Genomic DNA, 57,671 nt, shown 5'->3' on the forward strand with positions numbered 1-57,671 from the left:
TGGCCTCTGTGATACCCTTGCCGAACTTGCGGCGAATGCGCTCGGCCGAAAGCTGGATCGGCGTCAGCGGGTTCTTGATCTCATGCGCGATGCGGCGCGCCACGTCGCCCCAGGCCGAGGTGCGCTGCGCCGAGACCAGCTCGGTGATGTCGTCGAGCGTGATGATGTAGCTGTCGTGCGGCTGGTTCTTCTCGGCGCTGACGCGGACCGAGAGATTGCGCTCGCTGCCGTCGCGGGTGATCGTGATCTGGCCCTGCACCAGACGCTGGCTCCCTTCCCGCGCCGCCTTCATCATCTCGTCGAGCTCGGGCAGCACGTCGGAGAGCGGATGACCGAGCGTCTCCGCCTCGGAATGCCCGATCAGCTTCTCGGCCGAGCGGTTCAAAATGCCGACGCTGCCGGAAGCATCGACGCCGATAATGCCGGCGCTTGCCGAGGACAGCACCGCTTCGATGAAGCGGCGGCGGCTGTCGATCAGGTCGCTGGCGTTGACGAGCTCATCACGCTGGCTGCGCAATTCCTGCGTCATCTTGTTGAAGGTCTCACCTAGCTGGGCGAGATCGCCTTCCGACTGGTGCACGGGTACCTGGACATGGAGGTCGCCGGTCGAGACCGTGTGTGCCGCGTTCATCAGCCGCCGGATCGGCGAGACCAGTGAGTTGGCGAAGTTCAGGCCGATCAGCACCGAAGCCATCAGGATGGTCAGCGCGATCACGGCGAACATCAGCGCAAAGGCCACCTGGATGCCGAGCCGGCGCGACTCGATCTGGGCGTATTCGGCGACGCTGACCTCGGTCTGCTTGAGCTGATTGACGACATTCGGATCAAGCGGACGGGCGACATAGAGGAAGGTGTCGCTGAAGGCGCGCAGCCGGATCACGGCGGCCACGAAGCTCGCATCGGGAAGGACCGCGATCTCGGGCTCGGACTCGTTGACGTTGCTGAGGAAGTCGGACGCGGGCGGCGAATAGGCGAGCCGCATGCCGGTGTCGGCGGATTCCAGGATGTTGGTGTTCTTGTCGATGATCATCGCGCCCGGCAGGTTGCGGGAACTGGCGCTGGCGCTCAGCATCTCCCGGAACGAGCGGCGATCCTGGTCGTAGAGCGGCCGGGCATGCGCGATGTCGTTGGCCATGCCGAGAATGTCGCCGCGGATCAGCTGCGCATGGTCCTGCATATAGGCCCGCGCAATCGTCAGCGAATTCTGGATCACCTCCTTGGTCGGGCCGGAGAACAGCCGGTCGAGGCCGCGTTCGATGGTGACGTTGGCAACGACGGCGACCAGCACCGCCGGCAGCACCGCCACGATCGAGAACAGGCTGACGATCTGGACATGGAGCCGTGCCGCCGCCCTGCCCCGCCGCCGCGCCAGGATCAGCTGCCAGAGCTCGCGGACGATGATCCCGACCAACAACAGGATCGTGGCCGCGTTGATCAGGTAGATCGAGCGGACCACCGCCGGCGTCGGCTCGATCGTGGTCAGGCCGGTCAGAACCAGGAAGGTCAGGAAAGCCGAGAGCAGTGCCAGCGCCACGGCAAAGGGCGCCAGCCAGCGCCGCGCCGACCAACGCCGGGGCTCTTCCGCTGGTGTCGTGTCAAAGTGTGCGGCCGAGGTGTCTGCGCTGGTCATTCCGGCAATGGTGGTGCTGAAAACGGGTCCGCGATGGGCGGATACTGATGTATTCGTACCACATTGTTGCCGAATTGCGACAATTCCGCGGCGCCCTCGCCGCGGCGGACGGGCGCATCCACAGGTGGATCATGGCCGATGTCGTGGACAGACCTCGCCTGCGGGAACGGTTTCCCACCGCTGCGGCTTGACCAGCATGGATAGATTCTTCCTCGCGATAATGGTTTCTGCCGTTCTGCTGCTGATCGTGGCGTCCGATCTGCTGGTCAATGGTCCGGCCCTGCAGGAGCCGACGACAGACGTCGCGCGTCTGGTGCCGTCCACCGAGCGATTGGTCAGGTGATGGATTGCGGTCGCGGGCGGCCGAATGCCTCACCCTTGTGTGACCGCGGAACATGTGTGACCGCGGAACATTTCGGCCCCGCCCCGACTTCTGCTCACCGCGTCAGCCAAAACGGCAGCGCGATCCGGACAGGCTCAGCTCCGCTTTGGTAGGGGGAGCTGAGCCACCGTCCGCGTAAACGCGTTCAGCGTTTGTTGCGAGGGAACTATCCCCCGCTCCGATAGACCTGGATGTCGAGATCCCGGATCTTCTTGCGCAGCGTGTTGCGGTTGAGGCCGAGCAGGTCTGCGGCGCGGATCTGGTTGCCGCGGGTGGCGGCGAGCGCGGCCGTGAGCAGCGGCACCTCGATCTCCTTGAGGATGCGGTGATAGAGGCCGGGCGGCGGCACGCCGTTGGGAAAGCCCTGGAAGTGCGAGGACAGATACGCCTCAACTGCGCCGCCGAGATTGTCGACGCCCTGCTGGACCGCGGCACCCGGGCTGACCGAAGGCGGCGCGAGCTCGCCGTCGATGACGGAAGCCGTGATCACGTCCTGCGGATAGAGCGCGGCGAGGCGCCGGGCGAGGTTTTCCAGCTCGCGCACGTTGCCGGGCCAGCGGTGCTGCTTCAGCCGCTCCAGCGCCAGCACGTCGAGCTTCTTGGGCGGCAGGCCGTCCTTCTCGGCCAGCGCGAAGAAGTGACGGATGAGATCGGGCAAATCCTCGATGCGCTCGCGGAGCGGCGGCAGCCGCAGCGGCACGACGTTGAGGCGGAAGAACAGATCTTCCCGGAACAGCCCCTGCTGGATCAGGACACGCAGATCCTTGTTGGAGGCCGCGACGATGCGCACGTCGGTCTTGATCGGGGTGCGGCCGCCGACGGTGGTGTATTCGCCCTGCTGCAGCACGCGCAGCAGACGGGTCTGCGCCTCCATCGGCATGTCGCCGATTTCGTCGAGAAACAGCGTGCCGCCCTCGGCCTGCTCGAACCGGCCGGAGGCGCGGGTGTTGGCGCCGGTGAAGGCGCCGCGCTCATGGCCGAACAGTTCGGATTCGATGAGGTCGCGCGGGATCGCCGCCATGTTGACCGCGACGAACGGGCCGTTGCGGCGCTTGCCGTAATCGTGCAGCGCGCGCGCCACCAGCTCCTTGCCGGTGCCGGACTCGCCGGTGATCATCACCGTCAGATCGGTCTGCATCAGCCGCGCCAGCACGCGGTAGATTTCCTGCATCGCCGGCGAGCGGCCGACCAGCGGGATCGCCTCCATCTCGGCGTCCTCGTCCGGCGTCGAGACCCGCTCCTTCGGCTCGGCCAGAGCGCGGCCGACGATGGCAATCAGCTCCTTGAGGTCGAACGGCTTCGGCAGATATTCGTACGCCCCGCGCTCGGAGGCGCGGATCGCCGTCATGAAGGTGTTCTGCGCGCTCATGACGATGACGGGCAGATTCGGCCGCATCTTCTTGATCCGCGGCAAGAGGTCGAAGGCGTTTTCGTCCGGCATCACCACGTCGGTGATGACGAGATCGCCCTCCCCCTGGCTGACCCAGCGCCACAGCGTTGCGGCATTGCCGGTCAGCCGCACTTCGTAGCCGGCGCGGGACAGTGCCTGATTGAGAACGGTGCGGATGGCGGTATCGTCATCGGCTACGAGAATGCTACCTGCGGGCATCGTTAATCCTCATTTCGCCCCCTGTGACGCAGGCGACGGCTTCCCGGCAGAGTCGGCGCGACTGCTTTGATCGGCATGTTTCACCGATGTGGAATACATCGGCATCAGCACGCGGAAGGTGGTCTTGCGCGGCTGAGATTCGCATTCGATGATGCCCCCGTGATCGCCGACGATCTTGGCGACCAGCGCCAGGCCGAGCCCTGAGCCGGTCTGCTTGGTGGTCACGAAGGGATCGAACAGGTTGGGCAGAAGATCGTCCGGCACGCCTGGTCCGTTGTCCTTCACGCAGAATTCGAGCGGCAAGGATACCCGGGATTTTTGACCGGGGACTGACAGGCGCACGCCGGGGCGGAACGCGGTGGTGAGCTGGATCTCGGCGTCGGGGACGTCGATCAGGGCTTCTGCGGCGTTCTTCACGAGATTGAGGAACACCTGGATCAGCTGGTCCTGGTTCGCCAGCACCGGCGGCAGCGAGGGATCGTAGTCCTCGATGAAGCGGATATTGCGGGCAAAACCGGACTGCGCCAGCCGTTTGACGTGGTCGAGCACTGAATGGATGTTGACGGGGCCGCGCGATACGGGGCGCTCGTCGCCGAACACCTCCATGCGGTCGACCAGCGTCACGATACGGTCGGCCTCGTCGCAGATCAGGCGCGTCAGCATGCGGTCCTCGGACGAGGCCTGCTGCTCGAGAAGCTGCGCCGCGCCGCGGATGCCCGAGAGCGGATTCTTGATCTCGTGCGCCAGCATCGCGGCCAGCGCGATGACCGAGCGCGCCGCGCTGCGATGGGTGAGCTGACGGTCCATCTTGTCGGCGATGGAACGCTCCTGGAGCATCACCACGATATGGCCGGGCCGCTCGGTCAGCGGCGCAACATGCAGATCGACCTGCCGGTCGCCGCCCATGCGCGGCGTGCCCAGATCGACCTTGTATTCATTCACCGGCGAGTTCGACGAGCGAACCTGGTCGATCAGCGCCAGCAACGGGCTGCCGAACGGCACCAGCTCTTTCAGCGACTGCCGCTTCAGGAACTGGGTCGAGATGTCGAAGAAGGCCTCGGTCGCGATATTGGCGGCGACGATCTTGCCGTCCGGCCCGATCATGAGAACGGGATTGGGCAAGGCATCCAGGATCGCGTCGCTGTCGGCGGGCCGGCGATGTTCAGCGGCTGAGCTCATGCAGCAGCGCTCCATCGGAAATCGTCGAAGGCATCCTGCAGCGACTGGTGGACGAGGCGCGGATCTTCCGAGGTCAGGATCTTCTGGCGCCAGGATTTCAGCTTTTCGGCCGGCGCGCGGCTTACCTCCGCCGCAACATCGAGCGCCCAGCCCAGATGCTTGCGGGCATGTCGCAGGCCGATGCGCAGACCATAGAGCGCGCAGACGCCCTCATAGAGCGTGCGGACATAATGCAGCTGCGTTTCCAGCGAGGGCGCAGCCTCCTCAGCCCCGCCCTGCAGGCGGCGGCCGATCTGACCGGGCAGCCAGGGCTGGCCCTGCGCGCCGCGGCCGATCATCACGGCGTCGGCGCCGGAGGCCTCGAGCGCCGCAAGCGCCTTCTCGTAAGTCGTGATGTCGCCGTTGACGACGAGCGGAAGGCAGGTGGCCTCGCGCACGGCGCGGATCGCATCCCAATCGGCCTCACCCTTGTAGAACTGGCTGCGGGTGCGGCCATGCACCGTAACGAGCTTGACGCCCGCGGCTTCCGCGCGCCGCGCCAGTTCCGGCGCGTTGCGGCTGCGGTCGTCCCAGCCGAGCCGCATCTTCAGCGTCACCGGCACCTTCACCGCCGCGATGGTCGCGTCGATCAGGCTGACGGCATGGTCGAGGTCGCGCATCAAGGCCGAGCCGGACTGGCCGCCGGTGACGTGGCGGGCCGGACAGCCCATGTTGATGTCGATGATATCGGCGCCTTCGGCTTCGGCGATCCGGGCGCCCTCCGCCATCCAATGCGTCTCGCAGCCGGCGAGCTGGACCACGTGCGGACCAATCCCGGTGGCTTCGCAACGCAACCGGGACATTCGGTGGCCGCTCGCAAGCTCATCGCTGGCAGTCATTTCGGACACGACGAGACCCGCGCCAAGCTCGGCGGCCAACCGGCGGACGGGCGAGTCAGTCACCCCCGACATCGGTGCCAGGAAGACCGGGGTGGCGACATCAATATCGCCTATTTTCAACGGCTTAGAGCCGGATACTGCCGAACCGGTCACAGGGGTCTCGTTGACTGGGCAGGGCCTCATCGCGCCTGCCATGACCTATCTTGCGCACAATTCTTGTGCAGTCAAGCGTCATGCCTACAGTTTAGACAATTCTGCAAATCTTTCAAGTGCAGTGCAGCAAATTGCTGTTTCCAACAATCCGGGGAAACCCCCTTTTTTTGCGGGCCTGCCGTGCTAGAGGCATGCGGCAATCACCCCACTCCCCGACTCTCCATCACCAACTGAGTATTCGAGTCCTATGGCGAAATCACAACGCACCGCAGTCGTCCTCGTGGCAGCCGGGCGTGGACTGCGTGCGGGCGCCGGCGGGCCGAAGCAATATCGCGAGATCGGCGGCGTGCCCGTGATCTATCGCGCCATGGAAGCCTTCAGCCGCCACGCCGACGTGTTTGCGGTGCAGCCGGTGGTGAACCCCGATGACAGCGCCATGTTCACGGCCGCGGTCGCGGGGCTCAAGCACGAGCCGCCGACCAATGGCGGTGCGACCCGGCAGGCCTCGGTGCTCGCTGGCCTCGAAGCGCTGGTCAAGCACGAGCCCGACATCGTGCTGATCCACGACGCCGCCCGCCCCTTCGTCTCGGAAGGATTGATCTCGCGCGCGATCGAGGCGGCGAGCCGCGCCGGCGCTGCGATCCCCGCCGTTCCCGTCACCGACACCATCAAGCTCACCGGCGATGGCGGCAATGTCGAGGGGACCCCGGACCGCGCGCGCCTGCGCATCGCGCAGACGCCGCAATCCTTTCGTTTCGATGTCATCCTCGAAGCGCATCGTCGCGCGGCGAACGACGGCCGCAGCGATTTCACCGACGATGCCGCGATTGCCGAATGGGCGGGATTGACGGTTGCAACCTTTGAAGGCGATGTTGCCAACATGAAGCTCACCACTCCCGAGGATTTCGTGCGCGAGGAAGCGCGCCTGGCTGCCCAGCTCGGCGATATCAGGACCGGCACCGGCTATGACGTGCACGCCTTCGGCGAAGGCGACCATCTCATGCTCTGCGGCGTGCGCGTGCCGCACACCAAGGGTTTTCTCGCCCATTCCGACGGCGATGTCGGCCTGCATGCACTGGTCGACGCCATCCTCGGCGCGCTCGCCGACGGCGACATCGGCTCGCACTTTCCGCCGAGCGATGCGAAGTGGAAGGGCGCCTCCTCCGACCAGTTCCTGAAATACGCCATCGAGCGCGTCACGGCGCGCGGCGGCCGCGTTGCCAATCTCGAGGTGACCATGATCTGCGAGCGGCCGAAGATCGGCCCGCTCCGCGACACCATGCGCGCGCGTATCGCCGAGATTTCGGGCGTCGACATCTCGCGCGTCGCGGTGAAGGCGACCACCAGCGAGCGGCTCGGCTTCACCGGCCGTGAGGAAGGCATCGCAGCGACCGCGAGCGCCACCATCCGTCTTCCCTGGAGCGTCTAGGCCATGGGCGGCAGCGACGCACGCGCCCTCTCCCGCTCGCTGCTCGACCTGTGCCGGATGCGCAAGCTGACGATCGCGACGGCTGAATCCTGCACCGGCGGCCTCGTCGCCGCCGCGCTGACCGACATCCCCGGCTCCTCCGACGTGATCGACCGTGGCTTCGTCACCTATTCCAACGACGCCAAGCGCGCGATGCTCGGGGTCGAAGCCGGCACGCTCACGAACTTCGGTGCCGTCAGCAAGGAGACCGCGACTGCGATGGCGGTCGGCGCGCTGGAGCGTGCCGGCGTCGATCTCGCCGTCGCCATCACCGGCATTGCCGGCCCCGGAGGCGCGACGCCCGGCAAGCCGGTCGGTCTCGTGCATTTCGCCGCCGCCGCGCGCGACGGCCGCATCATCCACCGCGAGCACCGTTTTGGCGCGATCGGCCGCAGCGCCGTGCGCGCGCGCTCGGTGGTCGAGGCACTGCGCATGCTGATGGATCTGGCCCGCGGCCCGCAGCCCCAGGCCAAGCCGCGCCGTCCCGCTGCAAGCCGCCTGCGCCCGCGCGTGACACGCTCGCCGCGCCGGCATGTGGCCAAACGACGAACGCCGCGGTCGCCGCGGGGCTGAAGCGCCTCAGGCCGCCGCCAGCAGCGCGCTCGCATGGTCGAGCACCCGCTGCCTGACCGCATCGGCATCTGACGGATTCACCCTTGCGCTGACCGTCAATTCCACGACGGGCACCGCGGGATCGGCGGCGATCACCTTCGACACATTGACCGACGGCGCGCCGCCCTTGGCGATGCGGGGATCGTCGCGCAGATGTTTCAGGATCTGGTCGGCCAGCGCGTTGGCCGATCCAGCCCTGACCGGAAACGCAACCTTGACCTCGCCCGTGCCTGGATAGGCGCTGCGGTTGATGATGGCCGCGCCCCACACCTGGCCGTTGGGCAACAGGATCTGCGTGTTGTCGGGCGCGACCAGCTCGGTCATGAACAGCGACAGCGACTTCACTTTGCCCGCCTTGCCGGCGACCTCGACATCGTTACCGATATGAAAGGGCCGGAACAGCAGCAGCATCACGCCGGCGGCGAGATTGGAGAGCGTGCCCTGAAGTGCCAGACCAATGGCGAGCGAGGTCGCGCCCAGCACGGCAACGAGGCTCGCGGTCTGGATGCCGAAGAGCTGAAGCACGGCGATGCCGACCACGGCCAGCACGCCGTAACGCGCGAGGCTGCCCACGAACAATGTCACGAGCGGGTCGACGCGGTGAGTGACGCTCAACAGGCGCGTGACGAACCGCTGCATGGCGCCCGACAGGTACCAGCCGATCGCGAGCAGAAGGATCGCGTAAATCGCGTTCAAGCCATACAGGACGAGCGAGGCTTTCAACGTGTCGAAATTGATGGTCATGGCGGCTCCAACCCGGACAATCGGTTGCAAACTCACTGCGGCGCGAATTGATCCCGAAGGGAACACGGTCCCGCAGGGCGGATTAGCGAAGCGCAATCCGCCGCGTCTCTCTCCTCGGTGTCTGGCACGGCGGATTACCCCTTCGGCTAATCCGCCCTACGTCCACGATCCCTGGCGTTGCCGACGGGCAAAACACGCTAGCCGTAGGGCAAGGCGCGCAGGCGAAAATATTCGCCTTTACAGAATTTCGGCTTTGTCGCATTGTCCCGCCACCTCACCCCGGTCAGAGGGGCGTATCGCGATCGTCACGAAACGTGGGGTGAGCTGCGGTGGACGCTCGTCACATCGGCGCGAGAGGCATTGCAGGGCGGGCAACCGTGAGCGACGAGCCTTTTGCGCACACGACCGGTGTGACATGCGTACGGCAAAACCGTGTCGTCCTGACGCCCGGGGTCTGTGCGTCAAGTCTTGCGGTGATGCGTGGTGCCCGACCGGGTGCGCGCATCAGCCATCTGCAAGGCGACGGGGGCAATAGTGCATCGCTCCCCGGGGAGAGCTCGGCATAAGCCGTCAAACCACTGCGCAGGGAAGGCCGGGTTGTCCTGGCTACACCTGTATGCCGCTGTGCAGCTTCTTGTCACGCAGGATTCGCGCAGTGGACCGCGGGTGCCAGCCGGCACCCGGTCTTCCCTGCGCCCTCTGACATCTGAGGGCGACATGACCAATGCAGGACTCGGGCAGGAACTGCCGCGAGACCGCAGCGTTATGTTCAGTTTTCGAAAAAAGCACGCAAGTCTGTCCAATTCGATCGGAATCGCGAATGCAGACGGCGCGACCAAACGTCATCACGCGTCTCCGATCTTGCGCGAGAAAATATTGGCGCAATAATGCCGCTCTACGTTGTGATCCGGAATCAACCGGACCAGCACACTGGAGGGCGACGAAATTGTTCGCTCGCGCCGCGGCATCAGTCGCCGTGACTATCACCTTGGCCACCATTGTCTTGGCTACCATTGTCTTGGCCACCATCACCTTGGCCACCATTGATGGTGCGGCCGCACAAACGGCCAACCAGCCGCCGGATACGATGGCGGCGCGGGTCGAGGCTTGCACGCCCTGTCACGGCAACAAGGGCGAAGGCACCAGCGACGTCTATTTCCCGCGGCTTGCCGGCAAGCCCGCCGGCTATCTCTACAATCAGCTGCTCGCCTTCCGCAGCGGCCGCCGCAAATATCCGCCCATGAACTATCTGCTGGAGTTTCTGCCTGATCCGTATCTGGAGGCGATGGCGGAATATTTTGCCGGCGAACATCCGCCGCTGCCGCAGCCGGCGCCGAGCGAGGTCAGCAAGGACGTGCTGGCGCAGGGCGAGCTGCTCGCCACCAGCGGCGATGCCAGCCGCAATATTCCGGCCTGCGTGAGCTGCCATGGCCCGGGACTCGCCGGCATGCAACCCGGCATCCCCGGCCTGCTCGGCCTGCGCGCCAATTACATCAGCGCCCAGCTCGGCGCCTGGCGCTACGGCACCCGCACGGCGAAATCGCCAGACTGCATGCAGCAAGTCGCAGGCCATCTGACCGAGGCGGACGTCACCGCGGTCGCGGCCTGGCTCGCGACACGGCCGGCGCCCACGAACCCGGCCCCCGTGCCGAAAGGCACCTACGCGCTGCCTTTCGGCTGCGGCAGCCAGCCCAATTGACGAGGCGGATGATGGGCTCGAAACTGTCGACCGCACTCATATCGATCAAGCTCCTGGCCCTCGCCGCGCTCACCACGGCCGCGCAGGCGCAGGACAAGAGCAACGACATCATCGCGCGCGGCGAATATCTTGCCCGTGCTGGCGACTGCACGGCGTGCCACACCGCGCCGGAGGGCCGCCTGTTCGCCGGCGGCCGCGCCATGCCGACGCCGTTCGGCACGCTCTACACCTCCAACATCACGCCGGACCTAGATACCGGAATCGGCAAGTGGAGCGCCGACGACTTCTACAAGACCATGCACAGCGGCCGTTTCCCGGACGGCGGGTTGATCTATCCGGCGATGCCGTTCGCGTCCTACACCAAGGTGACGCGCGCCGACAGCGACGCGATCTTCGCCTATCTGCGCTCGATCGCGCCGGTGAGCCAGAAGAACAAGCCGCACGAGTTGCGCTTTCCCTACGACAACCGCCAGCTCATCCTGGGATGGCGCACGCTGTTCTTCAGCGAAGGCGAGTTCAAGCCCGATCCGAAGAAATCCGCGGAATGGAATCGCGGCGCATATCTCGTCGAGGGCCTCGGCCATTGCGGCATGTGCCATTCGCCGATCAACGCGCTCGGCGGCACCTCGCAATCGGACGCCTTCAAAGGCGGCCTGATCCCGATGCAGAACTGGTACGCGCCCTCGCTCACGTCAAACCGCGAGGCCGGCCTCGGCGACTGGAGCATCAAGGACATCACCGACCTGCTGCAGACCGGCGTCTCCATGCGCGGCGTGGTCTACGGCCCGATGGCCGAGGTCGTGCACAACAGCCTGCAGTATCTCAATGACGAGGACACCAAGGCGATGGCGGTGTACCTCAAGGGCATTGCGGAGCCCTCGCCTCCACCGCCGGCAAGCTCGACGCTGCCGACCACCGAGAGCAGCCTGCTGATCAGCCTCGGTAAGACCGTTTATGACAAGCATTGCGCGAGCTGTCATGGCACGCAGGGCGAAGGCAAACCGCCGCACTGGCCGCCGCTCGCCAACAACCAGTCGATCGAGATGCAGTCGGCGGTCAATCCGATCCGCATGGTGCTCAATGGCGGCTATCCGCCGGGCACCAAGGGCAACCCGATGCCCTACGGCATGCCGCCGTTCGCTGGCCTGTTGTCCGACAACGAGATCGCCGCCGTCGTCTCCTACATCCGCACCGCCTGGGGCAATCGCGGCACGCCGGTCTCGGCGCGCGAGGCCAACGAGCTGCGCTCCGCACCGCTGAATTGAGAATCACATGATCAACTCCGATCCGCCGACCAGCCCCGCTAGCGCCGACCAGGCCGTCGAGGAGGTCGTCGCGCAAGGTCCGTCCGGCGCGATCGTGCTCGCCGGCATCGCCACCGCCTGCGTGGTCGCGATGTGGCTCGCCTTCTATCTGTTTGTCTTCCTGCCCCGCGGATCGCTGCAATGAGCGCAGAGGAAACTCATCACGACAGCGCCGAGGTCGCGGCCCGCGTCGAGCGGCGCTGGGCGACCATCGCCGTGATCATCATCGTGATGATGGCGCTGCTGGCGGCTTTCGCCGGCATCCATCGCGCGACCATGCCGCAGCCGCGCGTCGAGATCACCGATCCCTCGCGCCTGCATCTGTCCGGCGAATTCGTCGAGAGCAATCTCGGCAGCGTGCTGGAGGCCAACGGCAATGTCACCGTGCGTGCAATCGGCCAGCAATATTCCTTCACGCCAGCCTGCATCGTGGTGCCCGCGGATACGCCGATCACGCTTCGGGCCACCAGCGCCGACGTCGTCCACGGCATCCTCATTCAGGGTACCAACGTCAACGCCATGCTGGTGCCAGGCTACATCTCCGAGCAGCTGATGCGCTTCGCGAAGACCGGCGACTACCTGATGCCCTGCCAGGAGTTTTGCAGCTTTGGCCACGAGGGCATGTGGGGCAAGGTCAAGGTGATCGACAAGACCGAATTCGCCGATCGCGCGAAGGGTGGCGGGAGGCTGGGCTGTGTTGGTCAATAGGAAGCTCATACTCGCCCATTTCTGGCTGGCCTTTGCCGTGTTCGGCGTCGCGCTCACGCTTGGCGCCTGGCAGATGTTCATCCGCAGCCCGATCGGCACCTGGCTCTCCAACCCCGAGCTCTATTACCGCTCGCTGACCGCCCACGGCACGGTGATGGGCTACGTCTTCCCGACCCTGGTGGCGATGGCATTCGGCTACGCCATCAGCGAGTCCGCGCTGCAGCAGCGCCTGGTCGGCGTGCGCTGGGCCTGGGCAGGATTCTGGTTGATCGTCGCCGGCAGCATCATGGCGGTGATCCCGATCGCGCTCGGCCGTGCCTCGGTGCTCTACACCTTCTATCCGCCGCTGATCGGCAACGTCTTCTATTACCTCGGCGTCGTCCTGGTCGTGGTCGGCTCGTGGATCTGGGTCGCGCTGATGTCGGTCAATCTGCGCGTCTGGCGCAAGGCCAATCCCGGCGCGCCGGTGCCGCTCGCCATGTTCGCCAACGTCGCGGGCTCGTATTTGTGGGCTTGGACCGCGGTCGGCGCCGCGCTCGAGCTGCTGCTCCAGATCATTCCGGTTGCGGCAGGCCTCAAGGCCACCATCGATGCCGGCCTGGCGCGCATCTTCTTCTCATGGACGCTGCACGCCATCGTCTATTTCTGGCTGATGCCGACCTACATCGCCTATTACACCATCGTGCCGCGCGCGATCGGCGGCCGCGTCTATTCCGACTCGATGGCGCGGATCGCCTTCATCCTGTTCCTGGTGGTGTCGATGCCGATCGGCATGCACCACACCTTTGCCGATCCGCAGGTAGGCGCCGGCTTCAAGTTCATCCATTCGGCCTTCACGGCTCTGGTCGCGCTGCCGACGCTGCTGACCGTGTTCACGATCTGCGCTTCAGTCGAGATCGCGGCGCGGCTGCGCGGCGGCCGCGGCATGTTCGGCTGGATCGGGGCCCTGCCCTGGGACAACCCGATGATGCTGGCGCTGGCGTTCTCCTTCGTCATGCTGGGCTTCGGCGGCGCCGGCGGCCTCATCAACATGAGCTATCAGCTCGATGCCTCGATCCACAACACGCAGTGGATCACCGGCCATTTCCACCTGATCTTCGGCGGCGCCATCGTCATCATGTATTTTGCGATCGCCTATGATCTCTGGCCGCATCTGACCGGGCGCGAGCTGATCGATATCCGCCTGATCCGCACCCAGCTCTGGCTGTGGTTCATCGGCATGATCGTGACGACCTTCCCGTGGCACTGGGTCGGCATTTTGGGCATGCCGCGCCGCATGGCCTATTTCGACTTCGGCGATCCCGCGATCGCGCCGCAGGCGCTCTCCGTCACGCTCTCGGCGATCGGCGGCTTCATCCTGCTGGCCTCGGGCATCATGTTCATCGTCATCCTGGCGCGTGGCATGCGCGCGCCTCAAATCGACGCCGGGCCCTATCGCTTCGCGCTTGCCGTGCATCAGCCGACAACCGTCCCGGTCGCGCTCAACACCCACGCGCTGTGGGTGGCACTGATGATCGGCCTCACGCTGACCAATTACGGCTATCCGATCCTGAATCTGGCGCTGAGTTCGGGCACCTCGGTGCCGGCCGTCTATGTGGGAGCGCAGTGATGAGCACGCGCGACCTCTTCACCCTCCGCAACAGCCATTTCAGGACCGGTGTCGGCATCACCGCCGCGATCCTCGTCGTCACCGCGATTGCCGGCTTCATCGTGCTGCCGTTCGCACAGCCCTGGGTTCAGTTCGCCGGCGTCTGGGATGCGATCTGCAGCGCCGCAGGCGTACCGCAGCGTGCGGCCAGCGTCACGGCGCCCGAACAGGCAAAACGCCTGTCCGAGGTCGTGCTGACCTCGAACACGCTGTCACGTCCGAGCCAGGAAGCGATCGGCCGCGGCGCGACGCTGGCGCAGCGCTGCGCGATCTGTCATGGCCCGACCGGCGTCAGCCGCGCGGACTCGCCCAATCTCGCCGGCCAGTACGCGGCCGTGATCTACAAGGAGCTGCACGATTTCCGCTCGGGTGCGCGCACCAATGCCGTGATGTCGCCGTTCGCGGTCAACCTGACCGACCAGGAGATCGCCGATCTCTCCAATTATTACGCCTATCTGCCGCGGCTTCCCGCCTATCATCCGACGCCGCAATTGCCGAAACCCAACATCGTCATCTACGGCGCGCCGATGCGCGGGATCGCGCCCTGCGGCGCCTGCCATGGCAGCCTCGACAACAAGACCGGCAGCCCGTGGCTGGAGGGACAGTCCGAGGCCTACATGAAGGCGCAGCTCCACGCCTTCGCCTCCGGTGAACGGCGCAACGACATCAGTCAGCAGATGCGCAACATCGCCCGCGCAATGACGCCGCAGGAGATCGAGCAGGCCGCGGCGTATTACGCCTCGCAGCCGCCCGATGTGGTGAAGGCGGTGGATTGAAGTTGGAGGCTCGTGCCCCGGACGCGGCGCAGCGCCTCTTTCGGCGGTGCGCTGCAGAGCCGGGGCCCATCTCTCCGCATTTTGCCGTGTTGCCTTCTGGGTCCCGGCTCTGCGCAGCAGCGCCGTAAGCGCGTTTACGCGCGTCTTCGCGCGCTATGGCGTTGCAGCGCGTCCGGGACACGAGAGCCCATGGCAGCTACGACGACGCCAGCTTCCGCCCATAGATCGCGTCGGCCCGTTTCTCGAACGCAGTGGAAAAGCGCGCGAAGGCGGCGTCGAACATCGAGCCCATCAGCAGCGCCAGCATGCGGCTCTTGAATTCGTAGGACAGGAAGAACCCGACGTCGCAGACGCCCTCACCTTTGGGCTCGAACGTCCAGCGATTTTCCAGGTTGCTGAAAGGACCTTGCAGATATTCGACCAGGATCTTCTGATTGGCGCGGTCGAGGCTCACGCGGCTGGTGAAGGATTCCTTGACCAGCTTGAACGACACCGTCATGTCGGCGACCAGCACCTCGGTGCCATCAGGCTTGGCCATGCGCTGGCGCACCTTCAGCGCGCTGCACAGCGGCACGAATTCCGGGTAGCGCTCGACGTCGGCGACCAGATCGAACATCTCGGAGGCGCTGTGATTGACACGGCGCTTGCTCGAAAATTTGGGCATGGCGGTTCAGCGGGCAGTCGCGGCCCGCGCGGCCTTCAGTCTCGCAAAATCCTCGCCGGCATGATGCGACGAGCGGGTGAGCGGGCTCGCCGACACCATCAGGAAGCCCTTGGTGTAGGCGACCTTCTCGTAGGACGAAAACTCGTCCGGTGGCACATAGCGCATCACCGCGTGGTGCTTGCGGGTCGGCTGGAGGTATTGGCCGATGGTCAGGAAATCGACGTCGGCGGAGCGCAGATCGTCCATCACCTGCTGCACCTCGTGGCGCTCCTCGCCGAGGCCGACCATGATGCCGGACTTGGTGAAGATGGTGGGATCGAACTCCTTGACCCGCTGCAACAGCCGGATCGAATGGAAATAGCGCGCGCCCGGCCGCACCGTCAGATAGCGCGACGGCACGGTCTCGAGATTGTGGTTGAAGACGTCGGGCTTGGCGGCAACGACCACCTCGAGCGCCCCCTCCTTGCGAAGGAAGTCGGGCGTCAGGATCTCGATCGTGGTCGTGGGGCACGCGGCGCGGATCGCGCGGATGGTCTGGGCAAAGTGCTCGGCGCCGCCGTCAGTGAGGTCGTCGCGGTCCACGGAGGTGATGACGACGTGGGCAAGACCCAGCTTGGCAGTCGCTTCGGCGACGTTCTCAGGCTCGGCTGCATCCAGTGCATTGGGCAGGCCGGTCTTGACGTTGCAGAACGCGCAGGCACGGGTGCAGGTGTCACCCATGATCATGAAGGTGGCGTGCTTTTTGTCCCAGCACTCGCCGATGTTCGGGCAGCCCGCTTCCTCGCACACCGTGTGCAGGCCGTTGGACCGCACGATGTTGCGGGTGTCGGCGTAGCCACGGGTGTTCGGCGCGCGCACGCGAATCCAGTCCGGCTTCGGCGGCGAAGCGGAGTCAGGGCGTTTCACCTTTTCGGGGTGACGCGGGCGCAGCGGGTTCGTGATGGTATCGACAATAACGACCATGGTCTGTCCGGTCTGTTCAGGTCCTACCTAGTCGGTCTCGCCACGCATCGCAACCCGGCTCGCGCCGCTTCAGGGAACATGGCAGATATGGGCAATATCTTGCTCTGTTCTCAGGCGATTCTCACCTCGAATGGCTCCAAGCTCGAAGTCCTCACCCCCGCGCCTCGGCAAGCTGCTCAAGCGCGGCTTTTTCGACCGCAACGTCCGCGACGTCGCCCGGGACCTGATTGGTGCGACCATGCTGGTCGACGGCGTCGGCGGCCTCATCGTCGAGGTCGAGGCCTATCATCATACCGAGCCGGCGGCGCACTCCTACAACGGTCCGACGCAGCGGAACCAGGTGATGTTCGGCCCACCGGGCTTTGCCTATGTCTATCGCTCCTACGGCATCCACTGGTGCGTGAACTTCGTCTGCGAGGAGGAAGGCTCGGCCAGCGCCGTGCTGATCCGCGCGCTGGAGCCGACGCACGGGATCGCCGCGATGCGCCGCCGCCGTCATCTCCAGGATGTACACGCGCTGTGCTCGGGTCCCGGCAAGCTGACCGAGGCGCTCGGCATCACCATCGTGCACAACACGCTGCCGCTGGACCGACCGCCGATCGCGCTGCATGCGCGGACCGAGGAGTTGGAGGTGGTTGCCGGCATCCGGATCGGCATCACGAAGGCCGTCGAGCTGCCCTGGCGCTATGGCGTCAGGGGCTCGAAGTTTTTGAGCAAGCCGTTTCCGAAGTAGGCCTAAGTGGCCTGCTTCAGCCGCTCCATGGCTTCGAGCAGCTTGGCCTTGCGGGCCAGCGCCGCCTCGCGCTTTTCGCGCTCCTCCTCGACGACCTCCTCGGCCGCGTTGGCGACGAACTTTTCGTTCGCGAGCTTGGACTCGGCACGCTTGATATCGGCGTCGGCCTTGCCGATCTCCTTGTCGAGACGCGTGCGCTCGGCAGCGACGTCGATCACGCCCTTCAGCGGCAGCGCGGCGACTTCGCCGCGCACGAGCAGCTGAACCGCACCGTCGGGCGCGCGGTCGGCGAAGGAGATGTCCGACAGCCGCGCCATGCGCTTGATGACGTCGGTCCAGCGCGGCACGCGGTCCCTGGTTTCGGCGGAGGCGCCGACGAGCACCAGCGCCGTCAGCGTTGCCGGCGGAATGTTCATCTCGGCACGCACCGAACGGATCTGCGTGATCAGGTCGATCACCCAGCCGATCTCGGCTTCCGCCTTGGGATCGGTGAAGTCGGCGTGGTCGAAGATCGGCATGACCAACATCGGCGACATCAGCGGTTCGGTCGGTCCGGCCGCTGCAGCGAGGATTGCGAGCTGCTCCGGCGTCGGCTCGGCCGGCTTCAGCGGCCATTGCGCCAATGCGAGCAGACCGTCGCGCTTGGCCGTCACCTCCCACAGCTCCTCGGTGATGAAGGGCATGAAGGGATGCAGCAGCTTCAGGATCTCATCGCGCGCCCAGGCGACCATGGCACGGGTTTCGTCCTTGGCCGGGCTGTCGGGGCCCAGCAGCAGGGGTTTTGCGAGCTCGACATACCAGTCGCAATAGACGTTCCAGACGAAGCGGTAGATGCTACCCGCCGCATCGTTGAAGCGATAGGCCTCGATCGCCTCGGTCACCTCACGCGTGGTGTGCGCGCTTTCATGCGCGATCCAGCGGTTCAGCGTCTCCTTGGCCTTCGCCGGCTCGAAACCCTCGGGCACGGCGCAGTGGTTCATTTCGGCGAAGCGCGACGCATTCCAGAGCTTGGTCGCGAAATTGCGATAGCCCTCGACGCGGCTGGTGGCGAGCTTGATGTCGCGGCCCTGCGCCGCCATCGCGGCCAGCGTGAAGCGCAGCGCGTCCGCGCCGTATTCGTCGATCAGGTTGAGCGGATCGATGACGTTGCCCTTCGACTTCGACATCTTGGCGCCCTTCTCGTCGCGGACGAGGGCGTGGATGTAGATGGTCGAGAACGGCACCTCCTTCATGAAGTGCAGGCCCATCATCATCATGCGGGCGACCCAGAAGAAGATGATGTCGAAGCCGGTCACCAGCGCATTGGTCGGGTAATAGCGCTGCACCTCGGGCGCGTCCTCGGGCCAGCCGAGCGTCGAGAACGGCCACAGCGCCGAGGAGAACCAGGTGTCGAGCACGTCCTCGTCGCGCGTGATGAAGCCCTCGCGCTTGTTGCGGTCAAGCGCCATCTCGCGGCCCTGCTCGGCCGTGATGACTTCCTGCTCGACGTAGTAGCCGAGCGCGTGGCTGACGGCCTCCTCCTCGGTCTCGGCGACGAACACCTTGCCGTCAGGTCCGTACCAGGCCGGGATCTGATGGCCCCACCAGAGCTGGCGCGAGATGCACCAGGGCTGGATATTCTCCATCCACTCGAAATAGGTCTTTTCCCAGTTTTTCGGCACGAACGACGTTTCGCCCGACCGCACCGCCGCGATCGCGGGCTTTGCCAGCGTCTTGGCGTCGACATACCACTGGTCGGTCAGGTACGGCTCGATCACGCTGTTGGAGCGGTCGCCGTGCGGCACCATGTGGGTGTGCGGTTCGATCCGCTCGACGAAGCCGAACGATTCCAGCCGCTCGACGATGCGCTTGCGCGCGACGAAGCGGTCGACCTTGTGGAATTCCTCGGCGAATTGCGAGGCGCCTTCCGGCAGGTCGCGCAGATAATCCTCGTTGTCGACGAGATCGAGACAACCTTCCCTGTCGAGCACGCTGATGCGGCGCAGGCCGTGGCGATTGCCGACCTCGAAGTCGTTGAAGTCGTGCGCCGGCGTCACCTTGACCGCGCCCGAGCCCTTCTCGGGATCGGAATAATCGTCGGCGACGATCGCGATCTTGCGGCCGACCAGCGGCAGAATCACGTTCTTGCCGACCAGCTTCAGGTAGCGCTCGTCCTCGGGATGCACGGCAACGCCGGTATCGCCCAGCATGGTCTCGGGGCGCGTGGTGGCGACGACGATGAAGCTCGAGGGATCCTCAGGGCTGAATGTCTTGCCCTCGATCGGATAGCGCAGATACCAGAGATGGCCCTTCACCTCGGTCTGCTGCACCTCGAGATCAGAGATCGCGGTGAGCAGCTTGGTGTCCCAATTCACCAGCCGCTTGTCCTTGTAGATCAGGCCGTCGCGATGGAGCTCGACGAACACCTTGATGACGGCCTTCGACAGGCCCTCGTCCATGGTGAAGCGTTCGCGCGACCAGTCGCAGGAGGCGCCGAGCCGCTTGAGCTGGTTGATGATGGTGTCGCCGCTCTCGGCCTTCCACTGCCAGACCCGCTCCAGGAATTTCTCGCGGCCCATCTCGCGGCGGCCGGGCTGCTGGCGCTCCATCAGTTGCCGCTCGACCACCATCTGGGTGGCGATGCCGGCATGGTCGGTGCCGGGCTGCCACAGCACGTCGCGGTCGCGCATGCGCTCAAACCGGCACAGGATGTCCTGCAGCGTGTTGTTGAGGGCGTGGCCCATGTGCAGCGAGCCCGTCACGTTCGGCGGCGGGATCACGATGGTAAACGGCACGGCGTCGCGGCGGTCGGGGCGGCCAGCCTTGAAGGCAAGGCTATCCTCCCACACCACGGACATGCGGGCTTCGATATCGGCGGGCTGGTAATTTTTCTCGATCATGGGGCTGTTAGAAAGCCGCGTGTGCGGGTCAAGTCAACGGGAAGCTCAGCGGCAAAGGCTTTCCAGCCCGGTCCGCAGACCGAATATGCCACAGGAGCAGGGCTTTATCGGGGCCGCACGACCGTCTCAGCGGCCGCCGCGCGAGACCCGCTCGATTTCGGCCTTCACGATGCGTTCAACGAGGCCCGGCAAATTGTCGTCGAGCCAGGATTTCAGCATCGGACGCAGCATCTCCTTGACCAGATCCTCCAGCGTCCGTGCATTGCTGCTGAGCACCGTATGGGCCAGGGAGTTGAAGGCGGATTCGACCGCCGAGACGGTCGACTGCGCGAGCATGGGCTGCTGCGGCGGCAGCGGCGGAGCATCGAAATCCACCGGCGCGTAAGACGGTGGCGGCGTCGGACGCGGCGGCGGCGATTCGGCGAATTCGAGATCGTCGCGCGGCTCGACCTTGCGGAAGCTCGGCGGCGGCGGAGGCGGTGTCGGATCCATCGCCATCTCGTCGGTCAATTCGAGCACGTCGGGCTCAGGCTCGGGCTCGGGCTCCGGCTCGCGGACCTCCGGCGCGGTTGTGGCCGTATCGAGCCCCGCCAGCAGCGCGTCAATGTCGTCCTGGCTGTTCGGTGACGCCTCCGCCGCAGGCGGTGGGGCCGGTGCCGGCTTTGCGGCCGGAGGTGGCGCAGGTTTTTCAGCGGCAGGTTTGGCAGGGGCAACCTTGGAGGGCGGAATGTCGTTCATCGCCTGCGGCTTGGGTGCGGGCGCAGCAGGAGCTGGCGCGGGCTTTGCAGCCTCCGCCGGCGGCGGCTTGGCCTCATCGTCGGCAATGATGCGCCGGATCGAGGCCAGAATCTCCTCCATCGAGGGTTCTGTGACCTTTGCAGGCTGCGTCATCTCCGACTCCACATCATCAACGCCCTCGCATGCGTTGTTTTACACCAAGCACGACAGGATTGGCCGGTTCCGGATGGGTGGCCCGACATTTTCGTCGCGGCAGCCCGACTTGTCCCCAGATCACGGCTCAACGTGCAGCGGTGCGCCCCTGCCCCCGGCACTCAAGCTTTACGCACACGGCATCACTGCGAGGCGAATCGACCCGCATCGTCTTGGCAAGGCTATGTCAGGGATTTTGATGATTGCAAGCAAAGCGCCGGTCGGCCTCGGCAATTCACGAGGCCGACCGGACGAGAACGTGACGTGAATCAGCGCCCGTCAGGCGTACGCACGCCGGCCCAGCTGTCGCGGACCTGATGGTAGTGAACGCTGGGATCGTAAACCGTGGTTGCAAGGCCGAGGACCTGCGGCGCGAGACGGCCGACGGCCGAGAGGACGTTATAGGATGCAACAACCCGGTCATGCTGCGCGGTCACCAGCGCGACGCGCGCATTGACCAGCGCCTGCTGCGCGTTGAGCACGTCGAGCGTGGTGCGCTGACCGGCCTTGGCCTCTTCACGCACGCCGTTCAGCGCGATCTCGGACGCCGTCACCTGCGCTTGCGCCGATTGCACCTGCGCCTTGCCGGCCTGCAGCGAACCCCACCACTGCACGACAGTGGCGCGGGTCTGATCCCGCGTGTTTTCGAGGTTGAGACGTTGCTGCGCCAGGTTTTCCTTGGACTGGCGGATCAGCGAATATTCGCTACCGCCCTGATAGATCGGCACCGAGATCTGCGCGAGCGCGGAAGCGTTGAGCGAGCGGTACTGAATCAAAGATTGTTCGTAGGCCTGGGTCACGCCCGCCTGCAGGGTGACCGTGGGCAGCAGAGCGCCCTCGGCAACCTTGACCTGCAAGAAATTGACGTCGATGCCGAACATCGCGGCCGTGACGTTGGGATGCTCGACGAGGCCGAGCTCGACCGCGGCAGCGAGCGTCGCGGGCAGGAAACGGTCCACCGGGGAGCCGGGTGCCAGATTCGTCGGCTCGTTGCCGATGATGCGGCGGAAGTTCGCGCGCGTCGTGGTGAGATTTGCTTCCGCGGTCAGGGCCTGCGTCCTGCCTGCCGCCAGCTGTGCTTCCGACTGTGCAACGTCGGTGCGCGTCACTTCGCCGACGTTGAAGCGGTCACGGGTCTGCTTGAGCGTCTGCTCGAGCACCCGCACGTTGCTGCGCTGGACTTCGAGCGTCGCCGAGTCGCGCAGATAATCCATGTAGGTCGTGGCGGCCAGGAGCAATATGCTCTGATCGAGGCTGCGCAGCGCTTCGCGAGAGCCGGAAACCTGACTCTCCGCGGCGCGCGTCCTGTTGGCAGTCTGGTTACCGTTGTAGAGCGTCTGGGTAGCAGTCAGTCCCACGCTTCGGGGATAGCCTTTACCGTTGATCGGAGGATCGTTGGCGCCGCTCTTGAAGTCCGAGTACTGAATGCCCCCGCTCGCCGTCAGCGCGACCTTGGGGCGATATCCCGACAGCGCCTGCGGCACGTTTTCGTCAGTCGAGCGCACCTGGGCGCGCTGTGCGTTGAGCTGTGGATTGTTCTGATAGGCGCGCACCAGCGCGGACTCGATCGTGTCCGCCAAGGCAGGCGTCGGCCCGGCAAGCGCGAGCAGCAGGACCGAAACCGCAGCTCCGGTGAAGAGCTTCACCCCATGCATCCCAAAAATTCCGTTCATTCTAACGCCCGGCTCGTGCCCGCGAGCTGGGTTACCGTCTACGAGTGGAGTCGTTGCCCCGCCGCAACATAAGACGCGGTCAAGCGCGACGGAACTACCTGAGGGTAGTTCTCAGTGGAAACTCTTTACGTGCAGCATCCCGGCCACACTTCTGATTCAGAACGGGATTTTATCGCGTTTTGGGCGTCAGAAGACGAAGGCGGCCGCCCGTTCCAGCTCGGGAAGGACCGGAGCGGCAGCGTCGAACAGGGCCCGATGGCCGAATTCACCATGGGTATGGGTCACGATTATGGCACGCGGCGGCCTGGATTCGGCGGACACCCCCACCAGACGCCCGCCCTCCTTCAGCTGCCCGAGCAGCGCTTCCGGCACGACCTCAGTCGCGCCATTGAGGATGATCACGTCATAGGGAGCGGCGGACGGATCGCCGTCGGCGCAGGCCGCGGCCTTGCAGGTGACATTGGCAAGGTTCAGGGCGGCCAGGGCGGCCTTGGCCTTCGCGGCCAAAGCCGGATCGCACTCGGTCGCGGTAACCTGCTGCGCGAGCTTGGCGACCAGCGCCGCGAGGTAGCCCGTGGCGCAGCCGACCACCAGCACGTTGTCGCCCTCGCCGATTTCGGCGGCCTGGAGCAGCTTGCCGGTCAGCCGCGGCTTGATCAGGAACCGCTTGGCGGCGCCTTCGCTCACGTCGAGGTCGAGATCGAGGTAGGCCAACGCCTGCCGGTCGGCCGGCACGAAGGCCTCGCGCGGAACCGTGAGCATGGCATCGAGAACACGACGGTCGGTGACGTCACTGGTGCGCACCTGGCCATCGACCATTTTGAGGCGCGCGGTCGAGAAACCGGACATTTGCGGACCCTGCAAGGCGGACGATGCCGCGGACGAAATTCGCGGCATCTTTGGAGCATGCACGGCCAAAACGCAACACGGCCGTTAGCCTGCGGGGCTAGGGCTTCCGCATGTTACCGCATCAGGGTCGGGACGGATTATTCGATGGCCACCGCGAGGCGACCGATCAGAGCGGCGACCTCGTCCAGCCGTGCCGAATCGGGCGTCTCGACCGCACGCGCCAGACAGGCGAGGCATTCGTCGTCGCTGAGCTCGGGAATGTCGGCCGGCAGAATCGAGGGGGCCATATGGTCGACCTGGATGTCTGGCATGGGAATCAGCTCCGTTAAGATCCGGCTATCGCGAAGCTCGATTTCAATTGAGTCGATTTGGCGCCGTCCGCATGGCGCGACGGGGCCAACCCACAACACATCTGCTTGAATGCGATTCCCAGATGGAATCGCGACAGCGCGGTTCAGAGGGCACGGCAACGAAATCGCGCATCGCGCGAGAATGCGCCCGTAATCCGTTGAATTTGCGGAAGGATTTGGCTCCCCGGGCTGGATTCGAACCAGCGACCATCCGATTAACAGTCGGATGCTCTACCGCTGAGCTACCGAGGAAAAGGCGAACCAGTCGTTCGCGCGCGGCTGCGTATAACAAAGCCGCTTGCGCTTGCAAAGGACGAATTCGTCATCATGCGCAATGCGCCGGAGGAAGGCTGGGATGCCCCCTCCTCCGGGCCGTGTCGGCCAAAGGCTACTCGGCAAGGAACGAAGTGGTCTTGGTGCCGGGATCGTAGCGCAGCCGAAGCGCGGTCATCTTGCAGAGGTTGACGTTCTTCCAGAGCACGGCCTCGTCGTAGCTCTGCCAGTCGACGCGGATATTCCAGACGCAGCCGTCGTCGTCCTCGTCGAACTCGACATAAGTGCTGGCCTGGTTCTGCAAGACCTTGTCGAGTTCGTTGTCCCATTCGTCCAGGCCATCATCCGGCGCGTTGAAGCCCAGGAATTTGATGGCATAGCCGGTCTCGTTGACGACGGTGACGTTGCGGGCATCGGCCGCGAACGACGGCATGGCGGCGATCGAAAGGCCGATCGCGATCAGTCCAGACAGAAAATATTTCATATGAAATTCCCCGATCGAAACAGGCTTCAGCGCCTGGCGTCGATCGGCGCAGGCGCCGCGGCAACCAATGGTGTTGCCTTGGAAGATTCGTCCGAAGTGCGATCGAAAGGTTCAAGACGATCGATCGCACTCCGGGACGTAGCGCGACGCGAGACGCGCTCAGCCTGTTTATCGATTCGAATTCTCAGCAGCAATGAACGGGCATTCATAGATCGGCGGTGTTGGTCTTCTCCGGCAACGGCGCCGGCACGGCGGCGCCGTTGCTCTTGCCGGTCACGGCTCCGACCAGCGCCTTCACGGGATCGTCGCCGGGCGCAAAGCCGCTCTGACGCAGGATCTCGTCGATCATCGGACGCAGCGCGTGCACCTTGAGAAGCTCGCCGGCGAGTCCCTCGCCGAAGCCGACATTGCCTCCGCCGGCGCCGCTGCCGCCGAACGCGCCGCCGGTGTGCAGGATACGGACGTCCTTGAGGTTGGCGATGGGCTTGACCATCTCGGCCAGCGCCGCCGGCATCGTCTCGATCCGCTTCTTGGCGATCTCGAAGTCGATGACGTTGCTGCCGAGCTTGTTCTGCGCCTCGTTCTTCATGGTGATGACGGCAGCTTCCGCCTCGCCGATGTTGCGCACGCCCACGGCCTTGATCTTGTTGGACTCGGCTTCGGCCGTGGCCAGCGTCTTCACGGCCTCGGCGCGATCGAGCGAGGCCTTCTTCTCGGCTTCGGCCGCGACGATCAGCTCGGTTGATTTGCGCTCGGCCTCGGTCCGCGCGGCCAGCACCTGGGTGAGACGGGCACGATCGGCGACCTCGACCGCGCGTGCGGTCACGACCTTTTCCTCCGCGGAGACCGCGATCGCTTCGGCGGTCTTGGCCTCGGCAACGGCTTCCGAGGTCTGCTTGCTCTTGGAGGCGATCTGGATCTCGTTCTCTTGGGTCGCGATCTGGATCTCGCGCTGGGCGTCGGTCTTGCGCTTGTTGATCGCCAGATCGGACTCGATCACCGCGGTTTCCTTGACCTGCTTGGCGCCCGCCTCCTTCTCGGCGACCGCCCTGTCGGTATCGATGCGGGCATTCTCCTCGGTGAGGCGCGCGGTCTGCGTCGCGGTTGCGACCTCGGCGCGAGTGCTCGCGGTCTTGTTGGCGATGTCGCGCTCCTGCGACAGCTCGGCTTCCTTCTTGGTTCGCTCGATGCCGAGGGTCTGCTGCCGCGCCTCGAGGTCCTTCTGGGCGATCGCCACCTCGTTGTCGCGCACGATGGCGTTGCGGTCACGCCGGCGCGTCTCGGTGACAGTCTTGAGCTGGGTGAGACCTTCGGCGTCGAAGAAGTTTTCCGGGTTGAAGAACTTGACGTCGGTCTGGTCGAGCTTCGTGAGCGACACGGATTCAAGTTCGAGGCCGTTGGATTTGACGTCGGACTCGACTGTCGCCTGCACATGCTTGACGAAGTCCGAGCGCTTCTCCTGGAGTTCCAGGATGCTCATGGTCGCCGCCACCGAGCGCAGGCCGTCGACGAATTTGGCCTCGACCTGGTTGCGCAGGGCTTCGGCGTCATTGGTCAGTGCCCCCAGCGTCTGGCTCGCAAGCGCGATACTCTCGTCGTCGGGGCGAACGCGCACGTAGAACTCGGCGACGATATCGACGCGCAGCCGATCCCTGGTGATGAGGGATTCCCGCTCCTTGCGTTCCACGGTGAGCCGCAGCGTCTTCAGATTGACGCTGGCATAGGAGTGGAAGATCGGCAGGATCATGGCGCCGCCGTCGAGCACGACCTTCTTGCCGCCGAGGCCGGTGCGCACGAAGGCCTCGTCGCGGGTGGCGCGCTTGTAGAGGATGGTGAAGACGATCCCGAGGACGACGATCAGCGCGACGCCGATCATGGCCGGGACTGCGATGTCGAACATGATGTTCTCCGATAATGACTTGCTAGCTGTTTAGAGTGGGCTTGGATGGTTTGAGTTCATCGTCGGCCTTGACCGCCAGGAAGCGGGTGCCGTCGCGGTCGACCAGCAGGACCATGGTTCCCTGTGGCAGGGGCGATGACGCCGGCGCCGCAACCGCCCAGACGAAATGGCGGTTGCCGTGGACGTCGGCGACGCTGACGCGGCCGGGCGGCCCCTGGTCGAGCGGACCGATGACGACCTCACCGATGCGACCGACGAGATCCCCTAAGCCGACGGCATAGCTTTCATCCTTGGGAATGACCCGCGCGATCGCCCTGCTGGCGGTGCGGACCACCGGAACCGAGACCACGACGGCCCCGACCGAGGCGACTGTTGCCGGCAAGGGCCCCGCAACCATTCGCGCGATGTCCTGGATCAGGAAGCCGGTGATGGAGAAGGCGCCGAGCAGCAGCAGCAGGAAGATCAGAAGCGGCACGCCGCCGACATTGATCCAGGAAATGGCGTTGATCACGCCATTGTCGCTGGGGTGACCGAAATCGATGTTGGTGCCGAGCATTTCGCTCAAGGAAGCCCCGACCAGCATCGAGACCACTTCGATCGAGCCGACGATGAGGATCATGGCCGCCGCGATCGCGAACGGCCTGACCTCCGGCGACATGACGTGTTCGAGCAGAGCGCTCATGACACGGCACTCAGGAGCGCGACTTCAACCGCGCGAGCCTCGCCGCAATTTCCTTGTCGCGATGCAGCGCGCTGAGCTCGTCGATGTCGCTCGAATAGGGAATGCCCGGCGGCACGCCGGTGGCGCGTGCCACCGCCCTGCCCGCCCGCAGCGCCTTCGCCGCAGCAGAGCCACCGCCCTGTTTTCGGGATGACGTCGAGGCCTGATGGCTTGCCGCCGCCTCGCTCCTTTCGAGATCGGCGCGGCGCTGCTCGGCATCCTGAAGCGCGGAAAGCACCGCGCGCAGCGAGGTGATGCATTGCTCGATCTTCTCGTTGTTCTCGTCGATGGCGCGGGAGAGCACATCGAACTGCGCCTCCAGATCCATCTGCCGCGCGATGCCGGCGCGGGCGAGATCGTCGCGGCTGTCAGCGATCGCGCCCTCGATCTTGGGGGCGAGATCGGCCATCTCGCGTTCGATCTCGGTGCGGCGCGCATTGAGGCGATATTCCTCGGCACGCGCAGCGGCGAGCGCGTCGCGCGCTTCGCTCTCGGCGCGCTCGATCTCGCGGATGGCCTGGCCGACCACTTTCAGCTTGTTCTTGCCTTCCGCCTGCTCGATCGCGTCATAGGCGATCCCGGCGATCAAGCGCCCGACCCGGGACAGGAAGTTTTCGGGAGCGGCAGCGATGGTATCCATGGCGTTCTCCTCCTCTGGCAGATTGTTCGGCGTGACGCCGTAGTGAACTTCAAAGCCGTCGTCGGTGCGGATGAGGCGCGCGGGCGCACTCTGCCCCCAGCCCTCGGCATAGCCGGCATAGTCGAAGGGCACGCTGAAGCGTCCCTCGACGGTCGCGATCGAAATGGTGGCCGGGCCCTTGATCTTGGCGAGCTTGTCGTCGAGCGGCAGACGGCGGCCCTGTGCCGCGCGATACTCGGCGCGGTCACGCAGGCCCAGCGTCACCAGGCGCGAAGGCAGCGCGGTCTGTTTGCGGATCGGGTCATAGGCGTGGGCATGCAGCAGGACGACATTGGAGCCCACATTGTGGCTCCGCGCGACCTCATCGAGGATCTCCATCATACGGTCATAAGCCCTAAACGTCGCCTCCAGCGCGGCCTTGGCGGCCGGATCAGGGGCAAGCCTGTAACGCAGCGCTGACGGCGCGTTTCGGGGCGAAGGGCTCATGGAAAGCACTAAAGCACCATTTTGGTACTTTAGGAAGAGGAGACGTAATCACGTTTCCCTGACCCTCATGCACGCTACATATTAGTCGTTGTGCCCGGCACGCGCGTTCAAGCCGGGCGTTCACCCCTAGATCACACCCGATCAAGACTTCTTGCACGCGCGGGTTGCAATTTGAGACGAAATGCTGGGAGCGTTCGGCAAGCCCAGTCACCCACTTGCTCAGCCTTGGTGTCCCGGACGCGCAGCAGCGTTCGCACGCTGCTGCGCAGAGCCCGGGAGTCGCTGCGCTCACCCGGGCTACAGGAGCACCCGTCGATCCACAGCCTGTCCGCAGCATATCCACAGGACGGGTATCGCGAATTCGTCAGCCGACGCGAGCCACTTGCTGCGCACAAATCCACAGGTCCTCAGCCGCCGGCCTGATCGAACACGCTGCGGCAAGCTTCGCTCAGGCTCGACCGGTTGCGCCGCAGGCACGCCGTGATGGCGCGGACGTTGGGGATTTCGCCGGCGCAGAGCCGATAGACATCGGGCGTGCAGGCCCGGCGCTGTTCGGCCGTCCCCTGTGCGTGGGCGGCGGAAGCAAACAGCGTCAGGAACAGCCCGACCGTGGAGGCGCGGCGCGCCCGGCTCTTCACACCCGCAAACCGCAAGAACCTCGCCTTCATGACCAGTCTCCCGTTCGCCCTGCCCGCTCCGGCCTGCATTGAGCCCGGATGCGAAGGCGTAGGAGAAATAAACCGCCGAGGATGTGATCTCTTTCACATTGCCGGCGCAGCCGAGGAACCTAGAGTTTCCGAGGGGATTTTTTACAAACCGCTAACCAATCGGGACCCCATCGCCGGATCGTTAAAATGCGAACGATCCGCTCAACCGGGTAACAAACCGGCTTTGCGACATTGCGCCGTCCGCGTTCTGCGAGGGTGCGATGAGAAGCGAAGCCGAATTCAACTTGTTGCTGGATGCCGTCCGGGACGCCATGGTCATTGAAGACTTTGCTCCCGCGCCGGAGGAGGAATTCGTGCCCCGCTCGTGGAGTTTTCACGCGACGCCCAAAGCCGCCAATGACAATGAGGGCGCCTGGCCCCTGCTGCCGTTCCCCGACGGCTGGTACGCGGCCTGCTGAAGCTGCTTTCATCGTGAGCCGTAGCGCCCGCCTCGCGGGCGCTTCGCCGTACGAGAAGCCCTGCTGCGCCGATCAGGTCTTGATGCGATCCTCGCCATCCTGCGGCACCCGGTCGGGTGCGGCCGATGGAAAGATGCTGTCATAGATCGCGCGAGCCTCGCGAATGAGGCGGGCCCGCTCCAGCTCGGATTTCAGGACAAATCGGACGATGTCGCCCACGGGTGCTCCAGCGCTCGTTGATGTCGGTCGCATCACTTCGCCGATGCGAAGTCTATGCCAACGGGCGTGAATCGGGGGTTCCAGCGAGCTCCGGACAAACCCGGTGATCGATCCGCCTCTCACGTCGGCAGAACGTTGCGCGCAGCATCAGCGGAGCCGGCGGCGAAATCGAATTATGCTGGGAGATCAGAGGGATATGATGGAGGCCACGACCAGAATTGAACTGGTGTACACGGTTTTGCAGACCGTTGCGTAACCACTCCGCCACGTGGCCCCGTAAGGCCGGAGCAATATAGGGGATGAAGGGTTTAGGCAACCGCCTTCGTCCGATTTTGGCTGGAGGCCGCCCCGTCAGGGGGACCTTCGAACCGCTACGCCTTCTTCCCGCCGGACCCCGCCAGATATTGCGCGAGAATCGTATCGGTTGCGCCGGCCGCGATGATCTTCCCCTGCTCCAGCAGGATCGCCCGGTTGCAGGTGCTCTGGATCAGCTCGATGTCATGCGAGGCGAGCACCAGGATGCCGGCGCGGGTGACGATCTCATCCAATCGCTGCCGCGCCTTCTTGCGGAATTGCTGGTCGCCAACGCCGATCCATTCGTCGAGCAGCACTATCTCGCCCTCGACCGCGGTTGCGACCGCAAAGATCAGGCGCAGCATCATGCCGCTGGAATAGGTGCGCAGCGGCAGGTCGAGCCGGTCTCCGAGCTCGGTGAACTCTGCAATCTCCGCCCGCCGCGCGTCGATCTCGGCCCGCCGCGCGCCGATCACGAGCCCGCGCCGCATGATGTTCTCGTAACCGGTCGCTTCCTCGTCGAAGCCGGCCTGCAAATCGAACAGCGACAGGCAGCGTCCGCGTACGTCGATGCTGCCCGCCGTCGGATGATAGATGCCGGCGAGAACCCGCAGCAGCGTGGTCTTGCCGGCACCATTGGCGCCGATGATGGCGAGGCGGTCGCCGGCGCGGATATCGAGGCTGACCTCGTTCAACGCCGTGATGAGGTGCGAGACCGCCGCCTTCCGGCGCAGCGTCACGGCGCCGACGAACCGGCTGCGCAGCGAGCGGTCGCGAAACGACAGCACCGGAAATGTGACCGAGACGTCGCGTAGCACGATGTGGGCCGCCCTGGTCATGCGCGCATCACAGCCAATACGCCACGCGATGGCGGTATTTTGCGTAGCAGCCGAGGCCGATGACGGCCACGATGATCGCATAGAGGGCCCCTAGCAGCCATTGCTTCGCATCGGTCGGCTGCGACAAGAGCGGCCGGCGCACCAGATCGAGCAGCGTGGCGAACGGATTGACCAGCGTCAGCCAGTGAAACGCGGTGCCGCGCGCGCTGTCCTCGGTCCAGATGATCGGCGTGAGAAAGAAGACGAATTGCAGGCCGCTGACGATCGCCGAACCAATGTCGCGAAAACGCGCGCAGAGCATGCCGAGTGCGACCGAGCCGCCGAGCAGCGCGAGGAACAGGATCGCAAAGCCGGGCAGCGCGAGCAGCATGCTCCAGTGCAGCGGCCAGGGCATCACGACGTAGAGCAGCACGACGATCACCAAATGATGCGCGAAGATGAGGACGTTGCGCGCGATCATCTGGAGGACGTGAACGATCAGCGGGGCCGGCACGGCCTTGATGAGATGGCCGGACGCCACGAAGATGTTGGAGCCCTCCTGGAGCGTCGTTGCGATCAGGGTCCAGACGATCAGGCCGACCGCGAAGGACGGCAGGAAGGTGGCGATGTCCTGCTTGAACAGGGCCGCATAGACCGTGCCGACGCTTGCGATCGTCGCGGCCAGCGTCAGCGTGATCCAGAGCGGGCCGATCACGGTCCTGCGGTAGCGCAGCGAAATGTCCATCAGCGCGAGCGTGCCCCAACGATCGGGCCGCGCCGCCTGTGCCAGAATTTCCTTCGCTGCGAGCTGAATTCGACTGCCCCTCAGGTTCTCGCTCTCCGATGCCGCAACAGGGGAGCAGATCGCGACCGGTTTCGGCCGATCGTCTCTAGACGCCCGGCCCACGCGGTGCAATCGACCGTACAGATGATGTGGGCCGAAGTCAGGCTCGTTTGCGCCGCCGAAAGTCGCGCCGGCCCTTCGGGGCAGGTTTGGGCGCCAGTTCCGGCATCTCGGCCTGGACCTCGCGGTAGCGTATTAACAGGCGTTCAAAGCTCGCATTCAGCGTCTCGGCGATGTCAGGACGCCGCTCGAGCCCGGCGAGAATCGTCGCCGCGGCCTCGATGGTGGAGAGCCCGTCCTTGCGCGGCTCCTTGCGCAGACGGCCATAGCGCGAGGGGTGCGCCGGGTTGAGGATGACGCGCTGGCATTTCAGCATCCAGGGATTGCGCCACCACAGCGCCTTGGCCTGGCTCCAGGTGCCGTCAAGCAGCACGACGCCTTCGAGCTTGCCGAGGATCCCGCGCTGGTTCTCCGCGACCTCGCCCTTGCGGTTGAGCGCGACGATCTCGCCTTCCGCTTCGAGATCGGCGGCGCGGGCCGAGCCGAGATAGAGCACGGCCCAACGCGCGGCATTCTCCACCGGCTGTCCCAGCGCCTTGGACAGGCTCGGCCAGGACAGGCCGACCCGCACCGTGGCATCGGCAAAATGCCCGGCAAGCAGGCGCGCGGTGCCGAGCGCCCTGTCCTGCTCCTGCGGATGCTGCAGGATCAGGAGGGACAGTCGATTTTCAATCGGCGTGACGCTGTCGCAGATGCACAGCGGCATCGGCTTCTGGCAATGCGGGCACTCGGGGATCGGATCGGCCGGCGCGGCGGCCGTATCTGGCGGGTTCGACATGGGCGCCGCTATACGCTTGATGCGGCGCTTCAACAACCTATTCCGCCGGAGCAGGCACCGGACGCGGCTCCGACCGCCGCCGCAGGCGGTCGATCAAGAGGTAGATCACGGGCGTGGTGTAGAGCGTCAGGATCTGCGAGACGAACAGGCCGCCGATGATGGTGATGCCGAGCGGACGGCGCAGCTCCGTGCCGGGGCCGGTCGCCACCACGAGCGGAATGCCGGCGAACAGTGCCGCCATGGTCGTCATCAGGATCGGGCGGAAGCGCGCCTGGCAGGCCTCAAAGATCGCCTCCGCCGAGGACAGGCCGCGCTGGCGTTCGGCGTCGAGCGCGAAATCCACCATCATGATGCCGTTCTTCTTGACGATGCCGATCAAGAGGATGATGCCGACGAAGGCGATCACCGTCAGCGGCGTGTTGGTGAGCTGCAGGGCGAGCAGCGCGCCTAACCCCGCCGAGGGCAGCGTCGAGATGATAGTGAGCGGATGGGCGAGGCTCTCATAGAGCACCCCGAGCACGATATACATCGCCACCAGCGCGCCGAGGATCAGGAGCGGCTGGCGGCTGCTGGTCTTGGCGAAGTCGCCGGCATTGCCGTCGAAGCTGCCGCGGATGCCTTCGGGCATGTGCAGTTCCTCCACCGCCCGCTGGATGTTCTGGGTCGCTGCCTGAAGCTGCACGTCCGGCAGCAGGTTGAACGACACCGTCGTCGAGGGAAACGACTGCGAGTGATAAACCGCGAGCGCGGCCAACCCACGCGTCGCATGCACCACGGCCGACAGCGGCACCTGCGCGTCGCCGGCGCCGGCAACGTAGATGCGCTCGAGGTTGGAGGGATCGACCTGGAACTTCGGATCGATCTCCAGCACGGTCATGTACTGGTTGCGCTGGGTGTAGATGATCGAGATCTGCCGCTGCGAGAAGGCGTTGTTCAGGGCATTGTCGATGTCCTGAACCCTGACGCCGAGTGCCGAGGCCTTCTGACGATCGATGTTCAGGGTCAGCTGAAGCCCGCCGGGATCGCGGTCGCTGGAGATGTCGGTGATGCCCTCGACGCTCTCCATGCGCTTGGCCACGATCGGCGCCCATTTCTGCAGCAGACCGAGGTCGGTGCTGGTCAGCGTGTACTGGAAGTCGGAATCACTCTGCCGCCCGCCGGCACGGACGTCCTGGGCGGCGAACATGAAGAGGCGGATGCCGGGCACGGGGTACAGCGCGCGCCGGAGACGGTCGATCACGACCTGCGTCGAGACGTGGTCGCGCTCCTCCGGCGGCTTCAGGCTGATGTACATGATGCCGCGGTTCGAGGTCGCTCCCCCCGGCCCGCCTCCGGCGCCGACGGTCGAGCCGATGCCGGCCACGGCCGGATCCTGCATCACGATGTCGGCGAGCCGCTGCTGGAGGCCGAGCATCGATTGGAACGAGATGTCGGCCGAGGCGCGCGTCGCTCCGATCACGAAGCCGGAATCGTCGGTCGGGAAATAGCCCTTGGGGACCTTGATGTAGAGCGTCACGGTGAGGCCGATGGTGGCGAAGAACACCAGCAGCGTCGCCAGCGGATAGTCCAGCACGGTGCGCAAGGTTCGGGCGTAGAAGGCGACGATGCGCGACAGCGAGCCCTCGATCACCCGATCGAACAGCGTCGCCGTGCCGGACGTGGCCTGCCGGATGTAATGGGCGCAGATCATCGGCGTGACCGTGAGCGACACCAGCGTCGAGACCAGGATGGCGAAGGTCAGCGTCAACGAGAATTCGCGCAGCAGGCGGCCGACGATGCCGTCCATGAAGATCAGCGGCGTGAACGCCGCGATCAGCGACAGGCTGATCGAGACCACGGTGAAGCCGATCTGCTTCGCGCCCTCCTGCGCCGCCCGGAACGGCCGCATGCCGTGCTCGAGATTGCGGTACATGTTCTCGATCATGACGATGGCGTCGTCGACCACGAAGCCGACGGAGATCGCGAGCGCCATCAGCGACAGATTGTCGATCGAGAAGCCCGCCACCCACATGCCGGCGCAGGTGCCGGCCAGCGCCAGCGGCACCGAGATGCCGGCCGCGATGGTCGGCGTCAGCCTGCGCAGGAATACGAACACCACGACCATCACCAGGACCGCGGTGGCCAGCAACGTCCATTGCATGTCGAGCACGCTGGCGCGGATCGTGCCGGTGCGGTCGACCAGAGTCGAAATCTCCACACCGGCCGGAATCCACTGCTTCAGCTGGGGGACCAGCGCCTTCACCCTGTCGACGGTATCGATGACGTTGGCATCGCCCTGCTTGGTGATCTGGATCAGCACCGCCGGCTGCTTGTTGAACCAGGCGATCGACCGGGCGTTGCGGACGGAATCCTCGATGTCGGCGACGTCGGACAGCCGCACGAAATTGCCGTTGGCGCTCTTGATGACGATGTCGCGGAACTCTTTCGCCGTGCGCATCTGCTTGTTGAGCGCCAGCGTCTCGCTCTGGCGCTCGCCGTTGAAGATTCCGACGGGGCCGAGCGGGTTGGCGTTGACGATCGCGGTCCTGACGTCGTCGGTGGCGATGCCGGCGTTCGACAGCGCGACGGGGTTGAGCTGGACCCGCACGGCCGGCTGGTCGGCGCCTGATACCGTGACGTCGCCGACTCCCGGCACCTGCGAGATGCGCTGCGCCAGCACCGTGTCGGCGACGTCGTAAATCGCGCTGGCCGACAGCGTCTTCGAGGTCAGCGCCAGCACGAAGACGGGCGCGCCGGCGGTGTTGGCCTTGCGGAAGCGCGGCAGCGTCGGCAGGTCGCTCGGCAGATCGACCATCGAGGCGTTGATCGCCGCCTGCACGTCGCGCGCGGCCTTGTCGATGTTGCGGCCGATGTCGAACTGGAGCTGGATGCTGGTGTTGCCGAGCGTCGAGGTCGAGGTGATCTGGTTGATGCCCGATATCTCGCCGAGCCGCCGCTCCAGTGGTGAAGCCACCGTGGCCGCCATCACCGACGGGTCGGCGCCGGGCCGGCTGGCCGAGACGAAGATGGCGGGGAAGTCGACGTTCGGGACCGAGGCGACGGGAAGGAAATCGTAGGCGACCACACCCAGCAGGAACAACCCGATCGACAGCAGCGTGGTGGCAACCGGGCGGCGGATGAAGGGCTCCGAGATCGATGCCATCACTGCATCCCCTCGGTTGCGCCGGCGACCGGCGGGCCGCCGGATTCAGCCGGCGGCAGCGCCTGCTCGAGGCGGCGGTTGATGCGGTCGAGCGCGAGATAGATCACGGGCGTGGTGTAGAGCGTCAGCAGCTGGCTGAGCAGCAGGCCGCCGATGATGGAGATGCCGAGCGGAAAGCGCAGCTCGGCGCCGGTGCCGCTCTCGATCGCCAGCGGCAAGGCGCCGAACAGCGCCGCCAGCGTCGTCATCATGATCGGACGGAAGCGCAAGAGACACGCCTGCACGATCGCCTCGTTGGGCGACATGCCCTGCCCGCGCTCGGCCTCGAGCGCGAAGTCGATCATCATGATCGCGTTCTTCTTGACGATGCCCATCAACAGGATGATGCCGATCAGGCCGATCACCGACAGGTCCTGCCCGCACAGCACCAGCGCCAGGATCGCGCCGACGCCGGCCGAGGGTAGCGTCGACAGGATCGTGATCGGGTGGATGTAGCTCTCATAGAGCACGCCGAGCACGATGTAGATCGTGATCACGGCCGCGAGCAGCAGCCAGGGTTGTCCCGCCAGCGCCTTGGCGAACTCGGCGGCATCGCCGGCATAGACGCCGACGATGCTGTTGGGCATTTCGATCCGGGTCTCGATCGCCTTTACGGCGTCGACGGCATCGCCGAGCGCAGCACCCGGCGCGAGATTGAAGCTGAGCGACACGGACGGGAATTGCGCTTGGTGCGAGATCGCGAGCGGCGCCGTGGTGCGCTTCAGCGTCGCCACGGCCGACAGCGGCACCTGGGCGTTGGGCGCGCCGACGGTGGAACTCGCAGCGCCCGGCAGATAGAGTTTTGAAAGGATCGAGGGATCGCGCTGGTACATCGGCAGCGCCTCCAGCACCACGCGGTACTGGTTGGCCTGGCCGTAGATGGTCGAGATCTGGCGCTGCGCGAAGGCGTCGTTGAGCGTATCGGTGATGCCTTGCAGGCTGACGCCGAGCTGGCCCGCGCGGGTGCGATCGACGTCGAGTTGCGCCCGCAGGCCGCCTTCCTGCGCCTCCGAGGAGACGTCGCGGAACAGGGGATCGCGCCGCATCTCCGTAACCAGCTTGCGCGCCCATTCCGACACCAGCGCCGCATCGGTGCCGGTCAGCGTGTACTGGTATTGCGAACGGCTCGACTGGGTCGAGATCTGCACGTCCTGCACCGGCTGGAAATAGACGGTCATGCCGGGAATGCCCGCCACCCGCTCCTTCAGCCGGGTCACGACCACGCTAACATCGTCGCGCCGCTCGCCGCGCGGCTTCAAGGTCATGACGAGCCGGCCGACATTGGTGGTCGGGTTGACCGAGCCGGCGCCGATCACCGAGACCACGCCGACCACGTCAGGGTCCGCCTTGATGGCGTCGGCGACCTCGCCCTGCCGCTTCTGCATCTCCGCGAACGACACGTCCGGCCCGGCCTCCGTCACCGCCGTGATCGAGGCGGTGTCCTGCAGCGGCAGGAAGCCTTTCGGCGCAACGACGTAGAGGACGAGGGTCGCAATCAGCGTGGCGAAGGTCACGACCAGCGTGGCGCGCTGGCGCTCCAGCACCCACAACAGCGTCCGATGATAGGCCTCGACAGTGCGGTCGATGAAGCGGCTGATGGCGGCCAGCCCCGGCACCGCCAGCTCTTCATGGGCGTGCTTGAGCAAGCGTGAGCACATCATCGGCGTCAGCGTCAGCGAGACCACGGCCGAGGTCACAACCGCGATCGTCAAGGTCAGCGCGAACTCGCGGAACATGCGCCCGACGAGGCCGGACATGAACAGCAGCGGGATGAACACCGCGATCAGCGACACCGTCAGCGAGATCACGGTGAAGCCGATCTCGCTGGCGCCCTTCAGCGAGGCCTCCATCGGCCCGTCGCCGTTCTCCATGTGGCGCACGATATTCTCGATCATGACGATGGCGTCGTCGACGACGAAGCCGGTGCCGATCGTCAGTGCCATCAGCGACAGATTGTCGAGGCTGAAGCCGGCGAAATACATGATGCCGAAGCTGGTGATCAGCGACAGCGGCAGCGCCACGCCGGCGATCAGGGTTGCCCGCAACGAGCGCAGGAACAGCAGCACCACCAGCGTTACCAGCACGACGCTGAGGACCAGCGTGAACTGTACGTCGTGGACCGAGGCGCGGATGGTCACGGTGCGGTCGGAGACGATGGTGAGGTTCACGCCGGCCGGGATCGCGCGCTGCACTTTGGGGATTTCGGCGCGGATCTGGCTGACGACGTCGATGACGTTGGCACCGGGCTGGCGCTGGATATCGATGATGACGGCGGGCGTGCCCTGGTACCAGCCGCCGGTGCGGTCGTTCTCCAGGCCATCGACGATCTGCGCGACGTCGGCGATGGTGACCGGCGAGCCGTTGCGGTAGGCGATGATGACGGGCTTGTAGGCGTCGGCAGCGGCGATCTGGTCGTTGGCCGCGATGATGTAGGATTGCTGCGCGCCATCGAGCGAGCCTTTCGGCCCGGAGACGTTGGCGTTGGCGATTGCGGTGCGCAGATCTTCCATGGCGATGCCGTAGGCGGCAAGCCGCGCCAGATCGGCCTGGATGCGCACGGCCGGTTTCAGCCCGCCGAGCACCGAAACGCGCCCGACGCCGGAAATCTGGCTCAGCCGTTGCGCCAGAAGCGTGTCGGCGATGTCGCTCATCGCCCGCAGCGAGATGGTGTCGGAGCGCAGCGCCAGCGTCATCACCGGCGCGTCCGCCGGGTTCACCTTGGCGTAGGTCGGCGGATACGGCAGCGTCTTGGGGAGCACGCCCGCCGCTGCGTTGATCGCGGCCTGCACGTCCTGGGTCGCGCCGTCGATGTCGCGGTTGAGATCGAACTGCAGCGAGATCTGGCTGACGCCGAACGAACTCGTCGAGTTCATCGCCGACAGCGACGGGATCTGGCCGAGCTGCCGCTCCAAGGGTGCCGTGATCAGCGAGGCGATCACGTCGGGGCTCGCGCCTGGAAGCTGCGTCGTCACCTGCACGGTCGGGAAATCGACCTGCGGCAGCGCCGAGACCGGCAGTGCGAAATAGCCCAGCAGCCCGCCGATCAGCAGCGCGATGCCGAGCAGCGAGGTCGCGATGGGACGGCGGATGAAGGGTTCGGAGACACCCATGGGATCTGCCTGCCGCTTCAAGCGGCTGTTGTCGGGATCATGGCTGCTTGACTCCACTTCCCGATGCGCCCGGCCCCGGTGCCGGCCCGGTCTGTCCCTTCTGGTCGCCCTCGCTGCTCTTCCGCTTGGCGCGGAACTCGCCGTCCTTGCCCTGTCCGTCCTTCTGGTGCTCCTTCTGCCCTTCCTTGGCACCATCCTTCTTCTGGGCGTCAGGCCCCCGCGAGCGCTTGCGCGGGGCGAGATCGGCCGACGGCGTCTGGTCGTCGCGGCCGATGGTCACCTTGGAGCCGTCAGACAGATTGGCAAAGCCCGTAGTGACGACCCTGTCGGTCGCCGACAGGCCGCTGGCGATCACGGCGTCATGCTCGTTCTGCTGGGTCACCGTCACGGGCTTGGCCGAGACCACGTTGTCCTCGCCGATGACATAGCTGAATGTCCCGATCGGGCCGCGTTGCACGGCCGAGGTCGGCACCACCAGCGCCTGCGTCAGCGTCTCGACCTTGAGACGGACATTGACGAACTGACCCGGCCAGAGCTGGTAATTGGCGTTGGGAAACTCCGCCTTGAGCTTGAGCGTGCCGGTGGTCTGGTCGACCTGGTTGTCGATGCCAGTGAGTTTGCCGGTATCGATCACGGTGACGCCGTCATTGCCGAACACGTCCACCGCGAGCGTGCCCTTGGTGGCCGCGGCGTTGACGCGCATGATCTGTTGCTGCGGCAGGCTGAACCACACCGCAATCGGCTGCAATTGCGTGATCACCACGAGGCCCGTGGTATCGGAGGCGTGGATGATGTTGCCCTGGTCGACCTGGCGCAGGCCGGCTCGCCCCGAGAGCGGCGCCACGATCTTGGTGTAGCTCAGGGTCGCCGCCGCGTTGTCGATCGCAGCCTGGTCGGCCTTGACCAGCGCCTCGGTCTGCGCGACCAGCGCGCGCTGGGTGTCGGCCTGCTGCTTGGAGCCGGCATTGGAGGCAGCGAGCTGCTCGTACCGTGTCAGGTCGATGCGCTGGTTGGCGAGCTGGGCCTGATCCTGCGCCTTCTTGGCGACCGCCTGATCGTAGGTGGCCTGGTAGAGCGCGGGATCGATCTCGCCGAGCACATCGCCCTTCTTGACGTCCTGTCCCTCAGTGAAGTTGACCGCGATCAGCTTGCCGTCGACCTGCGAGCGCACGGTCACGGTGTTGAGCGCGCGGATCGCACCGACGCCGTCGAGATAGACCGGAACGTCCTGAACGCGGGGCGTCGCCGCCAGCACCGGCACCGGCAGGTCCGGCCGCGCGTTGCGGTCGGCAGCCGGCCTCTGGTGCATCGCGTTCCAGCCGAGATAGCCGAGGCCACCAAGGATCGCGAGCGTGATCAGGGTCATGACGAAGCCGCGGCCGCGCGACTTCTTCGCCGTCCCCTCCTTCGCGTCCTGCTTGATATCCGGCTTAAAGAGCATTGACCGGTTTCTCCATTCGCGGCTCCCAGCCGCCGCCGAGCGCCTGATACAGGCTGACGATGGCGAGCAAGCGGGCCAGTTGCGCCTGTGACAGCGCGTCTTCCGCCTGGAACAGGGTCAGTTGAGTGTTGAGCACGGTCACGATGTCGGCGGTGCCGGCGCGCAATTGCTGCTCGGAGAGATCGAAGGCGCGGCGTGAGGCGACGACGACGTCGCGCTGCAATTGCAGCTTGATCGTGGTCTGCTTGATCGAGAACAGCGCATTGTCGACGTCGGCAAACGACTGGATAATGGTCTTGCGGTAGGTCTGGAGCAATTCGTCCTGCCGCGCCTTGGCGAACTCGAAATTGCCGAGGATCTTGCCGCCGTCGAAGATCGGCTGCGTGGCGCTGCCGACGAGCTGGAAGAAGGCCGCATGGGGCTGGAACAGCGAGACCAAAGCCGAGCTCTGATAGCCGCCATTGCCGGTGAGCTGAATGGTCGGAAAGAACTGAGCACGGGCATTGCCGATATTCGCCGTCGCCGAGGCGAGTTGCGCCTCCTGCCGGCGGATGTCGGGCCGCTGCGTCAGCAGCTCCGAAGGCAGGCCGGGCGTAACGCGCGGGATCGCGATCCGGTCCAGGGAGCCACCGAGCACGCGCACGCTTTCCGGCGGGCGCGAAACCAGCACGGCGAGCGCGTTGACGTTCTGGTCCAGCGTCTGGCGCAGCGGCGGCACCAGGGCCTTCTGGTTGGCAAGCACGCTCTCCTGCTGGGCGACGTCGAGATCGGTGCCGGTGCCGGCCTTGCGTCGCTCCCTGACCGCATCGAGGATGCGCTGCGCGCTTGCAATGTTGCGCTGTGAGGTCCTGATGCGGTCCTGCGAGGCCAGCACCTGGAAATAGGCGTTGGCGACGGCCGCCAGCGTCGTCAGCGCGACGGTGTCGCGATCGAAACGGTTGGCATTCGCGGTCTCTTCCGCTGTCTGCAATGCGTCGCGGTTCTGGCCCCAGAAGTCGAGCTGATAGCTCGCGCTCAGCGAAGCCGAATAGTTGACGACTTCGCGCCCGCCGATGGACAGGCCGGACGCGCTTGAGCCCGAAGTGCGCGAATAGGTTTCCGATCCACCGGTCGAAACGCTCGGCAGCAGCGCCGCCCCCGCCTGCCGCGCCTGTGCGTCAGCCTGGACGATACGCGCAACGGCGGCGGCGATGTCGAGGTTGACGGTCTGCGCCTCTTCCATCAGCTGCGTCAGCTCCGCGGAGCGGAAGCCGCGCCACCAATCCAGTGACGGCGGCGCATCGCCCTTGCCCGCATATTTGTACTGCGTGGGAACGTCGAGGGCGGGATCCGGAAGGTCCTGGGTCAGCACGCAAGCACCCGAACCGGCGGCGAGGCACAACACCACAATCCAGCGCGCCGCGCGCAGCGTCCGGGATGCAGAACCTTCAGACCGCCGCACGGCGATCGCAGGAACATCCTGTGTCACATCCATCCCCCACCGGGCAGATCGAACCGCCGCGCAGCCGGATTAACCGATTCGCGGCGGGACAGTCGGGGGGCTTTGGACAACTCGTTCACAGCGGCGATGCTTTCTGCGGAACCTCGAAAACCATACTAGCCGGGCGCCGAACTGCGGGACAGTCCCGCAGTTGCGAGATGGCCACGCCAACGGAGTGGAAGCGAACCGCTCGAAATTCAAAAAATGGCTGTCTCGCAGGGATTTTTCTCATTCTGAAACATTGGGATACACGATCAAGCTTACCAAGATTTCATGTGATATTGCTGCCTCAGCGGCACTTGAGCCTTTCCATCCGACCGCACCACGCCCCGCCTCAGTCGCGCCCTGGCTGAGTAATCTCACAAGCCCGTCAATCGCTGAAGAGAAAGCCGTTCCGCGGGCCGATATGATTCGGCCATCCGGGCGTCATCCACGGCCCTCGATGGCGAGAAGCCTCGGCCTTGGAAAAAGTTTGTCGCGAGTTGGCGGGCGACGACTGTCATCTTCCCTGGCCGGACGGAGCGCGGGGATTTCCTCCTACCGGTATCCCGGCTTATGGCCGAGCGCATCGTCGCCGGGCGCGCCTCTCAGGAATATCGCTGTCTGAGCAGAGGTTTCGCTCGGTTTCGCCGCAGCGCAAAAGCCTTCCCCTTTGGCCTCCCAAGCACTACGTTCTCGCCAACCAGATCAACCCCCTTGGTAGCGATTTCCCTGACATGACCATTCGAAATGACGTTGTCGAAGCCATCGGCAACACCCCGCTGATCAAGCTGAAGCGCGCCTCGGACCTGACCGGCTGCACCATTCTCGGCAAGGCCGAGTTCATGAATCCCGGCCAGTCGGTCAAGGACCGCGCCGGCAAATGGATGATCCTGGAGGCCGAGAGGCGCGGCGAGCTCAAGCCCGGCGGTCTCGTGGTGGAATCGACCGCCGGCAATACCGGCATCGGTCTTGCGGTCGTCGCGAGCGCGCGCGGCTACCGCACCCTGATCGTGATCCCGGAGACGCAGAGCCAGGAGAAGAAGGATTTCCTGAAGCTGTGCGGCGCCGAGCTGATCGAGGTGCCGGCCCTGCCCTACGCCAACCCCAACAGCTACCAGCATGTCGGCCGGCGCCTCGCCGACGAGCTGCGCAAAACCGAGCCCAATGGCGTGCTGTTCGCCGATCAGTGGAACAACCTCGACAATGCCAAGGCGCATTACGAGTCCACGGGCCCCGAAATCTGGGAGCAGACCGGCGGTAAGGTCGACGGCTTCGTCTGCTCGGTCGGCAGCGGGGGCACGCTGGCTGGTGTCAGCCGTTACTTGAAAGAGCAGAACAAGAACGTGCAGATCGCATGCGCCGATCCGCACGGCGCGGGCATGTATGAATACTTCAGGACCGGCGATCCCAAGGCGACGCCGGGTGGCTCGATCACCGAGGGCATCGGCCTCAACCGGGCGACCGCCATCGTCGAGACCGCGAAGGTCGATGATGCCTATCTCATTCCCGATGCCGAAGCCGTCGGCGTGATCTACGAGCTGCTGCAGCACGAGGGCCTGTGCCTCGGCGGCTCGACCGGTGTCAACATCGTGGGCGCAATGCGCCTCGCCAAACAGCTCGGGCCCGGCAAGACTATCGTCACCGTGCTGTGCGATTCCGGCAGCCGCTATCAGTCGAAGCTGTTCAACGCGGACTTCATGCGGGCCAAGAACCTGCCGGTGCCGGAATGGCTTGAGAAGCGCAGCAACATCAAGCCGCCCTTCGTGTGATCGTCACGCGCCCCTCGGGTCGGGGACGCGGGTCCACAACGTCAGCGCCGTTCGGCCGGTTTACGCGACCTCGCCGCGCTCGCGGCGGCGGCACAATAGTCGCGCCAGAACTGGCGGTAGCCATCCTCGACCCTGCGCGTGTAGATCTCGACATTGCCGGCCGCCGAGGCTGCGATCTGAGCCGGCAGGCCCGCGCGCAATTTCGCCAGATGCTCGGGCTGCGAGGCAAATTTGCGGGCGATCTCGACATAGCCGTCGTCATCCTCGGCGACCCAGTCGTTAAGCCCGACCGCCGCCACGATGGCGCCGCCGGCGCGCGACGAGGCGCCGTGACCGAGCTTGACCACGACAGGAACGCCCGCATAGAGGGATTCCCAAGTGCTGACGCCGCCATTCTGCGGGAATGGATCGAGCGAAATATCAACTTGCGCGAAGGCCCGCAGATGTTCCGCGCGCGCTGACGAGCCCAGGCAGGTGATGTTCTCTTCGAGGACGCCTTGGTTCACGAGTCGCGCAAGAAGGCCGTCGCGCACCATGGGATCGTCAAGCAGCGTATGCTTGATGATGATCTTCGATCCGGGCACCTCCCGCATCACCCTCGACCACACGCGGATGGCCTCATCCGAGATCTTGGAGATGCGATTGAAAACGCCAAAGGTCACATGGCCGTTGCGGAGCATGGGAAGCTCAGAAGCAGGCACATCCAGGATGGGATCGATCGTGATCAGGCAAGGTAGATCGCAGACCTTTTCAGCCAGTAGACCACGGACCGATTCCGGAATGAAGATCGGATCGGCGAGCACGTAGTCCATGGTCTGAAGGCCGGTGCCCGTGGCATGTCCGAAGCCCGTGACCTGGATCGGGGCCGGCTTGCGGGCGAATACCGGGAGCCTGTTGCCGGTCGTATGCCCTGACACGTCGATCAAGATATCGATCTTGTCAGCCTCGATACGATCGGCCAGTTCGTCGTCCGAAAGCTGCCAGGCGTCGACCCAGATGTCCGCCAGCGACTTGAACTTGGCGGTCATCTCATCTCGTACCGGCGAGCTCGAATAGCAGACGATCTCGAACTTGGCGTGATCATGGTGGCGCAGCACCGGTAACAGGCCGAACGCCGCCGAGTGGTACCAGAACTCGGCCGCGACATAGCCGACCACGATCCGCCTGCCGGGATCGAGCTGCCGGGGCGCGAGCTTCCTCCGTGGCAATCTGGCGCCGATCGCATCCCACCAGGATTTGCGTGCCGCCTGCTGGACCGCGAAATCGGCCTCCGAGAGAAAGTCCAGAAAGTAGATCTTCCGCGCGATCAGCTCCGGCTGGTCCGGCGCGATGGCGAGGGCGGCGTCGAGATGTTCGATCGCGGCCGCGATCTCGCCCTGGTTGGCAAGACAGGAGCTCAGCAGCGCCAACGCGATTGCCGAGCGCGGATTTTCCTCGAGCAACGCCGTGCAAGCCAGAATCGCCTGCGCCGTATTCCCCATGCTCAGCGCGACTTCTGCCTTCCCCCGCAAGGCCACTTCGAGTTTCGGTGACAGTGCAAGTGCTGCATCAAATTCCGCCGCCGCCCGTTCCGGCCGCGACAGCGCAAAATTGAGCCGTCCGCGGTGGGCGAGGAGCTTCGCCGAACCTGGCCTGATCGCGAACGCCGCTGCGAGCGCGGCTTCCGCCTCGTCGTAATGCTTGAGCTCGATCCCGACCACGCCCTTGCCGATAAGGGCTTCTGCGTGACGCGGCTGAAACAACAGAGCGCGCTCGAAACTCTGCTTGGCGCGGTCAAATCGGCCCAGCGCCAGCTCGGCCAAACCACGATTGCAGAGCGCATCGGCGTTGTCGGGCTTCAGCCCGATGGCGCGGTCATACAATTCGATGGCTTGTTCCGGCAGGTTCATCTGGAGCAAGGCGTTGCCGAGGCCGGCCAGGGCAGGCGGAAAATTCGGCTTCAGCGCGATCGCCTTCTCCTGACATGCACGGGCGGCCTCAAATTTCTGAAGGGCCAAGTGCACAGCGGCGAGATTGTGATGCGCCTCGTGCGAACGCGGATCGATTGCGATCGCGCGCTCGAGCAGTTGTTGCGCCTCCTCCAGGCGCCCGCCCTGTTGCACGCTCAGGCCGAGCAAATGCGTGGCGTCAAAATGATCCGGAACGGCCTGTACAATCTGGCGGCAGAGCGCCTCGCTCTCCGCATATCTGCCCTGGCCATAAGCGCTCGCCGCGGCGGAGATGATGGCGTCGGCCTGCTTCTTCAATTTCTTCTGCAATCGCGCATTCTGGAATGCGCGCGCGCCGGCGCTGCTCTGCAAAGTGTCTCTCCGGGAGATGGCCCGTGGCGAGTCTAGCTGATTCGCGCGGCGAGCCGGCCGGCCGGCGGGACCGGAAATCCTTCCGGGCTATTCCGGGGCTTGCTGCTGGATCCGGCTCAGGAACCGCCGGATGCATCTGCCCCGCTTACCGCAGCGTCGTCGCCTTCCGCGGCGGCGGCACAATAGTCGCGCCAGAACTGACGGTAACCCGCTTCGAGCTCACGCGTGTAGATCTCGACATTGCCGGCGGGCGAGGCTGCGATCTGAGCCGGCAAGCCCGCGCGCAACTTCACTAGATACTCGGGCTGCGAGGCGAATTTGCGGGCGATCTCGACATAGCCGTCGTCATCCTCGGCGACCCAGTCGCCGAGACCGACGGCGGCCACGATGGAGGCGCCGGCACGCGAAGAGGCTCCAATGCCGAGCTTGGCGACGACGGGAACGCCCTTGTAGAGGGATTCCCAGGTGCTGATGCCACCATTCTGCGGGAACGTGTCGAGCGAAATATCGATCTTGTCAAAGGCCATCAGGTGGTCGTCGCGCGAGGTGGTGCCGAGGCACGTGATGTCCTCCTCGGCAATGCCCTGCGCGATGAAGCGTGCGATCAGGCTATCGCGCAAGAGGACATCATCGAGCAACCCATGCTTGAGGATGATCTTCGATCCCGGCACCTCCCGCATGATGCGCGACCACACACGGATCGCATCATCCGATATCTTGTAGATGCGGTTGAACACGCCGAAAGTGACGTAGCCGTTGCGGAGCATCGGCAGTTCGGAGGGCTGCAGATTGGTGACGGGCTCCATCGTGATCAGGCACGGCAGATCGTGGATCTTCTCGGGAAACAAGTGCCGGGCCGATGGCGGAATGAAGATGGGATCCGCGAGCACATAGTCCATGGTCGGCATGCCGGTGCCCGTAGCGTGACCGAAGCCCGTGGCCTGGATCGGCGCCGGCTTCCGCGCGAAGCATTGCAACCTGTTGCCTGTGGTATGGCCCGACACGTCGATCAGGATGTCGACACTGTCGGCCTGAATACGATCGGCGAGTTCGTCGTCCGAAAGCCCCCAGGCATCAACCCAGACGTCAGCCAATGATTTGAACTTGGCGGTGTACTCGTCCGCGCCCGGCCAGCAGTAGTAGCAGATGATCTCAAACTTGGTGTGATCATGATTGCGCAGCACCGGCAGCAGGGTGAGTCCCGCCGAGTGCTGCCGGAATTCGGCGGCGACATAGCCGACCACGATCCGCTTTTCCGGATCGAGCGGCCGCTTCGGCAGTGTCCTTTGCGGTATCTTCGAGCCGATCGCATCCCACCAGGACTTTCGCACGGCCTGCTGGACCGCGAAATCGGCATCCGCGAGGTAGTCCAGCAAGAAGATCTTGCCTCTGATCGCGTCTCCATAATTCGGTCGGAGCACAAGCGCGCGATCGAGATATTGGATCGCAGCTTCCATGTCTCCCTGGTTCGAATAAGCGAAGCCCATCAGCGCCAACCCCATCTCGGAGCGCGGATTTCGCTCGATCAAGGTCGTCGCCGCCGCCATCGCCTGTGCGGTCCTTCCCATCACGAGGCAGACCTGCGCCTTGCCCCGAAGGGCCAGTTCGAGCTTGGGCGAAATCGCAAGAGCCGCATCGAAATCCGCAAGCGCGGGCTCGAGGCGCTGCAGCTCGTAACTGAGCCGCCCGCGCTGGGCCAGGATCCTCGGCGCGCCGGGCTTGATCGCGAGCGCCATGGCGAACTTGGCTGCCGCCTCCTCGTGGTGCCGCAGTTCCATGCTGACCATGCCGCTGCCGACGATGGCCTCTGCGTGACGCGGCTGAAACAGCAGGGCCCGATCAAAGCTCTCCTTGGCGCGCATGATCTGCCCAAGCACGATCTCGACCATGCCGCGATTGCAGAGCGCGTCGGCATAATCCGGTTTGATCTTGATGGCGCGCTCGTGCATTTCGAGCGCCTGCTCGTAGAGTCCCATATGCATCAGCGTGTTGCCGAGATTGGTCAGCGCCACCGCGAAATTCGGCTTCAGCGCGATCGCCCTCTCCTGGCACCGCCGCGCCTCCTCGTAATTGCCGAGGTCGAAATGCACGGTTGCGAGGTTGTTATGGGCATCGTGCAGGCGCGGATCGAGCGCAATCACGCGCTCCAGCAGCTGCTGTGCCTCCTCGAGGCGCCGGCCGTCATGGGCGCACATGCCGAGCAGGTGCATGGCGTCGACATGATCCGGAAGGGCCTTCAGGATCTCACGGCACAGCGCCTCGGTCTCGGCATAGCGGCCCTGGCCATAGGCGTTTGCCGCAGCGGCGATGACGGCGTCGGCCTGCTTCGTCAACTTCTTCTGCAATCGCGCATTCTGGAATGCGCGCGCGCCGCCGCCGCCGCTGTTCTGCAAGGTGTCTCTCCGGAGGATGCCCTCTGGGGAGTCTAACTGATTCGCAGCCCTGGCCCGCCGGTCACCAGACCAGCATCGCCTCCGGGATTTCCCGGGGCTCAGCTCTGGCTCGCCACCTCGCCGCGTTCCGAGGCGCCGGCACAATGATCGTGCCAGAAACGGCGATAGGCCGCTTCGACCTCACGCGCGTAGACTTCGACGTTGCCGGCAGGGGAGGCTGCGATCCGAGCCGGCAGTTCCGCCCGCAACGTCGCCAGATGAGCGGGCTGCGCCGCATATTTGCACGCGATCGCAGCGTAGCCGTCGTCATCCTCGGCGACCCAGTCGTCGAGGCCGATGGCCGCCACGATGGAGCCGCCGGCGCGCGACGAAGAGCCGTTGCCGAGCTTGGCGACGACCGGAACGCCCGCATAGAGCGATTCCCAGGTGCTGATGCCGCCATTTTGCGGGAAGGTGTCGAGGGAGATGTCGACTTGCGCAAAGGCCAGCAGATGCTCGTGGCGCGGGGTCGAGCCCAGGCAGGTGATGTTCTCTTCGGCAATGCCCTGGGCCACGAACCGCGCGATCAGGCCGTCGCGCAGCAAGGGATCATCGAGCAGCCCGTGCTTGACGATGATCTTCGACCCCCTCACCTCACGCATCACTTTCGACCACACCCGGATCGCCTCATCCGAGATCTTGTAGATGCGGTTGAACACACCGAAGGTCACATGGCCGTTCCGGAGCATGGGAAGCTCCGAGGGCGGCACGTCCAGGATGGGATCGATCGTGATCAGGCAGGGCAGATCATGGACCTTCTCAGTCAGCAAATGGCGCGCCGATTGCGGAATGAAGATTGGATCGGCGAGCACGTAATCCATGGTCTGAAGGCCCGTGCCAGTGGCGTGCCCGAAGCCCGTGACCTGGATCGGGGCCGGCTTGCGGGCAAATACAGGCAGCCTGTTGCCGGCCGTATGCCCGGATACGTCGATCAGGATATCGATGCTGTCCGCCTGGATGCGATCGACGAGCTCGTCGTCCGAAAGCTGCGCGGCATCGACCCAGACATCCGCGAGGGGCTTGAACCTCTCGGTGATCTCATCCTGCAGCGGCCAGCAGGAATAGCAGACGATCTCGAACCTCGTGTGATCATGATGGCGCAGCACTGGCAACAGCGCGAACGCGGCCGAGTGGTTTCTGAATTCCGAGGCGACATATCCGACGACGATCCGCTTGCCCGGATCGAGGTCCCGGGGCGGCAGTGTCCGTTGCGGCAGTCTGGTGCCGATCGCATCCCACCAGGATTTTCGCGCCGCCTGCTGGATCGCGAAATCGGCCTCCGGCAGATAATCCAGGATGAATATCTTGCGTGCGATGGCATCCGCATAATCCGGCGTGATCTCGAGCGCCGCGTCGAGATGCTCGAGCGCCGTCGCGACGTCTCCCTGGTTCGCGTAGCAGGCACCGAGAAGCACAATCGCGTAATCCGATCGCGGATTGTCCTCGAGCAGGGTCTTGACGGCCGCAATCGCCTGCGTCGTGTTTCCCAAGAGAAGGTTGACCTGCGCCTTGCCACGCAGCGCGAGCTCGAGCCGCGGCGATTGCGCCAGCGCCGCATCGAAGTCCGCCGCCGCTTGCTCCAGCCGGTGCAGGTCGAAGTTGAGCCGTCCGCGCTGCGCCAGAATCCGCGGTGAACCCGGCTTGATCGCTAGCCCTGCCGCGAGGGCGGCTTCCGCCTCCTCATAATGCCGGAGCTCGATGCACACCATGCCCTTGCCGGCGATCGCTTCCGCATGACGCGGCTGAAACGACAGGGCGCGATCGAAACTCTCCTTGGCGCGCTCGGACCGGCCGATCATCAGCTCCGCCATACCGCGGTTGCAAAATGCATCGGCATAGTCGGGCCGCAGCCCGATAGCGCGTTCATGCAGCCCGATCGCCTGTTCGCCGAGACCGACGTTCAGGAGCGTATTGCCGAGATTTGTCAGGGTGATCGGACAATTCGGCTTCAGCGCAATGGCCTTCTCCTGGCATGCGCGCGCGTCCTGGAATTTCTGGAGGTCGAAATACACGGCGCCGAGATTGTCATGGGCATCGGGCGAGCGCGGATCGAGCGCAATCGCGCGTTCGAACAGCTGTTGCGCTTCCTCCAGCCGCCCGCCCTCATACGCGCGCAGGCCGAGCAAGTGCGTGGCGTGGAAATGATCCGGAACCTCCTCCACAATGCCGCGGCAGAGCGTCTCGGCCTCGGCAAATCTGCCCTGCCGGAGAGCCTCGACCGCGAGCGACATGACGGCGTCCGCCTGCTTCCTCAACTTCTTGTGCAATCGCGCATTCTGGAATGCGCGCGCGCCGACACTGCTCTGCAAGGTCTCTCTCCGGAAGATGGCCCGGAAAGAGGCACAGCTGATTCGGATGGTGCCAGGCTGGCGGCCCGGTCAGACCGCCGAGGTCTCCCGATGGCTGAGTGCTCAGCGCAGGATCTGGCTCAGGAACAGTTTTGTGCGGGCGTGCTGGGGCGCCGCAAAGAACTCGTTCGGCGTGTTAGCCTCGATGATCTGGCCGGCGTCCATGAACACCACGCGGTTGGCGACCTCGCGGGCAAAGCCCATTTCGTGGGTGACGACCAGCATGGTCATGCCTTCCTCGGCGAGGTCCACCATGGTGTCCAGCACCTCCTTGACCATCTCGGGATCGAGCGCCGAGGTCGGCTCGTCGAACAGCATGACCTTCGGGTTCATCGTCAGGGCCCGCGCGATCGCGACGCGCTGCTGCTGGCCGCCGGACATCTGCCCCGGAAACTTGTTGGCCTGATGCGGGATCTTGACCCGCTCCAGGAACTTCATCGCGTTGATCTCGGCGTCCTTCTTCGGGATGTTGCGCACCCAGATCGGCGCCAGCGTGCAGTTCTCCAGCACGGTCAGATGCGGAAACAGGTTGAAGCTCTGGAACACCATGCCGACCTCGCGGCGCACCGCGTCGATGTGCTTGAGGTTGGGCCCGAGCGCGATGCCGTCGACGACGATCTCGCCCTCCTGGAATTCCTCCAGCGCGTTGATGCAGCGGATCAGGGTCGACTTGCCGGAGCCCGAGGGTCCGCAGATCACGATGCGCTCGCCCTTCTCGACCGCGAGGTCGATGTCGCGCAGCACGTGAAAGTCGCCGTACCATTTGTTGAGGCCGGAAATCTTGACGATGGGGTCTGACATGGTGACCTCGATCAGTTGCGACGGTGGGCGTTGAGGCGGTGCTCGACGAACAGCGAGTAGCGCGACATTCCAAAGCAGAAGATGAAGTAGATGATCCCGGCGAAGGCGAAGCCGGTGAACGCGGTCGAAGGCGTCGACCATTTCGGGTCCGAGAACGAGGCCCTGAGCGAGCCCAACAGGTCGAACAGCGCCACGATCGAGACCAGCGAGGTGTCCTTGAACAGCGAGATGAAGCTGTTGACGAGGTTCGGAATGACGTGACGCAGGCCCTGCGGCAGCACGATCAGCGAGGTCGTCTTCCACCAGGACAGCCCCAGGGCCGCGGCGGCCTCGCCCTGCCCGCGCGGAATCGCAGCAAGCCCGCCGCGGACGTTCTCGGCCTGATAGGCGCCCGTGAACAGCGCGATGCCGATCAGCGCGCGGACGAGACCGTCGACGGTGAAATTGCCGGGCAGGAACAGCGGCAGCATGTAGGTGGCGAAGAACAGCACGGTGATCAGCGGCACGCCGCGCCAGAACTCGATGAAGGCGATCGAGAATATCCGGATCAGCGGAATGGAGGAGCGGCGGCCGAGCGCCAGCGCGATGCCGATCGGCAGCGAGGTGACGATGCCGGTGACGGAGACCACCAGCGTCACCAGGAGGCCGCCCCACAAATTCGTCGTCACGACCGGCAGTCCACCGCGATCGAGCCCCATCAGTTTGATCACGACAGCGATGGCGGCGAAGGCCGCGATGCTCGAGGCCAGAGCGCGCCAACCCGTGCGCAAGCCGCCGCCGAGGCCGAAGGCGATCAACGACACGACTGCGGTCGTCACGGCAAAATCGGCCCAGACCGACTGGCCCGCCCCCTGGATCTGATCGCGCAGCCAGGTCAGCGGAAGGATCAGCCAGGAGATCGCCGTGCCGACCAGCACGATGAAATTCCCGACCACCCACAACAGCGGCGCAACGGCGGACGTCTTGCTGAGTCCGAGCACGGCCTGCCCGGCGCCGATGATGCTGTCGTCGAACAATTCCAGCAGGCCGGCGGTCCAGCTGAGGCCGAAGCCCTTGATGCCGCCACCGTGCAGCAGGAAGAACGCGACCACCGGAAATGCGAAGAAGAACAGACTGGCGTTGAGCCCCTTCGCCGGCAGACGCGGCACGAGCAGCGGCACCAGCAGGGCCACCGCAAGGATGAAGGTGAGGTTGACCCGCCAGCGCTCGGCCTCGGGATAAAAGCCGTAGATCAATTGCGGCAGCTTGGCCTGGATGTAGGGCCAGCAGGCGCCGACCGCAAAGCCGGCGTTCTCCGCGAGGCATGCTGTGCGGTCCTTGCCGCTCCAGACCGCATCGACCATCAAGAACCTGACCGAGGGAACGATGGTGAACCACAACAGCAAGGCGCCCACGATCGTGAGCAGGATGTTGGTCGGCGAGTTGAACAGGCGCGTGCGCATCAGCCCGACAAAGCCCGTGGTCTTCACAGGCGCGGGACGTTCGGTGAGCAGGTCCCGGCGGACGAAGCTGCTCGAGGCGATATCGCTCATGCGCCCAGACTCCGGCTGACGCGCCACCCGTAGACGCTCATGACCGCGCTGGTGAGCAGCGAGATCAGGAGATAGATGCCCATGGTCATCGCGATGATCTCGATCGCCTGCCCGGTCTGGCTCAGCGACGTGCCGGCGAACACCGAGACGAGGTCGGGGTAGCCGATCGCGACCGCCAGCGACGAGTTCTTGGTGAGATTGAGGTACTGGTTTGTCAGCGGCGGCACGATGACGCGCATGGCCTGCGGCACGACGATCAGCCGGAGCGTGGTGCCGCGGCTGAGGCCGAGCGAGGCCCCCGCCTCCATCTGCCCCTTGTGGACGGACAGGATTCCGGCGCGTACGATCTCGGCGATGAAGGCGGCAGTATAGGTCGATAGCGCCAGCGTCAGCGCCACGAATTCCGGGATGATCCGCGAGCCGCCGGCAAAATTGAAACCCTTCAGCTGCGGCAGCTGGAAGGTGAAGGGCAAACCTGATACCAGCATCGTGGCGAGCGGCAGTCCGAACAGCAGGCCCAGCACAGTGGGCCAGATCCGGATCATCCGCCCTTCCTGAAACAGCGCGCGCCGCGCATAGAAGCGCAAGGCCAGTGACGCGACGATACCGAGCGCCAGCATCGCCAGAAATGGCTCCAGGCCGCTCCCGCCGACCGGGCTTGGAATGACGAGGCCGCGATTGCTGATGAAGGCAACGCCGAGCAGCGAGATGCTCTGCCGCGGATTGGGCAAGGCAGCGAGCACCGCGAGGTACCAGAACAGGATCTGGAACAGCAGCGGCAGGTTGCGGATGAGCTCGACATAGATCTCGCCGACGCGGGACAACAGCCAATTGGGCGACAGCCGGCACAGCGCGACGATGAAGCCGATCAAGGTGGCGAAGACGATGCCCACCACCGAGACCACGAGCGTGTTCAGGAGCCCGACCACGAACACGCGCAGGAAGGTGTCCGAACCGGTATAGGAGATCAGGGTCTGGTTGACGTCGAAGCCGGCATTATTCCTGAGGAAGCCGAAGCCGGCGGCAATGTGCTGGTTTTCGAGGTTGGCGCGGGCATTGGAGACGATCTCATAGCCGATCCAGCCCAGGATCGCCGCGAAGGCAAACTGGACGGCAACGCCGTTCCAGCCTGCCTTGCCACCCAGAACGCGCCTGATCTTCAGCGCGATCTGGGGTGGCGGTTTTCGGGCCTCGGTGCTCATGCCGCTGCCAGCGGATCAGATGATCAGCGGATCGGCGGCGCGTACTGAAGACCGCCCTTGTTCCAGAGGTTGTTGAGACCGCGATTGATGGCGAGCGGCGAGCCGGCGCCGACATTGCGATCGAACACTTCGCCGTAATTGCCGACCGCCTTCACGATCCGCACCACCCAGTCCTTGGTCAGGCCGAGCTGTTCGCCGAAATTGCCGTCGGTGCCGAGGACGCGCTTCAACTCGGGATTTTCCAGCTTCGCTTTCTCGTCGACGTTCTTCGAGCTCACGCCAAGCTCTTCGGCGGTGACCATCGCGAACAGCGTCCACTTCACGATGTCGAACCACTGGTCGTCGCCGTGGCGCACCATGGGGCCGAGCGGCTCCTTCGAGATGATCTCGGGAAGCACCATGTGGTCGTTGGGATTGGCAAGCTTGAGACGGTTGGCGTACAGGCCCGACTGGTCGGTGGTGAAGACGTCGCAGCGTCCGGCCTCATAGGCCTTGACCGTTTCGTCGTTGGTGCCGAACGCGATCACCTCATATTTCATGTTGTTGGCCTTGAAGTAGTCGGCCAGATTCTGCTCGGTGGTGGTGCCGGTCTGCACGCAGACCGAGGCACTGTTGAGCTCGAGCGCCGAATTCACCTTGAGCGACTTCTTCACCATGAAGCCCTGCCCGTCATAATAGGTCACGCCGGTAAAATTGGCGCCGAGCGAGGTATCACGCGAGATGGTCCAGGTGGTGTTGCGCGAGAGCACGTCGATTTCGCCGGATTGCAGCGCGGTGAAGCGGTCCTTGGCGGACAGCGGCACGTACTTGACCTTGGTCGCATCGTTGAAGATCGCCCCGGCGATCGCCTTGCAGACGTCGACGTCGAGGCCGGTCCAGTTGCCCTTGTCGTCGGGCGAGGAGAATCCCGGCAGGCCCTGGCTGACGCCGCAGGACAGCATGCCCCGGTCCTTGACCGTCTTGAGCGTTTGCGCATCGGCGGCTTGGGCGGAGAGGCCGGCGGCGAGAGCAAGGGTGAGAGCCAAGGTTACGCGTTTCATGGGCTTTGGGCCTTTCAAAGTCGTCTCAAGGAACGTTGTCTCAGGATCATCGCTGCCAGGGCCAGGCGTATCAAGGCCAGCCCTGCAAGAGTCATGCTGGAAAACCTTGCCGAACACCCGCCGATCCCGGGAGGCCATACCTTAATCCCCGCCGCAGGCGCCCGCCGATATGGCTGTGGCGCAAGGTCCGGTCAGACGATGGATCGAAGGTCGCGGCAGGCCCCTCAACATGCGGCGACTGAATAGCACCTGCGCATCACAGAACGACTGGCGTGCCGGGTCAAGGGGTTGACGGGACTCTTCTGTGTTCTGTTATTAACGACAGCGGCCTTTCGGCCAGCCCATCGGGCGCCAAGCCCGAGCGGAAACGCGGTTTTGAAAGCAGACGCATGGATTCCTCGCACCCCCAAGAGCAGCAGGCCGAGACCCGGCTGGTCACCTCCGGCCGCGACACCAAGGCGCAGAAGGGGTTCGTCAATCCGCCGGTCTTTCATGGCTCGACCGTGCTCTACCCGACCGCCGAGGACCTGCACGCCCATCGCGGCGAATTCACGTATGGCCGCCACGGTTCCCCTACCACCAAGGCGTTTCAAGAGACGCTGATGGCGCTGGAGGGACCGCAATGCGCCGGCGTCGGCATCGTCCCGTCGGGGCTGTCGGCGATCTCGACCACCCTGCTCTCGGTGCTCAAGGCCGGCGACAATCTCCTGGTCTGCGACAACGTTTATCGGCCCTCGCGCAATTTCTGCAACGGCCTGCTCACCCGCTTTGGCGTCGAGACCACCTATTTCGATCCGATGATCGGCGCCGGCATCGACAAGCTGTTCAAGCCGAACACCCGGGCGGTGCTGGTGGAGGCGCCAGGCTCGCAGTCGTTCGAGATGCCGGACATTCGCGCCATCGCCGAAGTCGCGCATGGGCGCGGCGCGCTCGTCATCGACGACAACACCTGGGCGACGCCGCTCTATCACCGCTCGCTCGAACAGGGCGTCGACATCAGCATGCAGGCCGCCACCAAATATATCGGCGGCCATTCCGACATCATGTTCGGCACCATCTCGGCCAATGCCAAGGCCTGGCCGCAGATTGCGGAAGGCATCCGCCTGCTCGGCGTCTGCGCCGGACCCGACGACGTCTTCCTGGCGCTGCGCGGCCTGCGCACGCTGTCGGTGCGACTGGCGCAGCATCATCGCTCCGGGCTCGACATGGCGCGCTGGCTGGCTGGCCGACCCGAGGTCGCGCGCGTGCTGCATCCGGGTCTCGAGACCGATCCCGGTCACGCGATCTGGAAGCGTGACTTCACCGGCGCCTCGGGCCTGTTCAGCATCGTGCTGAAGCCGGCCCCGCAGAAGGCCGTCGACACCATGCTGAACACGCTCAAACTGTTTGGCATGGGCTTCTCCTGGGGCGGCTTCGAGAGCCTTGCGATTCCCTTCGATTGCGATGCCTATCGCACCGCGACCAAGTGGTCGCCGGGCGGCCCGACGCTGCGCCTGCATATCGGACTGGAGAGCGTCGACGACCTCAAGGCCGATCTCGACCGCGGCTTCGCTGCCCTCAAAGCGGCAATGTGAGCCTGCTCACAAGGCATCTCGACTGCGGACGCGCCAACGCGCGCCGCGGCGGACGCGCAACGCGCCGCGGGAACGTGCAGCTGGCGTAAACGTTAACGCCGATGCGCCAACAAAAGGTTTGAACCTCAAGCATTTGGCGCTAGCCTCACCAATCGACTCCAATCCGGACAGGGAGCATGGGAACGTTGGTTCTGCTCGATCTGATGGGCGGCGTTGCGCTGTTGCTGTGGGGCCTGCATATGGTCCACAGCGGGATATTGCGCGCCTTCGGTCCCGACCTCAGGCGCCTGCTCGGCAAGGCGCTGAGCAACCGCGCCAGCGCTTTCGCCGCCGGCCTCGGCCTCACCGCGCTGCTCCAGAGCAGCACCGCGACCGCCCTGATCACCAGCTCGTTCGCAGCCGAGGGGCTCGTCAGCCTCGCCGCTGCGCTCGCCATCATGCTCGGGGCCAATGTCGGCACGACGCTGATCGTGCAGGTGCTATCGTTCAATATCGCAGCCGTCGCGCCGGTCCTGTTCGTGCTCGGCCTCGTCGCCTTCCGCTCCGGCCCGCGATCGCGGATCAAGGATATCGGCCGCGTCTGCATCGGCCTCGGCCTGATGCTGCTCTCGCTGCACATCCTGCTCGACACGCTGGCGCCGGCTGAGAACGCACCGGGCGTCCGCATCGTGATGTCGGCCATCACGGGCGATCCCATATTGTGCATCGTCATCGCCGCCCTCGTCACCTGGGCAGTGCATTCAAGCGTCGCCAGCGTGCTGCTGATCATGTCGCTGGCCTATTCGCAGTTCATCACGCCCTACGCGGCGCTGGCGCTGGTGCTCGGGGCCAATCTCGGCAGTGCCATCAATCCCGTGTTCGAGGGCGCCAGGCGTGACGATCCCGCGAGCTACCGCCTGCCGGTCGGCAATCTCGTCAACCGCGTGATCGGGATTGCTCTCGTCCTGCCCTTCCTGGGCACGATCGCCGAGCACATGCACGCTTGGCAGCCCGATCTGGCCAAGA

General features: G+C 65.0%; 45 protein-coding genes, 2 tRNA genes and 1 pseudogene (2 of these 48 only partly in view). 14 read left to right on the forward strand and 34 right to left on the reverse strand.

Translation table 11 applies throughout. From position 1 onward, the window contains the following. On the reverse strand, window positions 1–1,630 hold the 5' portion of the coding sequence (locus tag GA0061098_RS13130) for a sensor histidine kinase (protein ID WP_091956715.1). Its footprint begins 767 nt before the window's first position; 1,630 of the gene's 2,397 nt are visible here — the first part of the coding sequence; the start codon lies at window positions 1,628–1,630; its stop codon lies beyond the left edge, outside the window. 196 nt (window positions 1,631–1,826) lie between these two features. On the opposite strand from GA0061098_RS13130, the gene GA0061098_RS44910 reads away from it, so the two are divergent. Beyond that, window positions 1,827–1,973 (forward strand): hypothetical protein, encoded by a 147-nt coding sequence (locus GA0061098_RS44910; protein ID WP_165637333.1) that lies wholly within the window; start codon window positions 1,827–1,829, stop codon window positions 1,971–1,973. A gap of 205 nt (window positions 1,974–2,178) precedes the next feature. Here GA0061098_RS44910 and ntrC read toward each other — a convergent pair whose 3' ends face one another. Genes ntrC through dusB form a run of 3 tightly spaced genes read right to left on the reverse strand, consistent with a single transcriptional unit; the run spans window position 2,179 to window position 5,798 of the window. After that, complete coding sequence (gene ntrC, locus GA0061098_RS13135) at window positions 2,179–3,621, reverse strand: nitrogen regulation protein NR(I) (protein ID WP_028144677.1); 1,443 nt, start codon at window positions 3,619–3,621, stop codon at window positions 2,179–2,181. A 9-nt stretch (window positions 3,622–3,630) separates the two neighbouring features. Further along, a complete protein-coding gene (locus GA0061098_RS13140) occupies window positions 3,631–4,800 on the reverse strand; it encodes a two-component system sensor histidine kinase NtrB (RefSeq protein ID WP_091956964.1) in 1,170 nt (389 codons plus the stop codon). Continuing rightward, window positions 4,797–5,798 (reverse strand): tRNA dihydrouridine synthase DusB, encoded by a 1,002-nt coding sequence (gene dusB / locus GA0061098_RS13145; protein ID WP_091956716.1) that lies wholly within the window; start codon window positions 5,796–5,798, stop codon window positions 4,797–4,799. The genes GA0061098_RS13140 and dusB overlap by 4 nt, the downstream gene beginning before the upstream one ends. Before the next feature lie 280 nt (window positions 5,799–6,078). Between dusB and GA0061098_RS13150 the strand changes: the two genes are divergently transcribed. Further along, window positions 6,079–7,260: a bifunctional 2-C-methyl-D-erythritol 4-phosphate cytidylyltransferase/2-C-methyl-D-erythritol 2,4-cyclodiphosphate synthase gene (locus GA0061098_RS13150; RefSeq protein WP_091956717.1), complete on the forward strand. Its 1,182-nt coding sequence runs from the start codon at window positions 6,079–6,081 to the stop codon at window positions 7,258–7,260. 3 nt (window positions 7,261–7,263) lie between these two features. Next, complete coding sequence (locus tag GA0061098_RS13155) at window positions 7,264–7,872, forward strand: CinA family protein (RefSeq protein ID WP_091956718.1); 609 nt, start codon at window positions 7,264–7,266, stop codon at window positions 7,870–7,872. A 6-nt stretch (window positions 7,873–7,878) separates the two neighbouring features. On the opposite strand, the gene GA0061098_RS13160 is transcribed toward GA0061098_RS13155, so the two are convergent. Beyond that, window positions 7,879–8,655 (reverse strand): mechanosensitive ion channel family protein, encoded by a 777-nt coding sequence (locus GA0061098_RS13160; protein WP_091956719.1) that lies wholly within the window; start codon window positions 8,653–8,655, stop codon window positions 7,879–7,881. A gap of 946 nt (window positions 8,656–9,601) precedes the next feature. Here GA0061098_RS13160 and GA0061098_RS13175 point away from each other — a divergent pair. From GA0061098_RS13175 to GA0061098_RS13195, 6 genes are read left to right on the forward strand one after another with little or no spacing between them, the layout of a single operon-like run. Then, window positions 9,602–10,354, forward strand: coding sequence for a c-type cytochrome (locus tag GA0061098_RS13175; protein WP_091956720.1), 753 nt, complete (start codon window positions 9,602–9,604; stop codon window positions 10,352–10,354). An 8-nt stretch (window positions 10,355–10,362) separates the two neighbouring features. After that, window positions 10,363–11,619, forward strand: coding sequence for a cytochrome c (locus GA0061098_RS13180; protein WP_091956721.1), 1,257 nt, complete (start codon window positions 10,363–10,365; stop codon window positions 11,617–11,619). 7 nt (window positions 11,620–11,626) lie between these two features. Continuing rightward, window positions 11,627–11,803 carry a hypothetical protein gene (locus tag GA0061098_RS44915; protein ID WP_018320427.1) on the forward strand — a complete coding sequence of 59 codons (177 nt, stop codon included), beginning with the start codon at window positions 11,627–11,629 and terminating at the stop codon, window positions 11,801–11,803. Then, window positions 11,800–12,366, forward strand: a complete 567-nt coding sequence (locus GA0061098_RS13185; protein WP_091956722.1) for a cupredoxin domain-containing protein — start codon at window positions 11,800–11,802, stop codon at window positions 12,364–12,366. Before GA0061098_RS44915 ends, GA0061098_RS13185 begins: the two co-directional genes overlap by 4 nt. After that, window positions 12,353–13,975: a b(o/a)3-type cytochrome-c oxidase subunit 1 gene (locus GA0061098_RS13190; protein WP_091956723.1), complete on the forward strand. Its 1,623-nt coding sequence runs from the start codon at window positions 12,353–12,355 to the stop codon at window positions 13,973–13,975. Before GA0061098_RS13185 ends, GA0061098_RS13190 begins: the two co-directional genes overlap by 14 nt. Continuing rightward, entirely contained in the window at window positions 13,975–14,790 is an 816-nt protein-coding gene (locus GA0061098_RS13195; protein WP_165637335.1) for a c-type cytochrome, read from the forward strand. The genes GA0061098_RS13190 and GA0061098_RS13195 overlap by 1 nt, the downstream gene beginning before the upstream one ends. Before the next feature lie 196 nt (window positions 14,791–14,986). On the opposite strand, the gene GA0061098_RS13200 is transcribed toward GA0061098_RS13195, so the two are convergent. After that, window positions 14,987–15,454: a type II toxin-antitoxin system RatA family toxin gene (locus tag GA0061098_RS13200; RefSeq protein ID WP_091956725.1), complete on the reverse strand. Its 468-nt coding sequence runs from the start codon at window positions 15,452–15,454 to the stop codon at window positions 14,987–14,989. A gap of 6 nt (window positions 15,455–15,460) precedes the next feature. After that, window positions 15,461–16,417, reverse strand: a complete 957-nt coding sequence (gene lipA / locus GA0061098_RS13205) for a lipoyl synthase (protein WP_091956726.1) — start codon at window positions 16,415–16,417, stop codon at window positions 15,461–15,463. A 130-nt stretch (window positions 16,418–16,547) separates the two neighbouring features. On the opposite strand from lipA, the gene GA0061098_RS13210 reads away from it, so the two are divergent. Next, window positions 16,548–17,150, forward strand: coding sequence for a DNA-3-methyladenine glycosylase (locus tag GA0061098_RS13210; protein WP_091956727.1), 603 nt, complete (start codon window positions 16,548–16,550; stop codon window positions 17,148–17,150). Between the two features lie 2 nt (window positions 17,151–17,152). Here GA0061098_RS13210 and GA0061098_RS13215 read toward each other — a convergent pair whose 3' ends face one another. From GA0061098_RS13215 to GA0061098_RS13265, 11 genes are all read right to left on the reverse strand, one after another. Further along, on the reverse strand, window positions 17,153–20,029 hold the full coding sequence (locus tag GA0061098_RS13215) for a valine--tRNA ligase (protein WP_091956728.1): 2,877 nt from the start codon (window positions 20,027–20,029) through the stop codon (window positions 17,153–17,155). A 126-nt stretch (window positions 20,030–20,155) separates the two neighbouring features. Beyond that, on the reverse strand, window positions 20,156–20,920 hold the full coding sequence (locus tag GA0061098_RS13220; RefSeq protein WP_165637336.1) for a PopZ family protein: 765 nt from the start codon (window positions 20,918–20,920) through the stop codon (window positions 20,156–20,158). Between the two features lie 308 nt (window positions 20,921–21,228). Beyond that, window positions 21,229–22,614, reverse strand: coding sequence for a TolC family outer membrane protein (locus GA0061098_RS13225; protein ID WP_091956730.1), 1,386 nt, complete (start codon window positions 22,612–22,614; stop codon window positions 21,229–21,231). Window positions 22,615–22,818: 204 nt separating this feature from the next. Beyond that, the gene (locus tag GA0061098_RS13230) at window positions 22,819–23,481 is read right to left on the reverse strand and encodes a protein-L-isoaspartate O-methyltransferase family protein (RefSeq protein ID WP_091956731.1); all 663 of its coding nucleotides are present in this window, start codon (window positions 23,479–23,481) and stop codon (window positions 22,819–22,821) included. Between the two features lie 137 nt (window positions 23,482–23,618). Next, a complete protein-coding gene (locus GA0061098_RS13235) occupies window positions 23,619–23,792 on the reverse strand; it encodes a hypothetical protein (protein WP_018320416.1) in 174 nt (57 codons plus the stop codon). 216 nt (window positions 23,793–24,008) lie between these two features. Next, window positions 24,009–24,083: transfer RNA gene (locus tag GA0061098_RS13240), tRNA-Asn, on the reverse strand. Between the two features lie 136 nt (window positions 24,084–24,219). Continuing rightward, window positions 24,220–24,588, reverse strand: coding sequence for a hypothetical protein (locus GA0061098_RS13245; RefSeq protein ID WP_091956732.1), 369 nt, complete (start codon window positions 24,586–24,588; stop codon window positions 24,220–24,222). A gap of 205 nt (window positions 24,589–24,793) precedes the next feature. Next, window positions 24,794–26,488 (reverse strand): flotillin family protein, encoded by a 1,695-nt coding sequence (locus tag GA0061098_RS13250; protein ID WP_091956733.1) that lies wholly within the window; start codon window positions 26,486–26,488, stop codon window positions 24,794–24,796. A 22-nt stretch (window positions 26,489–26,510) separates the two neighbouring features. Then, window positions 26,511–27,170 carry an OB-fold-containig protein gene (locus GA0061098_RS13255; RefSeq protein WP_091956734.1) on the reverse strand — a complete coding sequence of 220 codons (660 nt, stop codon included), beginning with the start codon at window positions 27,168–27,170 and terminating at the stop codon, window positions 26,511–26,513. 10 nt (window positions 27,171–27,180) lie between these two features. Next, a complete protein-coding gene (locus GA0061098_RS13260) occupies window positions 27,181–28,344 on the reverse strand; it encodes a PspA/IM30 family protein (protein ID WP_091956735.1) in 1,164 nt (387 codons plus the stop codon). Window positions 28,345–28,742: 398 nt separating this feature from the next. Beyond that, window positions 28,743–29,003 (reverse strand): hypothetical protein, encoded by a 261-nt coding sequence (locus tag GA0061098_RS13265; protein ID WP_015686208.1) that lies wholly within the window; start codon window positions 29,001–29,003, stop codon window positions 28,743–28,745. Window positions 29,004–29,263: 260 nt separating this feature from the next. Here GA0061098_RS13265 and GA0061098_RS13270 point away from each other — a divergent pair, with 260 nt between their 5' ends. Further along, a complete protein-coding gene (locus GA0061098_RS13270; RefSeq protein WP_018320410.1) occupies window positions 29,264–29,461 on the forward strand; it encodes a hypothetical protein in 198 nt (65 codons plus the stop codon). Between the two features lie 72 nt (window positions 29,462–29,533). Here GA0061098_RS13270 and GA0061098_RS44920 read toward each other — a convergent pair whose 3' ends face one another. The 9 genes and pseudogenes from GA0061098_RS44920 to GA0061098_RS13315 all read right to left on the reverse strand — a co-directional run bounded on the left by GA0061098_RS44920 (window position 29,534) and on the right by GA0061098_RS13315 (window position 41,680). Then, a complete protein-coding gene (locus tag GA0061098_RS44920) occupies window positions 29,534–29,680 on the reverse strand; it encodes a hypothetical protein (RefSeq protein ID WP_165637337.1) in 147 nt (48 codons plus the stop codon). Window positions 29,681–29,880: 200 nt separating this feature from the next. Continuing rightward, window positions 29,881–29,954, reverse strand: a tRNA-Cys gene (locus GA0061098_RS13280). A 97-nt stretch (window positions 29,955–30,051) separates the two neighbouring features. After that, a pseudogene (locus GA0061098_RS13285) lies at window positions 30,052–30,657 on the reverse strand (ABC transporter ATP-binding protein); the annotation flags it as partial. 163 nt (window positions 30,658–30,820) lie between these two features. Continuing rightward, window positions 30,821–31,699: an ABC transporter permease gene (locus GA0061098_RS13290; RefSeq protein ID WP_245323289.1), complete on the reverse strand. Its 879-nt coding sequence runs from the start codon at window positions 31,697–31,699 to the stop codon at window positions 30,821–30,823. Between the two features lie 37 nt (window positions 31,700–31,736). Further along, window positions 31,737–32,474, reverse strand: a complete 738-nt coding sequence (locus GA0061098_RS13295; RefSeq protein ID WP_091956967.1) for a tRNA-uridine aminocarboxypropyltransferase — start codon at window positions 32,472–32,474, stop codon at window positions 31,737–31,739. A gap of 37 nt (window positions 32,475–32,511) precedes the next feature. Then, window positions 32,512–35,616, reverse strand: a complete 3,105-nt coding sequence (locus GA0061098_RS13300) for an efflux RND transporter permease subunit (RefSeq protein ID WP_091956737.1) — start codon at window positions 35,614–35,616, stop codon at window positions 32,512–32,514. Next, window positions 35,616–38,765, reverse strand: a complete 3,150-nt coding sequence (locus tag GA0061098_RS13305; protein ID WP_091956738.1) for an efflux RND transporter permease subunit — start codon at window positions 38,763–38,765, stop codon at window positions 35,616–35,618. The genes GA0061098_RS13300 and GA0061098_RS13305 overlap by 1 nt, the downstream gene beginning before the upstream one ends. 37 nt (window positions 38,766–38,802) lie before the next feature. Further along, window positions 38,803–40,206: an efflux RND transporter periplasmic adaptor subunit gene (locus GA0061098_RS13310; protein WP_091956739.1), complete on the reverse strand. Its 1,404-nt coding sequence runs from the start codon at window positions 40,204–40,206 to the stop codon at window positions 38,803–38,805. After that, window positions 40,196–41,680, reverse strand: a complete 1,485-nt coding sequence (locus tag GA0061098_RS13315) for an efflux transporter outer membrane subunit (protein ID WP_091956740.1) — start codon at window positions 41,678–41,680, stop codon at window positions 40,196–40,198. The genes GA0061098_RS13310 and GA0061098_RS13315 overlap by 11 nt, the downstream gene beginning before the upstream one ends. Window positions 41,681–42,402: 722 nt before the next feature. On the opposite strand from GA0061098_RS13315, the gene GA0061098_RS13320 reads away from it, so the two are divergent. Continuing rightward, window positions 42,403–43,437 carry a cysteine synthase A gene (locus GA0061098_RS13320; RefSeq protein WP_091956741.1) on the forward strand — a complete coding sequence of 345 codons (1,035 nt, stop codon included), beginning with the start codon at window positions 42,403–42,405 and terminating at the stop codon, window positions 43,435–43,437. 41 nt (window positions 43,438–43,478) lie between these two features. Here GA0061098_RS13320 and GA0061098_RS13325 read toward each other — a convergent pair whose 3' ends face one another. From GA0061098_RS13325 to GA0061098_RS13355, 7 genes are all read right to left on the reverse strand, one after another. Further along, window positions 43,479–45,737 carry an O-linked N-acetylglucosamine transferase, SPINDLY family protein gene (locus GA0061098_RS13325; protein WP_129590849.1) on the reverse strand — a complete coding sequence of 753 codons (2,259 nt, stop codon included), beginning with the start codon at window positions 45,735–45,737 and terminating at the stop codon, window positions 43,479–43,481. A gap of 116 nt (window positions 45,738–45,853) precedes the next feature. Further along, complete coding sequence (locus tag GA0061098_RS13330; RefSeq protein WP_165637338.1) at window positions 45,854–48,130, reverse strand: O-linked N-acetylglucosamine transferase, SPINDLY family protein; 2,277 nt, start codon at window positions 48,128–48,130, stop codon at window positions 45,854–45,856. Between the two features lie 98 nt (window positions 48,131–48,228). Next, a complete protein-coding gene (locus GA0061098_RS13335; RefSeq protein WP_165637339.1) occupies window positions 48,229–50,478 on the reverse strand; it encodes an O-linked N-acetylglucosamine transferase, SPINDLY family protein in 2,250 nt (749 codons plus the stop codon). 102 nt (window positions 50,479–50,580) lie between these two features. Continuing rightward, a complete protein-coding gene (locus GA0061098_RS13340; RefSeq protein WP_018323160.1) occupies window positions 50,581–51,318 on the reverse strand; it encodes an amino acid ABC transporter ATP-binding protein in 738 nt (245 codons plus the stop codon). Between the two features lie 11 nt (window positions 51,319–51,329). Continuing rightward, the gene (locus GA0061098_RS13345) at window positions 51,330–52,850 is read right to left on the reverse strand and encodes an amino acid ABC transporter permease (RefSeq protein ID WP_091956971.1); all 1,521 of its coding nucleotides are present in this window, start codon (window positions 52,848–52,850) and stop codon (window positions 51,330–51,332) included. Next, window positions 52,847–54,052, reverse strand: coding sequence for an amino acid ABC transporter permease (locus tag GA0061098_RS13350; RefSeq protein WP_091956742.1), 1,206 nt, complete (start codon window positions 54,050–54,052; stop codon window positions 52,847–52,849). The genes GA0061098_RS13345 and GA0061098_RS13350 overlap by 4 nt, the downstream gene beginning before the upstream one ends. A gap of 23 nt (window positions 54,053–54,075) precedes the next feature. Beyond that, window positions 54,076–55,092 (reverse strand): amino acid ABC transporter substrate-binding protein, encoded by a 1,017-nt coding sequence (locus tag GA0061098_RS13355; protein WP_028144715.1) that lies wholly within the window; start codon window positions 55,090–55,092, stop codon window positions 54,076–54,078. 389 nt (window positions 55,093–55,481) lie between these two features. Between GA0061098_RS13355 and metC the strand changes: the two genes are divergently transcribed. Further along, a complete protein-coding gene (gene metC, locus GA0061098_RS13360) occupies window positions 55,482–56,666 on the forward strand; it encodes a cystathionine beta-lyase (RefSeq protein ID WP_091956743.1) in 1,185 nt (394 codons plus the stop codon). Between the two features lie 176 nt (window positions 56,667–56,842). Continuing rightward, window positions 56,843–57,671: the 5' end (the start) of a Na/Pi cotransporter family protein gene (locus tag GA0061098_RS13365; protein WP_091956744.1), read on the forward strand. 863 nt of this gene lie beyond the right edge of the window; only the first 829 of its 1,692 coding nucleotides appear in the window; the start codon lies at window positions 56,843–56,845; its stop codon lies off the right edge, out of view.

The sequence above is a fragment of the Bradyrhizobium shewense genome, from assembly GCF_900094605.1.
Taxonomy (GTDB): domain Bacteria; phylum Pseudomonadota; class Alphaproteobacteria; order Rhizobiales; family Xanthobacteraceae; genus Bradyrhizobium; species Bradyrhizobium shewense.

Bases quoted from the DNA above. Each gene is read 5' to 3' on its own strand.
- GA0061098_RS13215 (WP_091956728.1), bottom strand. From the start codon at position 20,029: ATGATCGAGAAAAATTACCAGCCCGCCGATATCGAAGCCCGCATGTCC.
- GA0061098_RS13350 (WP_091956742.1), bottom strand. From the start codon at position 54,052: ATGAGCACCGAGGCCCGAAAACCGCCACCCCAGATCGCGCTGAAGATC.
- GA0061098_RS13355 (WP_028144715.1), bottom strand. From the start codon at position 55,092: ATGAAACGCGTAACCTTGGCTCTCACCCTTGCTCTCGCCGCCGGCCTC.
- GA0061098_RS13270 (WP_018320410.1), top strand. From the start codon at position 29,264: ATGAGAAGCGAAGCCGAATTCAACTTGTTGCTGGATGCCGTCCGGGAC.
- GA0061098_RS13200 (WP_091956725.1), bottom strand. From the start codon at position 15,454: ATGCCCAAATTTTCGAGCAAGCGCCGTGTCAATCACAGCGCCTCCGAG.
- GA0061098_RS13185 (WP_091956722.1), top strand. From the start codon at position 11,800: ATGAGCGCAGAGGAAACTCATCACGACAGCGCCGAGGTCGCGGCCCGC.
- GA0061098_RS13220 (WP_165637336.1), bottom strand. From the start codon at position 20,920: ATGACGCAGCCTGCAAAGGTCACAGAACCCTCGATGGAGGAGATTCTG.
- lipA (WP_091956726.1), bottom strand. From the start codon at position 16,417: ATGGTCGTTATTGTCGATACCATCACGAACCCGCTGCGCCCGCGTCAC.
- GA0061098_RS13245 (WP_091956732.1), bottom strand. From the start codon at position 24,588: ATGAAATATTTTCTGTCTGGACTGATCGCGATCGGCCTTTCGATCGCC.
- GA0061098_RS44915 (WP_018320427.1), top strand. From the start codon at position 11,627: ATGATCAACTCCGATCCGCCGACCAGCCCCGCTAGCGCCGACCAGGCC.
- GA0061098_RS13295 (WP_091956967.1), bottom strand. From the start codon at position 32,474: ATGTCGAACCCGCCAGATACGGCCGCCGCGCCGGCCGATCCGATCCCC.
- GA0061098_RS13195 (WP_165637335.1), top strand. From the start codon at position 13,975: ATGAGCACGCGCGACCTCTTCACCCTCCGCAACAGCCATTTCAGGACC.
- GA0061098_RS13155 (WP_091956718.1), top strand. From the start codon at position 7,264: ATGGGCGGCAGCGACGCACGCGCCCTCTCCCGCTCGCTGCTCGACCTG.
- ntrC (WP_028144677.1), bottom strand. From the start codon at position 3,621: ATGCCCGCAGGTAGCATTCTCGTAGCCGATGACGATACCGCCATCCGC.
- GA0061098_RS13140 (WP_091956964.1), bottom strand. From the start codon at position 4,800: ATGAGCTCAGCCGCTGAACATCGCCGGCCCGCCGACAGCGACGCGATC.
- GA0061098_RS13340 (WP_018323160.1), bottom strand. From the start codon at position 51,318: ATGTCAGACCCCATCGTCAAGATTTCCGGCCTCAACAAATGGTACGGC.
- GA0061098_RS13250 (WP_091956733.1), bottom strand. From the start codon at position 26,488: ATGTTCGACATCGCAGTCCCGGCCATGATCGGCGTCGCGCTGATCGTC.
- GA0061098_RS13255 (WP_091956734.1), bottom strand. From the start codon at position 27,170: ATGAGCGCTCTGCTCGAACACGTCATGTCGCCGGAGGTCAGGCCGTTC.
- GA0061098_RS13345 (WP_091956971.1), bottom strand. From the start codon at position 52,850: ATGAGCGATATCGCCTCGAGCAGCTTCGTCCGCCGGGACCTGCTCACC.
- GA0061098_RS13310 (WP_091956739.1), bottom strand. From the start codon at position 40,206: ATGCTCTTTAAGCCGGATATCAAGCAGGACGCGAAGGAGGGGACGGCG.
- GA0061098_RS44910 (WP_165637333.1), top strand. From the start codon at position 1,827: ATGGATAGATTCTTCCTCGCGATAATGGTTTCTGCCGTTCTGCTGCTG.
- GA0061098_RS13180 (WP_091956721.1), top strand. From the start codon at position 10,363: ATGATGGGCTCGAAACTGTCGACCGCACTCATATCGATCAAGCTCCTG.
- GA0061098_RS13225 (WP_091956730.1), bottom strand. From the start codon at position 22,614: ATGCATGGGGTGAAGCTCTTCACCGGAGCTGCGGTTTCGGTCCTGCTG.
- GA0061098_RS13305 (WP_091956738.1), bottom strand. From the start codon at position 38,765: ATGGGTGTCTCCGAACCCTTCATCCGCCGTCCCATCGCGACCTCGCTG.
- GA0061098_RS13300 (WP_091956737.1), bottom strand. From the start codon at position 35,616: ATGGCATCGATCTCGGAGCCCTTCATCCGCCGCCCGGTTGCCACCACG.
- GA0061098_RS13150 (WP_091956717.1), top strand. From the start codon at position 6,079: ATGGCGAAATCACAACGCACCGCAGTCGTCCTCGTGGCAGCCGGGCGT.
- GA0061098_RS13235 (WP_018320416.1), bottom strand. From the start codon at position 23,792: ATGCCAGACATCCAGGTCGACCATATGGCCCCCTCGATTCTGCCGGCC.
- GA0061098_RS13320 (WP_091956741.1), top strand. From the start codon at position 42,403: ATGACCATTCGAAATGACGTTGTCGAAGCCATCGGCAACACCCCGCTG.
- GA0061098_RS13315 (WP_091956740.1), bottom strand. From the start codon at position 41,680: ATGGATGTGACACAGGATGTTCCTGCGATCGCCGTGCGGCGGTCTGAA.
- metC (WP_091956743.1), top strand. From the start codon at position 55,482: ATGGATTCCTCGCACCCCCAAGAGCAGCAGGCCGAGACCCGGCTGGTC.
- GA0061098_RS13160 (WP_091956719.1), bottom strand. From the start codon at position 8,655: ATGACCATCAATTTCGACACGTTGAAAGCCTCGCTCGTCCTGTATGGC.
- GA0061098_RS13230 (WP_091956731.1), bottom strand. From the start codon at position 23,481: ATGTCCGGTTTCTCGACCGCGCGCCTCAAAATGGTCGATGGCCAGGTG.
- GA0061098_RS13265 (WP_015686208.1), bottom strand. From the start codon at position 29,003: ATGAAGGCGAGGTTCTTGCGGTTTGCGGGTGTGAAGAGCCGGGCGCGC.
- GA0061098_RS13210 (WP_091956727.1), top strand. From the start codon at position 16,548: ATGGCTCCAAGCTCGAAGTCCTCACCCCCGCGCCTCGGCAAGCTGCTC.